Below are 57,671 nucleotides of genomic sequence, written 5' to 3'. Positions count from 1 at the left end.
GGCGTGGCTCGCACGAGGGTCGCGACGCATGGCCCTTCCGCGTCGTCGATCAGCTCGATCGAGCGCGACTCGTACCCGTCCCCCAGGATGTCCGCGCGCCAATCGGAGCCGGGAGGGCCGGCTTCGCCCCAGGGTGCCATGACATCGCACCCGGCAGTCCCCTCGTGCGACGAGGCCGGGGTCTCCACCTCGGGCAGGTCGTGCGGGCCGCTCGTGTCGGGCGTCAGCTCGTCGCCGGGTGTGGGGTCGTTGGTAACGCTCATGTGACCAGCATAACGTGCGAGGTCGCCCTGGCCTCGTTGATGAGAAGAGGAGACCCGGGCGGCCCCGGCGACAGTGAACGCGGATCAGGCGAAGGATGAGGCGCGCGATGGGATTCTCTCGTTGAGGAACTCGTCGAGGAGAGCCGTCAGTTGGTCGTGCTCGATGAGGAAGCCGTCGTGTCCGTGGTCCGAGTGGATCTCACGATAGAAGGCGCCGGAGATGCCGGCCGCCATCTGCCAGACCTGTTCGGGGAAGAACAGGCGATCCGAGTCGACCGCGACGACGAGCGTGCGTGCGGTCACGGCCTTGAGCGCCTCGGCGATGCCGCCGCGGTCGCGACCCACGTCGTGGGAGAGCATCGTGCGGCATAGCGTCACGTAGGAACCCGCGTCGAAACGGCGCACGATCTTCTCGCCGTGGTAGTCCAGGTAGGATTCGACCGCGAGGCGCCCGCCGTGCAGCGGATCCTCGTCGTTTTGGGGGATGCGGCCGAAGCGCTCGTCCAGCTCCGAGGGGGAACGGTAGGTCGTGTGCGCGATCTGGCGGGCGAGCGCGAGGCCTGCGGTGGGGCCGGGGCCCGCGTAGTAGTCTCCGCCGCGCCACGACGGATCCAGTTGGATCGCGCGAATCTGCGTATGCGTCCATGCCGCCTGGTCGGCGGTGGTCTGCGCGCCCGAGGCCACGACCACGAGGCGGCGCACACGCTCCGGGTAGCTGACAGCCCACTCGACGGCGCGGTGTCCGCCCAGCGAAGTGCCCACGACGATGTTCCATTCGTCGATGCCCAGCAGGTCTGCCAGGCGGGACTCGGCGTACACCTGGTCACGCGTGGAGATCACGGGGAAGTGCGAACCCCAGGGAGCGCCGTCGGGGGCGAGGGACGCCGGGCCCGTGGACCCCTGACAGCCGCCGAGCACGTTCGCGGCCACGACGAAGTAGCGGTCAGTGTCGATGATGCGCCCCGGTCCCACGATCTGCTCCCACCAGCCGGGGGTTGGCTGCCCGGGCGCTGCCTCACCGCACACGTGCGCGTCGCCGGTCAGCGCGTGCAGGATGAGGACCGCGTTCGACGAGGCCTCGTCCAGTTCGCCCCACGTCTCGTAGGCGAGCGTCACGGAGGGCAGGATCGCGCCGTTCTCCAGGCGCTGAGCGCCCAGGTTTGCGAACTTGCGGAAGGCGACCGGGTCGCCCTCGCGCCACGCGCCGGAGGTGGGTGCGGGGGGCATGTTGTGTCGGCTCATTCGGTCCTTCTTTCGCGGCGGCGGGGACGGGGGAGGGGCGGCCTCGGAGCCTCAGGAGTGCGTCTTTTGTCTCCGAGGCCGCAGACGAGTGTGTTAAGCCGTGGCCGCGCGGGCGGCGTCGAAGCCGAGCTGCAGATCGGCGAGGATATCCTTGATGTTCTCCAGGCCGATCGACAGGCGCACCGTGCCAGGAGCGACGCCGGCCTTCACCAGCTCATCGTCGGTCAGCTGCGAGTGCGTCGTCGATGCCGGGTGGATGACGAGGGACTTTGCGTCGCCGATGTTGGCCACCACGGGCAGCAGCTGCACGCCGTCCGCGAAGGCTCGACCTGCCTCGTACCCGCCCTTGATGACGAAGGAGAGCAGGCCTCCCGTGCCCAGGGGCGCGTACTTCTTGCCCAGCTCGTAGTGGGGGGAGGATTCTAGGCCCGCGTAGTTGACGGACTCGACGTCCGGATGGGCTTCCAGGAATTGCGCGACCGCCAGTGCGTTGGAGACGTGCCGCTCGACGCGCAGGGACAGGGTCTCGATGCCCTGAGAAATGAGGAACGCGTTGAAGGGTGAGGTGACGGCGCCCAGGTCGCGGTTGATGAGCGTCTGGATGCGGAGCAGGAACGCCAGGTTCGCGCCCAGCGCGCCGCCCACCCCCAGGTCACGGGCGTAGACGAGGCCGTGGTAGGACTCGTCCGGCGTGTTGTACAGGGGGAAGCGCTCGGGCTGGGCGGCGAAGTCAAAGTTCCCCGCGTCGATGATGACGCCCGCGATCGACGTGCCGTGTCCGCCCAGGTACTTGGTGGCCGAGTGGACGACGATGTCGGCACCCCACTCGATCGGGCGGATCAGGTAGGGGGTCGCGACCGTGTTGTCGACGATGAGGGGCACGCCGACCTCGTGTGCGAGGGCCGCGATGGGCTCGATGTCGAGGATGTTGCCCTGCGGGTTGGGGATGGTCTCACCGAAGAAGGCGACGGTCTTGTCGTCGGCCAGCGCCCGCCACGCGTCGATGTTGAGCGGGTCGGACACGAAGCGGGTCTCGATGCCCAGGCGGCCCAGCGTGTTCTTCAGGAGGGTGACCGTGCCGCCGTACAGGGCGGGGGAGGCGACGATGTTGTTGCCGGCGACGGCAAGGGCCAGGATCGCCAGGGCGGTCGCGGACTGGCCGGAGGAGACGAGGAGGCCGCCGACGCCGCCCTCGAGGGCAGCGATGCGCGAGGCGACCGCGTCTGTCGTCGGGTTGGTCAGGCGCGTGTAGATGGGACCCAGCTCCTGCAGGGCAAAGCGGTTCGCTGCCTGCGCGGTGTCCTCGAAGGCGTAGGACGAGGTCTGGTAGATGGGTAGCGCGGTCGCGCCCGTCGCGGGGTCGAGGTCGTATCCGGCGTGGATCTGCTTGGTTTCGAAGGACCATTCGTTAGCGGTCATATCGCGGCTCCTCGGGGTCGGGGGTGTCGTCTCTGGTTCCCCTCCGGCGGGCCGCAGATGCGGTGAAATGAACATGCGTCGAGGCGCGTCCCGCTGTCGGGGGACTGCGCGGCAGTCGCTTGTGCTGACGCGCAGTCAGCGGCACATTCGACGGTTCATGACTCCAATTCTTTGCCATAGGCGAGGTCGTGTCTGCGCGGTCCCGGATGGTGGACTTTTGTGACAGCGGGAATGTGTTGCCAGGATATGTGACAAGACTCACTATTATGGTTGAAAGTGGGATGAAAATGCCGTAATTGTGGGGTAAGTATGGGGCGGGTGTTAATAATGTTGCAATTGTTGCGTACGTGAAGGTTGAGTTTCTTGGTGTGTTTGTTGCCAAGGGTGACGAAAGTGGATAGGCTTTTCCCTGGCACGCGCCCGCTGGCGCACCCAATCAGACGAGATGAGACAACGATGAGACGACGCAGAACCATTCGCACAGGCCTGACGGCTATCGCCGCCTGCGCCCTCCTCGTGCTGCCCCAGATGGCGCAAGCCGCCCCCTCCGAGGAAGAGATCGCAGCCGCGAAGGCCGCCGAAGAGGCCGCGAAGATGAGCGTCGCCCAGATTGAGGTCAAGCTCGCCGAGGTCAGTGCCCGAGCCGCAACCGCGACCCAGAATGCGCAGATCGCCGGCGAGGATCTCAACGAGGCGAACATAGCCTTGTCCGAGGCGACAGCAACGGCGACCCGGGCCTCCTCCGAAGCCGACGCCGCCGAAGCCGCCTTCCAGGAGGGCAAGCAGCAGATCGCCTCCGTCGCCCAGGCCGCCTACCGAGGCGGTGGCGGCACGCTCGACTCGCTTGCCCCCTACCTCGACTCCGACGGACTGCGTAGCGTCGAGGCGAAGCAGGCCGGCATCAACTCCTTCTCATCCTCGGCCGAGGCGAAGATGCAGAACGTCGCGGCTCTCGAGCAGGTCGCAAAGGTGACGCGCGATGCCGCGAATTCCGCGCTCGCAAACCAGCAGGCTGCCACCGACGCGGTCAAGGCCCGCACCGACGCCGCCAACGATGCCGCGGCCGTCGCGCAGAACGAGGCCGCGATTGTCGCCGCCCAGCGTGGCGCCTACGTGCAGGAGCTCGCGACCAAGCAGAACACGACCGTCGACCTCATCAACCAGCGTGAAGCCGCCCTCGAGGCCGAGCGTCAGGAAGCTGCGCGCATCGCCGCCGAGCAGGCAGCCGCTGCCGCCGACGCCCAGCGTCAGGCCGACGCCGCCGCCGCAGCTGCCGCAGCTGCCGCAGCTGCCCCAGCCCAGGCATCGTCCTCATCGGACGACGAGGACGATGACGACTACTCCTACACTGCGCCCTCCTACTCGTACGAGGAGCCCTCGTACTCGGCACCCTCCTACTCCGGCGGCGGTGGCGCTTCCACGGCCATCGCGACCGCGAAGAGCTACCTCGGAGTGCCCTACGTCTGGGGCGGCGAATCCTACGGCGGCGTGGACTGCTCCGGCCTGACCATGCTTGCCTGGGAGAGCGCGGGCGTCGACCTGCCGCACCTCTCCCGCGCCCAATACAGCTACGGAACGCACGTGCCGATCGGATCCATGGAAGCCGGCGACCTGATCTTCTGGTCCTCCAACGGAACCCAGTCCGGCATCTACCACGTTGCCATCTACCTGGGCGACGGCCAGATGATCGAGGCCCCCACCTTCGGCGTGCCCGTGCGCATCACCGGCGTGTACAGCTGGGGCTCGATCATGCCCTACGCCGTGAGGCTGTGAGGACCGGCGCCCCGCGGACCAGTCCATCGGTCCGCGGGGCGCGGGACGCCACCGGACGCGGCGGAGCCGGGCTCAGTGCTGAACCGCCCAGTAGCCGCCCATCGAATCGAACCGCAGGGCGTGCAGGCGTTCGGGCGCGAGTGCGACGGGAAAGCCAGTGACCCGTCCTGTCAGCCGCGCGAGCGCGTCACGGAACTCGCCGGGAGGCAGCGGCACGGGCATCGCCGGCCGGTAGTATGCCACGGTGATGTGGGGCGTGAACGGCCCGGAGGGGACGACCTCGTCGAACAAGCCCCGGGCCATCAGCAGCTTGCGGTGCTCCTCCTCGTCCACGGCCCTGACCCCGATGACGGCGCTCGTGTTCATCATGTTGAAGACCGCGGTGGCCACCGTGCGGATGGGGCCGATCCCGCGCGCCCGTGCGACCAGTGCGCTCGCGCGCGCCGAGCTGGCCTCCACCAGGGGCCGGACCTGGTCCCGGTCCGGGGAGGCGTGGAGGTCGTGGAGCGTCACGTGCGCCATTTCCACTGGCAGCGGCTCCGACAGCGACTCGCCGAAACGGGCATGGAGGTCGCTCGCGATCGATCCGACGAGATCCCGGACCCGGTCGTCGAGGAAGTAAGCGACCGTGTCCCCGTGGAAGGGCCGCAGCGAGCCGGAGCGCGGGGCCACCTTCTCCTCCAGTGACGGGGGCAGTGCGAACACCGGCTCGTAGGGGACCGAGTCGGTCTGGAACGATCCGATGCGCTCGTCGAACTCGTGGAGTGTTTCCAATGCGGATCCCTTCTACGGGTGGGGTTGGCGCTCGTGCGCGGGCGGGGTGCCCCGTCGTAGCGATAGGCTCAGTGCTCGCCCTCGTGCTCCTTCAGGCGCTCGTAGGAGCGGCGAATCTCGGCCTCGGCTTCTTCGCGACCCACCCAGTGGGCGCCCTCCACGCTCTTGCCGGGCTCGAGGTCCTTGTAGACCTCGAAGAAGTGCTGGATTTCCAGGCGGTGGAACTCCGACACGTCGTCGATCTCCGTACGCCAGGAGGCGCGCTGATCCGAAGCGGGAACGCACAGGACCTTGTCGTCGCCGCCCTTCTCGTCGCGCATGCGGAACATGCCCAGCGCGCGGCAACGGATCACGCAGCCGGGGAAAGTGGGCTCCTCAAGGAGGACCAGGGCGTCCAGCGGATCGCCGTCCTCGCCCAGGGTGTCGTCGATGAAGCCGTAGTCATCCGGGTAGCGGGTCGACGTGAAGAGCATGCGATCCAGGCGGATGCGTCCCGTCACGTGGTCGATCTCGTACTTGTTTCGGTTCCCTTTGGGGATCTCGATGGTCACGTCAAATTCCATGGCCGCGCCTTCCTGATTAGCCCCGAAACTCGGGGGTCCGGTTGGTTGTGTCGCCGCATGGACGGGTAATGTAGATACCGAAGTGACCACGAAGGGAAGTCCATGCATCGCACGTCTATGGGGGCCATTGTAAGCGCTAGCGCCGCACTCGTGGCGACGGCGGCGCTCATCGGTGCCGGTTGCGCCCCGCAAACGGCCACTCCGGCGGACGCCCCAACGGCCTCGACCCTTGAGGCTGCGACGATTTCTGGCGACGCGAAGGGCGCGGGCAATCCGGTGAATGCCGCCGACGTGGAAGCGCTGTGGGCACCGGTCGCGGCTGCCGCGGCCGAAGGCGGCTACACGGCGTGGGGCACGGTCGTGGATGCCCAGACCGGCGAGGTGCTGCTCGACGCGCAAGCGTCGACGGCGCACACGCCCGCCTCGACGACGAAGACGCTCGCGGCTTTCTCGGCGCTGACGCACCTGGACCCGACGGCGACGCTGACGACGAGCGCGCTCCTGGGAGCCGACAATCAGACTCTCTACCTTGACTCCGAAGGCGATCTGCTCCTGGGCATCGGCACCTCCGACGAGGTTGAGGTTTCCGGGCGCGCGGGACTGCAAACGCTCGCCAACGATGCGGCGGCAGCCCTCACGCAGCGCGGCATCACCGCGGTGACCCTGAATTGGCGCGGCACGCTCTTCGATGGGGCCTCGCACTTGGCGTCGTGGGATGCGCAGGAGGTTGGTTCCTACGAGGGCCACGTCGGGCCGATGGCGATCGACGCGGGGCGCACCTACGAGGGTGCAAACGCTTTCTACTCGGATGCGCCCGGTCGCGTCGCGCAGGTGTTCTCGCAGGCGCTGGGTGCCGCGGGGATCACTGCGGCGCTCGGCGAGGCCGGCGATGCCCCGGCGGGTGCCGGAGCTCTCGCGTCGGTGTCTTCCGCGACGATGGGGGAGCAGCTGCGTTGGATGCTCGCCCACTCCGACAACACGCTCGCGGATCAGTATTGTCGTTTCGCCGCTCGCGCTGCCGGTGCTCCCTCGACGTACGAGGGTGCGACAGATACGGTGCGTAGCGCTCTGATCGCCGCTGGCGTGCCCACGGACGGCCTGAGCCTCGAGGACTGTTCGGGCCTGTCGAGCAACGACAAGATCAGCGCTGACACGCTCGTTGGCGTCCTGAAGGCCTCCTACGCGGGGCAGGGGACGGGCGCAAACACGATGCGCCTGCTGCCGTGGGCGGGCCTCGTGGGTACGCTCTCCCAGCGCATGACCGAGGAACCTGCGGTCGGAAACGTGCAGGCCAAGACGGGTGCCCTCCAAGAGGTCACCTCCCTGTCGGGCTCCGTCCTCACCCAGAGCGGGCGGGTCCTTCTCGTGTCGATCGGGCATGACCGGGTGACCGATGGCGCCTACGCCACGCGCGGCCGCCTGGACGCCTTCGAGGAAAGCCTGGCCGGGCTAAACTAGGGTCATGGATATGCCGTTTGGCCCGCGCGACGTCGCGGGAGTTCTCGCCTCGCTGTCGTATGCGGGACCGTCGGCCTCTCGCGTGGGTGCCTCCGCCGTGGTGGCGCGCCTGCGTCGATCGGTGGAGTGGTCGAACCGCAGGCTCGCCGAGCTCTCCACCTTGCCCGAACCATCGGAGAAGGTCGCTGCCTCCTCGACTCTCGTCGTGGACCGGCGCGCACTGATTCGTTCGGTGGGGTCGCTGCTCGAGCGTTTTGAGGATAAGCGCACGCCCCTCGTGCTGGCCGCCGAGGCCATCATCTTGCGCGCCCTGTCGAAGGACGCGACGGGCATCTGGGACATTAACGCCGGGCGGCGCATCCTCGTGGCCCCCAACGTGCTCGCCGATGCCCAGCGCTACGCCCTGGACCAGACGGACTGGTGCCGCTGGGTGTCCCTGTGCACGGGTCTTCGTGGTGTCCACCTGACGCACGCGCCCCACCTTGTTCCCTACATCGCGGACCTCATTCACGCGCTGCCTGAGCGCAGCGATGAGCTGGTTCGCATTGTCCTGCTCCTCGACGCGCTGCCCACGGCGCAGATGGAGGTCCTCACGCCCCGCGACCTGCCGTCGATCCAGTGGCTGCGCACCCACCGCGCCCACGCCGGAGGGGTGGCCCTGGTGCGCGCGTGCGCGGCGGCGGGTATGCCCCTCGCTGGAGTCGAGGCCATGCAGGCCCAGACCGAGGGTTTCGCGCGCACCGTCGTGCGCGAGGGCGCGATCGCCCGCCTCCTGTCGGGCGTCGAGGCGCTGCCGAGCGCCCGGGAGTACGCGGATCCTTCCGCGTGGCTGGCGCGTGTGCGCTGACGCTTCACGCCTCGTGGGGGCGAATCCGAGCGGCACCCTGCGCGCCTGCTCGCTGGCGGTGCGCGCGCACCTGACCTCCTTCATGGACGAGGCCGGGGCCCCGCCCGCTCTCGTCGTCGGCCTGTCGGGTGGCGCGGATTCGTTGGCGTTGGCGCTGACGACGATAGATGTGGCCGCGCGAGCGGGAATCCCCGTTGTCACGGTGACGGTGGACCACGGCCTGCGCGAGGAGAGTGCGCGAGAGGCTCGCGACGTTGCTGACCTGTCCGAGTCCCTGGGCGCGCGAGCCCTCGTCGAGACCGTGGCTGTCGCGGGCCGGGGAGGCCCGGAGGCCTCGGCCAGGGACGCGCGGCGATCCGCCCTGCGAGCGGTCGCTCTGCGCGAGAGGGCTCCGATCCTCCTCGGACACACGATGGACGACCAGGCTGAGACGGTGCTGCTGCGCCTGGCGCGAGGCTCCGGCCCCTCATCCCTGCGTGCTATCGCCCCGATCTCGCGCGACGCCGATGGTGTCACGTGGCTGCGACCCCTCCTGGGACTGCGGCGAACGGACACGGAGGCGGCGTGCGGGCAGGTGGGCCTGGCACCGGTGGAGGATCCGACGAACGCCGTTGACGGCCCCTGGCGGGCCGCCGATGGGAGCCCGCTGCGCCGCTCGGCTGTGCGTCACCGCGCGATCCCGGCCCTGGCCTCGGCCCTAGGGGTGGATCCCATTCCCGCGTTGGCCCGCACGGCCGCCCTGTGTGCGGCAGACGATGACGCCCTGAACGGGTGGGCTCGGAAGCTCACCGACGCTGCCCGGGTGGCCGTCGAAGGAGGTGGTGCGGGCAACGCCCCCGTGGTCGTGCGGGTGTCGCACCTGCGGGGCGCTCCTCGGGCGGTGCGCACGCGCGCCCTTCTCCGGGCCGCAGGAGCCGCCGGGCTGCGGGCTCTGTCGAGCTCGCACGTCGACGATCTCGACGACCTCGTCGTCGCATGGCGAGGACAGGGGCCGATCCACCTGCCCGGGGGCATCGCCTCACGTGTCGGGCGTGGAGACGACGCTCAGATCGTTGTCTCTGCGTGCCGGGAGGGTGAGAGCGGGAACGAACCGTGACGGATGACGGAGTGCCACTCGCCGGGCCGCGGGGCTCTCAATGCGCCACGAGCGCGCTCACAAGATGTTGCGCTCACAGTGAGAATCTTTGTTTTCCTGGTGCGGTTGCACGGTTATGTGGCACGCTTAGAGTGGAACCGATCGCGTTACAAACCAACGAAATGAGGCCACGGTGGACGCCACCGACATGGGAAATGACCTGAAGGAAATCCTCGTTACCGCAGAGGACATGGATCGTCGGCTCGGTGAAATGGCCGAGCAGATCGACCGCGACTACGCGGGCGAAGAGCTGCTGATCGTCGGCGTCCTGCGCGGAGCCGTCATGGTGATGGCGGATCTGTCGCGCAAGTTGCACATCCCCCTCGAGATGGACTGGATGGCCGTTTCCTCCTACGGGTCGGGCACCAAGACCTCGGGGGTCGTGCGCATCCTGAAGGACCTCGACCAGGATGTGGCCGGACGCCATGTGCTGATCGTCGAGGACATCATCGACTCGGGCCTAACCCTGTCCTGGCTGCAGGCCAACCTGCTCGGGCGCGGTGCCGCCTCCGTGAAGATTGCCACCGCTCTGCGCAAGCCGGAGGCAGCCAAGGTTGACGTGGATGTGACCTACGTGGGCTTCGATATCCCTGACGAATTCGTCGTCGGTTACGGCCTGGATTACGCCGAGAAGTACCGCAACCTGCCCTTCGTTGGAACGCTGCAGCCGCACGTCTACACCAACTGAGAACACCGACCTGTAAGGGACGCACGTGAACGAGAAGATCAAGAATAAACGCCCCAGCTTGGCGTGGGTGCTGGTTCCGCTCAGCATCTTGCTGATGGGCGGCTGGTTCCTGTGGCAGACCACCCAGCCGAGCGCGGTCTCGACCTCGGAGGGCATGGCGCTCATCTCGGGTAACACGGTGGAAAAGGTGGTCCTCAACGAGGGCACCCAGCAGGTGAACCTGACGCTGACGGAAAACTACGTCCACCAGAGCACCGGCGGCGACGACAAGACCGAGGATCTGGGCAAGCACGTGTACTTCACGTACTCCTACGTGCAGACGAAGGACATCCTGGACACGGTGGCCGATAGGGCCCCGGCAAAGGGCTGGAACGCGATCCGTCCCCAGTCCGGTGTCCTGGGCGGGATTTTCCAGCTCCTGGTGCCGCTGCTGATCCTCATGGCTGCCTTCTACTTCGTCATGCGCTCCATGTCGGGCTCGCGCATGATGGGCGGCTTCACTGCCTCGCGTGCGAAGGAGTTCAACCAGGAGCGCCCCGACGTGACCTTCTCGGACGTCGCGGGTGAGGACGAGGCCGTGGAAGAGCTCGAGGAGATCCGCGAGTTCTTGGCCTCCCCGGACAAGTTCCACAAGGTGGGTGCGCGTATTCCTCGTGGCGTCCTCCTCTACGGGCCCCCCGGAACCGGTAAGACACTGCTCGCCAAGGCCGTTGCGGGCGAGGCGAATGCCCCCTTCTTCTCGATTTCTGGCTCGGAGTTCATGGAGCTCTATGTCGGCGTGGGTGCCTCCCGCGTGCGCGAGCTCTTTGAGCGTGCGAAGAAGAACGCTCCGGCCATCATCTTCGTCGACGAGATCGACGCCGTGGGTCGCCACCGCGGCAGCGGCATCGGCGGCGGCAACGACGAGCGCGAGCAGACCCTGAACCAGCTCCTCGTCGAGATGGACGGCTTCGACGAGCGGGCGAACATCATCTTGATCGCGGCGACCAACCGCCCCGACATCCTCGACCCGGCGCTGCTGCGTCCGGGGCGTTTCGACCGCCAGATCGCCGTCGAGGCACCGGACCTGAAGGGCCGCGAGGCGATCCTCAAGGTCCATGCGCAGGGCAAGCCGCTCACCGAGCAGGTCGACCTGCGTCAGATCGCCAAGCGCACGCCCGGCTTCACGGGTGCGGACCTAGCGAATGTCCTCAACGAGGCGGCGCTGCTGACCGCGCGCTCGAACATGCAGTTCATCGACGAGCGCGCCATCGACGAGGCCATCGACCGCGTGATCGCAGGCCCGCAGAAGCGCACCCGCGTCATGAACGACCACGACAAGGCCGTGACCGCCTACCACGAGGCCGGCCACGCCCTGGCCGCCGCCGCTCTGAACTACACCGATCCGGTCACGAAGGTCACGATCCTTCCGCGCGGTCGAGCCCTGGGCTACACGATGGTCATGCCCACCGAGGACCGCTTCAACAAGACGCGCAACCAGCTCCTCGACGATCTCGTCTACGGCATGGGTGGGCGCGTCGCCGAAGAGATCGTCTTCCGCGATCCGTCGACCGGCCCCGCCAACGACATTCAGCAGGCCACGAAGACGGCTCGCGCGATGGTCACCGACTACGGCATGAGCGACCGCATCGGCATGGTTAAGCTCGGCGACGCCGACACCGAGGCATTCGGGCACGGCAGCGGCGAGGGAACGCGCCCCTTCTCCGACGACACCGCAGCGATCATTGACGAGGAGGTGCGGCGCCTTCTCGACAACGCGATGCGTGAGGCGTGGCAGATCCTGACGACCAACCGCGCTGTTTTGGACACGCTGGCCTCGCGCCTGCTCGAGGAGGAGACCCTCGACGAGGCTCAGCTCGCGCAGATCTTCAAGGACGTCGTGAAGGCACCCGAGCGAGAGGTGTGGAACTACCAGTCCGACGCGGCCGTTCCCGGTGCCCTCATGGGCAACCCGGTCGGCGTGGGCTCGGTTGGGGCCTCGGCCGTCCCCGAGGCTTCGGTCGAGGTTTCCCCGATCGACGTGTCCGACGTGATGGGCACCCCTGAGAACGAGGATGAGGAGCAGGCATGACCTACGATCCCGCTGGTGTCGAGAAGGCGTCGCGCGACCTACTCGTCGCTATCGGTGAGGACACCGAGCGCGAGGGTCTGGTCGGTACCCCCGACCGCATGGCGCGCGCCTGGCGTGAGATGTGCAAGGGCCTTTCCGAGGACCCGCGCGAGCACCTGCGCACCCAGTTTCACGCGGGCACTGACGAGCTCGTCCTCGTCCGTGACATCACATTCTTCTCGGTGTGTGAGCACCACCTGCTGCCCTTCTACGGCCGCGCCCACGTGGGCTACATCCCGCGCGGAGGCGTCGTGACGGGCCTGTCGAAGCTGGCCCGGGTGGTCGAGGGTTACGCGCGCCGCCCCCAGGTGCAGGAGCGCCTGACCGCCCAGGTCGCCGACGCGATCGATGAGATCCTCAATCCCCAGGGCGTGATCGTGGTCATCGAGGCGGAGCACATGTGCATGTCGATGCGCGGTATCTCCAAGCCCGGTTCGTCGACCGTGACCAGCGCCCTGCGCGGCATCATGAACGACGGTGCGACACGCGCCGAGATGATGGCCCTCGTCCTATCCGGGAGTCGATGACGTGAGTGCGCTGCCCCTGACCGCCGCCCCGGCCTCGTTCCCGGTCCCGCCTCTGGCGCTGCCGGGGGGTCTGACCCTGCCCACCGGGCGGACGGCGATCATGGGCATCCTGAATGTCACCCCCGATTCCTTCTCGGATGGGGGACGCTACACGGACGTTGCCGCCGCGCTGGGCCACGCGCGTCAGATGGTGGCCGCCGGAGCGGACCTGATCGATGTGGGTGGGGAGTCGACTCGGCCGAACTCGACGCGCATCAGCGCGGACGAGGAATGGGGCCGAATCTGCGTGATCGTCGAGGCCTTGGTCACCGACGGCGTCATCGTGTCCGTGGATACGCTGCACGCGTCCACGGCCCGCGAGGCTGCCCGCGCGGGTGCCGCGATCATCAATGACGTCAGTGGCGGGCGCTGGGATCCCGAGATGAATGCGGCGGTCGCTGAATCGGGCTGCGCGTATGTCGTTCAGCACTACCGGGCGCTGCCGGGCATGCCGGGGGAGCACTTTGATTATGGGGATGACCTCGTGGGCACGCTGATGGAGCGCGTGGGGTCCCAGGTTCAAGACGCTATTGATGCTGGTGTGACACCTGATAAAATTGTGATCGACCCGGGCCTCGGCTTCTCGCTGACGGGCGACCAGTGCTGGCAGATTCTGCGCGAACTTCCGCGCTTTCTTCAGGGCGGATACCCCGTCCTCGTGGGGGCGTCTCGCAAGCGTTTCGTCAAGGCCCTCGAAGGCGACGTTGACGCGAACAGCGCGGACATCGCCGCCTACTGCGCGGCAGCTGGCGCGTGGGCAGTTCGGGTCCATGACGTAGCAGCCACCGCGGCGGCCATCGCCCGAAAGGAGAACGACGTTGACTAACAGACGCGTCATCATCGCCCTGAAAGGACTGGGGGCGCTCGCCAACCACGGCGTCTACGACTTCGAGCGCGATCGCAACCAGCGTTTTAGCGCCGACATCGTCATGTGGGTGGAGACCGCGGGGACTACCGATGACATAGCCGCCACCGTCTCCTACGCGGACATCGCCGACGAGGCCATGGCGGTCCTCACCGGTAGCGCCGTCGACCTCATCGAGACCCTTGCCGAAACGATTGCCGCTCGCGTCATGAGCCACGAGGCCGTCGTCGGCACCGAGGTCACCGTCCACAAGCCCGACGCGCCCATCGATCATCCTTTCGTGGACGTGTCCGTCACCGTGCGGGCTGGCCAGACCGATGCGATTCCCCTGTCGCTGTCCCTCAAGGGTATTTACGAGGCCGAGGACGGCTCCGTCCTCACCGGCGAGATCGAGACCTATGGCCGCGCCCAGGCACCCAGCCCCGCCGAGCAGGAGCAGCGTGAGGCCCTTCCGTCGCGCCGAGCCGTGCACGCCGCCGAGGCCAAGCGTGAGGAGGATGCCTCCAGACCCGCGCACCTGCGCTCGCGCCGCGTCGTCCTGGCCATCGGCGGCAACCTCGGGGATGTTCCCGTTACCCTCATGCATACGGTCGAGGCCCTGTCTTACATGGAGGGCTTCCAGATCGAGGACGTGTCGCCGATCATGCGCACGAAGCCGGTGCTCGCACCCGGCCAGGCACCCCAGCCAGACTACTGGAACGCGGTCGTCGTTGGCTCCGCCATTGCGACCCCCGATGAGCTCTTCGTTCAGACGAGCCGCATCGAGCGTGAGCTCGGACGTGAGCGCCACGAGCGTTGGGGTGCGCGCACCGTCGACATCGACATCATCCAGATCGAGGGCCTGGCCTCCGCCGATCCGGTCCTGACCCTGCCGCACCCGCGTGCCAGGGAGCGCGCCTTCGTGCTGGCACCCTGGCTCCTGTGCGATCCCGACGCGATCCTCGAAGGCGTTGGCCGAGTGTCCGAGCTGCTGGCCGACACTCCCGACCGTGAAGGAATCATCGACGCGGTCGACGACTGGCTCGAAGACCCCGCGGCAGTCATGGCCGACTCCGACGAGCTTCTCGCACAGCGCGCCGAGCAGGCCAGCGCCGACATGCGCGAACTCATTGAGACCCTCACCGGCGAAATCAGCCAGGTCGACAACCTCGTGACCGGCCCGGGCACCCCCGTCCCGGGGGGCGTGGTTCCGGCACCGAACATTGACGCCGCCGAGACGGCTCCCGCCCCCGTCGTCGCGCCCGCCCCCGTCGTCGCGCCCACGCCCGAGGTGGCACCGGCCCCCGAGGTCGTTCCCGCCCCCGAGGTGGCACCGACTCCCGCCGTCATTCCGGCCCCCACGGTCGCGCGTGACGAGGCACCCAAGGTTCGCGGGGCCGCGCCCGCCAAGCAGCCGCAGCCCCCGGCTCAGGTGGACGGAAGACTCCCCGCGTCCCCATCGCAGGCCCCCGTGCCCCTTGCCGACGCGTCGCGCGTGGCTCCCGACGAGGAGGCGGAGCCTGCCGCGCAGCCTCCCGCGCCCGTTCAGGAAGCGCCCGTTCAGGAAGCGTCCGCGTACTCGGTGCCGCCCCAGCGCGAGCGCCGTCACCGCGGAGAGCGGGCCCCGTCTCGCCCCTCCTGGCACCCGGTTTCCTCCGTGCCCGCGGATTCCCCGGCCGGTCGCATGACCCGCAAGATCGGCGCGGCAACCTACAAGCCCAGCGGCAGTGAGAAGCCGCGCTGGGTCCCGGTCTTTGAATCCAAGCGGGAGGAATCTCCTTCCTCGATCGCCCTGCCGGACTGGAACTTCTCCGTCAGCTCCGCGCACGACGTGCGCGTCGTCGACGACCACTCCGGCCTGGTCCACGAGGAGGAACCGCCCGCACCCACCGTTCACGCGGACGGGCGCTCGACGATCCTGGCCCCCGGGCTGCCCGACAGTACCCCCGTCGGCCCCATTCCCGAGGACGAGGCCACCCAGACTGGGATCCTGCGTCGCGTCGTCGTGCGGCCCACGATGACTGGAGCGATCCCTATCGTCAAGAGGCGCTGAATGAAGCCCGTGTCGATCGTATGGGTGCTGGTGGTCGCCCTCGCGGCCGCCGGCCTGAGTTTCCTGGGCTTCTTCGCGCACATGCGTGCGGGTGGCACCCCGATGATAGTCACCCCGGGCCCCGCAGTCGTCTTTGCGATCGCCACGGCGTGCCTCATCTGCTCCGGCCTGGCAGTGCGTCGCCTGCGAGCGGGCAAGGACACGTGGATCGATGCGATCGGCGCGATGCGTGTCGCCGTCTTTGCGCGGGCGAGCGCCCTCGTCGGCTCGGGCCTGACGGGTTTTCTTCTTGGCGTCATGGCCGTGTCTCTCGTGCAGCTGGAGGCACCCGCGATGCTCTCTAACGCGATCGGAGCGGGCCTCAGTGGCCTCGTCGGCGTCGTGTGGTGTGTCATCGCGATCGTCGTCGAACGGTGGTGCGTCATCAACCCCGACGACGAGGGGCAGACATCCTCCACGCCCAGCGCCGCCGCCTGATCGGCGGCCTCGTCGTTGTGCGGGGGCGCTCAGCGTGTGAAAGTTGCCCCCGTCCCGAGCGTTAGCCGCTTCCCGTGCCCCGCGGCCGGTATCGTGGATGCGTGGCTGACCAGCGTAAGAATTCCCCCAGGCGACCCACCTCCAGGCCTAGTGCGTCGGGAGGGGCGAACGGTCGCGCTGGAGATCGTGCGTCGCGTGCCGCCGCCGGCAGCCGCGCCTCATCGGCCCGTCCGGCCTCATCGAGGTCCTCTGCGTCCACGGCACAGCGCGGGGGCGGCGCGAAGAATCCGGCGACAAGGAAGCCGTCGGGCGGCGGCCGTCCGCCGGTCAACCTATGGCCGAGGCGTATCATCACGGGCCTTGGGCTGATCCTCATCCTGGCTCTCATAGTGTGGGGAATCGTCGCCGTGCTCCGAGCGATCGCGGGCGCTTTCACTGCCGATCCCGAGCCGCAGTCGACTTCGCAGCCCGTCCAGTCCGGGGCCGTCGATGCATCCGGTTACACGCTCAAGGGCGGCCAGGAAGCCACGGCTGACGGCCTGCTCACGGACGGCACGACGATCGATGTTCCCGCCTGCCTGGACCGAGACATCGCGGTCGGCGCGAAGGCCTCCACGACCTCGTCAGGGTCGGCGATGCCCGTGACCCTCACGCTGGAAAACCGCGGCAGCGTTGCGTGCTCGACCTCCCTGTCGCGCTTCGCGCTGCAGATTTCGACGGGTGACCTGCAGGTCTACAACTCGGCGAGGTGCGGCGATGATCAGCAGTCTTCGACGCCCCTGCTGCTGCGCCCAGGCACCACATGGGATGGCGCGCTGCGCTGGGACGGATACGTGTACACGGACGGCTGCACGGTACCGGCGGGCGGCGCGACCGCCGCGTCAGCCGGAACCTACAAGGTGTCGGTCACGATGGGTGCCCGCGAGGTTGGCTCGACGATCGTCGACGTGACTCCGGCACCGACGCCCGCCCCGCAGTCGGGTCCGCAGTCCGGCGCGCAGTCGGGCCGTTAGGGTTTACCAGCCGACGAGGCCGGAGCTGACCGCCTGCGCCTGGTGGGCCAGGTTCTCGGTGATGAGCTTGGCGCGATAGGGGCCGATGCCCTCGATGTTCTCCAGGTCCGCGGTGGTGGCGGCGCGCAGCTCGGGCAGTGTCGAGATGTGCGCGGAAACCTCCTTGATGGCACTCCACGACAGGTGGGGCACCAGGGACAGGGCGCGTACCCCGCGCGGCGTGATCTCCCGGTCCAGGTCCGCAACCTCGTACACGTCCAGCCCCAGGATGTTAGCGATCGCGGTGAGATCCACGATGCGCTCCGACCCGAGGGAAGACAGCTCGGCCTCGACGCGGGCGACCTCGTTGGGGTTGTGGATGTAGTCGCGCATGACGAGGGCGCGCTCGGACGCCGAGCCGCGCACGAGGTCCTCGACCTGCAGGGCGAGCAGGCGGCCCTCGGAGCCGAGTTCCTCAAGGTACTCGGTGATTTCCGAGGTGATGCGGCGGATCATCTCCATGCGCTGCATGACGGTGGCGACGTCGCGCACGGTCGCGCTGTCGCGCATCTCCAGGATGGTGAGGGTTTGCAGGACCTCGTCGAGTCGCTGACTGTAGCGGTCGAGCGTGTCCACGGCCAGGTTGGCGCGTGAGAGGAGGGCCTCGGGTTCTTCAACGAGGCGGTGCTCGGTGCCCACGTAGATGGAGATCATGCGCATCGACGCGGACAGGGAGAGGACGGGCAGGTGCGTCTGTCGGGCGGTGCGCTGGGCGGTGCGGTGGCGCATGCCGGACTCGTCGGTGGGAATCGTGGGGTCCGGAAAGAGCTGCACGTTCGCCTTGCGGATGCGCCACAGGTCGGGGTCGATGATGACCGCACCGTCCATCTTGCACAGCTCGCGCAGGCGCGCGGCCGTGAAGGCGATGTCGAGGTCGAAGCCGCCCGAGCAGATCGCCTGCACGTCGGGGGTGTATCCCAGGACGATGAGGGCACCGGTGTGGGAGCGCTGGATTCGTTCCAGGCCTTCACGTAGTGGCGTGCCCGGCGCGACTGCGCGCAGTGCCTCACGAAGGATCGCTGCATCGGACGTCAATGTGATTCCCTCCCAGGACAGTAGGTTCGATTCCTATTATTGCGAGTCGGCCGGGAAAGCGACACGAATAGCCGTCGCCAGATCCGACACAGTGAAGACGGTGATGCCGTCGACGCCAGCGAGGTCCTCGCTACCCTGGGAGGGCACGATGGCCTCGGAGAAGCCGAGACGGGCGGCCTCGGCGAGGCGGCGTTGGGTGCCCGTGCAGGCCCGGACTTCGCCCGTCAGCGAGATCTCTCCGACCGCTACGAGGTCGGTGCGAGGGGGAACGCCCTTGAGCGAGGACACGATCGAGATCGCCATCGCCAGGTCAATCGCGGGCTCGACCGTGCGTGCCCCGCCAACCGTGGAGACGTAGACATCCGCACCCGAAGTATCCGCGCCGATGCGGGCCTGCAGGACAGCGAGGATCATCGCCACGCGCGCGTGGTCCACGCCCGACGTGGTGCGCCTCGGCGACCCGCCCGCGGAGGGGGCGACAAGCGACTGGATCTCCGTGGGTAGCGGGCGACGCCCCTCGAGTGAGACGGCCGCGCACGTGCCGGGCACACCGCGCGTCGTGCGCGACAGGAACAGGCCGGACGGATCGGCGAGGCCGTAGATCCCCGAGTCCGTCAGCTCAAAGCAGCCGACCTCGTCGGTGGGGCCGTAACGATTCTTCACCGCGCGCAGTAGGCGCAGGCGCGAATGGCGATCGCCCTCGAACTGACAGACGACGTCCACGAGATGTTCGAGGACGCGTGGACCCGCGATGCCGCCGTCCTTCGTCACGTGACCGACGAGGAGGGTGGGCAGGTCGGATTCCTTTGCAACTCGGATGAGGGAGGCGGCGACCGCGCGCACCTGTGCGACGCCGCCCGCGCCGCCCTCGACCTGGGCAGAGGAGATGGTCTGCACGGAGTCCACGATGAGGAGAGAGGGGGATGCCTCTTGTACGTGTCCGAGGACGACCCCGAGTTCCGTCTCGTCGGCGATGAGCAGGTTCGGCTCGAGGGCACCGATGCGCTCGGCGCGCCCGCGCACCTGCGCGGCCGACTCCTCGCCTGTGATGTACAGGACGGGACCGCGCCCGCCCGCGGCCGCCGTGCGCGCGGCCTTCGCGGCCACGTCCAGCAGTAGCGTCGACTTGCCGACGCCGGGCTCGCCCGCCAGCAGAATCACCGCACCGGGGACGATGCCGCCGCCGAGGACGCGGTCGAGCTCTCCCACGCCCGTCGAGCGCGACGAGGCGCGCTCCCCGTCGACCTCTCCGATGGGCACGGCGGGGCGCCTCGGGGCAGTGGCGCCCGTGCGCGCTCCTCCCGTCACCTCGCCCGCCTGGTCGACCGTTCCCCACGCCCCGCACTCGCGGCACTGACCCACCCACTTGGGCGATGTCCAGCCGCAGTCGGAGCAGCGGTACGTGATCTTTTCTTTCGCCATGCACCCACCGTAACCCCGCCCTGCCTCATCTGTGGTTCGCGCGCGCGACGAGTGACTCAGGTTCGCGTGCAGGGGCTTCGCAACGCCCGCCGAGCGAGGTGGATCTGTGCAGTGTCGGCCCGGGCCTCATTCAGTGACGGCGAACATCCAAATGCGTCACTGTGGTCAGGTTCTCGTGTGCCCGGCATGCGCGAGATCGCGGCGAGAATAGCCCGCAGAGGGAATGTGCTTGTCCGGTACCTGTTGTTGTCTCGGCCGGTTATCCATAGGGTTGGTCGATGTGTATCCTTGTAATGGTTCATCATGCCAACCGCGGATACAGATACCCCCCACAACAGTGCGCACATCAAGACTGAGGAAGCCACATGAACAAGGCGCGTCAATCGCGAAACACCTGGTCGAAGCGGATGCCCGCGATCGCCGTCCTCGTAGTGTCCGCAATGCTGTGCGTCCTCGCGGTGGTCTACCGCGGCGTCGAGGTAACCCAGGTCAGCGTCGATGATGGCGGAATTTGGGTGACGAACCAGGACCGTAAGCTCCTTGGCCACCTCAACTATGACTCGCTCATGCTCGACGGCACCGTGTCCGTCAAGTCTGCGTCCTTCGACATTGGTCAGGCCGGCGGCGACGTGACGCTGGGGGAAACGGTGACGCGAACCGTGTCACCCGTCAAGCCCACATCCTTCTCGATCGGCCAGGCCGTGACCCTGCCCGAGGGGGCCACCCAGGTGCAGGGCGGTTCCGTGCTTGCGGTTCTCGACCCGGCTGCCGGCCTCCTGTGGGTTGGTAACGCGGGCGAACCCGCCTCCATTTCTTTCGCTGCCGAGGACGCGGTCGCCAAGGATCTGAGCGACGGCGTCGTCACGGTGTCGCGTTCGGGCACGGTGTTCGCCTACTCGGCCGGTTCCTCGTCCCTGGTCACCATCGTCAAGGAGGGCCAGACGTGGCGTGCGAAGACGAGCACGATCAAGGATTTCCAGCCCTCCGGCCCGTTGTCGATCACGGCGGTCGGCGACAAGCCCGTCATCTACGATCAGCCCGGCAACACCCTCGTTCTGCCCGGCGGTAAGGTCCGCGACCTCGCTGAGGAACACGTGACCGGCGCGGTCCTGCAGGATCCGGGCGACGAGTCCTCATCCGTGCTGCTCGCGACCGATTCGGAGCTTGTGGCGGTCTCCCTGAACGGCAAGTCGGTCGAACGTCAGCCTGCCTCGGACGCGGGCGCAAAGGGAAACCCGGCTCCCCCCGTCTTCCACAACGGCTGCTCCTACGCCGCGTGGGCTGGCTCGGGCGCATTCGTGCGCACCTGCACGGACAAGTCGCGCAACCAGGCGCAGACGGTTCCGACGCTCGCCGAGGCCTCGGCCGCTCTCTTCCGCACGAACCGTACGCGCATCGTCCTTAACGATGTGTCGACGGGAACGCTGTGGCTGCCGGACAAGAACATGGTCCTCGTGAACAACTGGGATCAGATTCCCACCGAGGAAGAGGAAGAAGAGGACACTCCGACCCCGGACCAGCGCGAGCAGGTCTCGGAGCCGGAGCACGACGACAAGAACACTCCCCCCGAGGCCGTGGACGATGACTTCGGTATCCGCCCGGGGCGTTCGACGCTCCTGCCGGTCCTCGATAACGACTCGGATGACGATGGCGACGTGCTGACGGCGCGGGCCGTGACCAACCCGGAGTTCGGGACGGTTGTGCGCACGAGGGGCGGGCGCGCCCTGCAGATCACGGAGGTTCCGGAGAACCTGACGAGCGGGTCGACGTCCTTTATATACGAGGCGTCGGACGGTATGGCGGGTGCCACCGCGACCGTGCGTGTGACGATTCACCCATGGACGCAGAACGAGGGGCCTCGACAGATCAAGCGCCCGGTCATCAAGGTCGGTGCGATGGCGCAGGTGGAATACAACCTGCTGTCGGACTGGATTGACCCGGATGGCGACCAGTTCTTCCTCAAGTCCGTGGACGCTCCGGAGGGTATCGCCGTGCAGTTCAAGGAGGACGGGACGGTGCAGGTCCGCGACCTCGGTTCTGGTGCGGGCGTGAAAACGCTGAACGTCACCCTGTCGGACGGCCACGCGGAGACGACGGGCGAGCTGCAGGTGAGCGTCCAGGAGGCGGGCAACGTCGCGCCGGTGGCGCGTGCTGACTTCTACGTGGCCCGCGTGGGCGAGGCCCTGGCGATCGACCCGATCGCGAACGACACGGATCCGAACGGCGACGCGATCTCGCTCGTCGCGGCGAGCGCGGCACCGGCGGGCACGTCCGTTTCTGCAGACCTGTCCCGAGGAATCCTGACGTTCACGGGGTCGGTACCGGGTTCCTTCCAGTTCACGTACACGGTCTCGGATGGTCCGTCGACGACGGCGGGCGTCATCCGCGTTGACGTGGTCGCTGACGACACGAACGCCCTACCGATCGCCGAGGACGACTTGGCGGTGCTGCCCAGCGGCGGTGCCTCGCTGATCGCCCCGCTGGCCAACGACACGGACCCCTCGGGCGGCGTGCTGGTCGTCCAGTCGATCGACGTGCCCGCGAGTTCGGGCCTCGAGGTGACCATCATCGAGCGTCACCTGCTGCGCATTACCTCCCCCGGCGGGATCAGCGATGTGACGACCTTTACGTACACGGTGTCCAACGGCGCGGGTTCTGCGACCGCGCAGGTGAGCGTTATCCCCACGGATGCGCAGAGCGAGGAGACTCCGCCCGAGGCCACGCCGGACACCGCGAAGGTGCGCGCCGACGACATCGGTTCGGTGAGCGTCCTGACGAACGATCGCTCGCCGATCGGCCTGTCCCTGAGCCTGGATCCCGACGTCACGGTCCTGTCCGGCTCGGAGCTGGGCACGGTGTTCGTCACCGGTAACCAGGTTCGTCTGGTCGCCGGTTCCGAGGCCGGGGTCGTCCGCGTCGCGTACACGGTCGTGGATTCGGTGGGTAACCGCGCGACGTCGACCGTGACCTTCGAGGTTGTGGCGGCCTCGGCGGCGAACAGCGCGCCCGTTGCCAAGGCGCTGAGCGCGTGGGCAGTGCAGGGCCAGATGACGCGAATCCCGGTGCCGCTGACGGGCATCGACCCGGATGGCGACTCGGTGGCCCTCGTCGGCATCGATCAGCCGCCCGCGAAGGGCAGCGTCGTGCTGGGTACGGAGTGGCTGGAGTACACGCCCTCCGACGACGCGACGGGAACGGATACCTTCTCCTACATCGTCGAGGACCGCCTCGGCGTGCAGGGGCGTGCTCGCGTGCGCGTCGGCATCGCGCCGCCTGGATCGCAGAACCACAACCCAACCGCCGTTCCGGACTCGCTGACGGTGCGACCGGGCAGGGAGGTGAGCATTAACGTCCTGAGCAATGACCTGGACGCGGACGGCGATGCCCTGTCCGTCGATACGGATCCGGCGACCGTTGCGGTGTCGGATGAATCCGTGACCGTGACGGTGGCCGAGGATACTGTGACGGTCAAGGCCCCCGCCTCCAATGGCGTGTTCGTGGTCGCCTACCAGATTCAGGACGGCCGAGGAGGTCGCGCCCAGGGGCAGCTGACCGTGACGGTGGACGCTGAGGCGCCGCTGCGCGCGCCGATCGCCCGAGATGACGTCGTGTCGGTCGCTGACCTTCCCTCGGATTCGAAGCCCGTGAGTGTTCCCGTCCTGGTCAACGACGAGGACCCGGACGGCACGACTGGTGCTCTGGCTGTTTCGTCGGACGGCTCCGGCGTGAGCGTGTCCGGCCAGAACCTGTCGATCAGCCCGGACGCGCGCCGTCGCCTCGTCGTCTACACGGTGACGGACCCCGATGGGCTCACGGCGAGCGCCGTCGTGACGGTTCCGGGCACTGACCTGCTGGCCCCACGCCTCGATATGACGCGCATCCCGGTGGCGATGCGCGCGGGGTCCGCGCTCACCCTCGACATCAACGACTACGTGCTCGTGCGCGACAACTCGCGTTCTCCGGTCGTCACAGACGCCGCGACGGTTAAGGCCAGCGGCGGCATCGACTCGGCGACGCTGCAGGACTCCTCGCACATCGTGCTGACGGCGCCGGACACGGCCTCGGGCCGCGCCTCGGTGTCCTTTACGGTGCGTGACGGCGGCGCGGACGATGCCTCGGCCCTGTCCTCGACGCTGACGATCCCGATTACGATTCAACCCGCGAGAAACCTGCCTCCGCGACTGACCCCGACCCCGATCCTCGTGGGCCAGGGTGAGAACGTGAAGGTTGATCTCACCCAGATGGTGGACGACCCGGACGACCAGGCGAAGAGTTCCTTCGACTATCGCCTGGCGAAGGTCCCCGGCGGCATCGACGTGTCCCTGGACGGCTACACGCTGACCGTGGCGGGCAAGAAGGACCAGCCCAAGGGGCCGGTCGGCGCGATCACGGTGAGCGTGGACGACGGCTCGGGCGCCGTCACCGCGGACATACCTGTGACGATCGTGAAGTCTTCGAAGCCCCTCGTGACGACGACGGACGCACGCATCAAGGTCAACGCCGGCCAGACGGCGACCGTGAACCTCTCGGAGTACACGACGAACCCGTTCCCGGATCCGCTCGTCGTCCTGGACGCGTCCGTACACGTGGGTCAGGGTACCGCGGCGGGCGACGGCAACGTGCTGACCGTGAGCCCCAAGGCGGGCTTCCACGGCGAGATGATCGTCGTGTACCGCGTCATGGACGCGACGAACGACCCGGATCGCGTCGTGCAGGGCCGTGTCATCGTCAAGGTCCTGGACCGACCCGACCCGCCGCAGAAGGTGACCGCGACCGCGACCGGCCCGGGCAGTGCTTTCGTGAACTTCCAGGCAGCCGCTCCGAACGGCGGAACCATTTCGGGCTACACGATCATCGACTCGGTGAGCGGAAAGCCCGAACGCACGACCAACCCGGGCATGGAAGTGACGGGCCTGCAAAACGGCGTCGACCACACCTTCACGGTCATCGCCCACAACGAGGCCGGGGATTCGGACCCGTCGGCGCCCTCCGCGCCTGAGCGCATTGACGTTGCCCCCGATCAAATGGCCGCGCCCACGGTCCAGGGCACGGATGGTGGCCTGATCGTCTCGTGGACGGAAGCGACCTCCAGGGGATCGGCGGTCAAAACCTACACGGTCTTCGTCGCGTCGCAGGGGGGCGGCCAGCCGACCGCGCACTCCGTGTCCGGTACGAAGAACACCACGACCATTTACGGCCTGGAGAACGGCGCCAGCTACTTGGTGTCCATCCAGGCGCAGAACGATGCGAAGACACCCTCGCTCGTGTCTAATTCGACGCAGGGTAGCCCGCATGGACGGCCGTCCATTCCGGGCAACGTCTCCGCCCAAACGTCGGCTATGGTGCCCGACGCGTCGACTGCGACGGTGCGAGTGTCTTGGACGCACGGTGAGTCGAATGGAAGCGGCTGGGGCCCGGCGGAGGTCACGGTGAATGGCGTGCCAGCTAGTGCCAACGCGACTGATCCGTACGTTGACGTTCCCGGCGTGCCGGCGGGCACCGACTGGCCCGTGACGGTGGTGCTGTACAACGCCGACGGCGACAAGTCGGAGACCGCGACGACGACGGTCAACGTCGCCACGGTCCCCGTTGAGATCGCGGCCCCGACCCTGTCTGCTATCGGAGAAGAAGGCAAGGTGCGCGTGGACGGTCTGGTGCGCGTTCCGGGCCGAGGCTTCGACGCGTCGCACCTGACGCTGCGTTACGCCAGTTCGCGGGAAGCGTGTGCCACTGGGACGCAGGTCGAGAACGGTCACACTCTGACGGTTAACAGTTGGGAGCCGCAGACGTTCTACTTCTGCCAGACGGGCGTCGGCGCGAGTAGCCCGAACGCGGCCTCCCCGGCGGTGCCGGCGGTCGGCCAGGCGACGGGTGTGCCGTCGGATGTGGGTGTGCAGATCACAGGCGTCAACTCGACGAGCGTGACGGTGCAGTGGGATCCGGTGGGTGCAAACCCGATGGTGGACGAGATCCGTGTGTCGCTGGGCGGCGAAACAAAGACTGTGCGTCCTGGCACGACCTCGGTGACGTTCTCGGATCTGGCGCAGGGAACGCGCTACCAGGCGACGGTCACCGCTGTGAACTCGCAGGGGCACAGAACGATGACTAAGCAACCCGAGACCTTCACGAAGCTTGACGTGAGCGCCCAGTGGGTGGGCGCCTGCAGCGGCGAGGAGCAAGGATTCTCTCCGGCCTCTTGCCACACGTTCACGCTGAGCGCTCCGGGATGGTCGGGCTCGTCGAGAAATCACGTGTGCACGGTCCGTAACGAAAAGACGGGCGGTACGCAGACGGTGCGCATCAATGGTGCGGGCCCGTTCCAGACGGGTGCGATCACCCTCGCAGGCAGTGAGGATGAATTCAGGCAACGCGGCCCGTACCTGCTCGAATGCCGTCCGGAGTAGTGAGCACGTGAAGAAACTTCGTCGAATCCTCAAGGCTGCCTGGCGCAACGCGCGCGCCCGCCTGGAGGCGGTTCCCGCCTTCGTGTGGCTGTCGCGTTGGCTCAGCGCCCTGACGCCGGTCGGCTGGGCGGTGAGCCTCGCCCTCGTCGCGGGCGCGGTGGCCGGCGCTTCCTTCGGGTGGATCGAGGGCTTCGTGGTGGCCGTCATGGGCCTGGTGGCCCTCGTGGTGGCGATCGCGTCCGTGGCGTCCCCGTCCCCGCTGTCGGTGTCGCTGCGCATGAAGAACGATCGCATCGTGGCCGGACAGGTGGCGGTGGGCCGCGTGCGCGTCTTCAATGAGTCGGCTCGCCGCTCGGGCTCGACGCTCGTGGAGGTCACGATCGGACGAGGCAGTGGCGAGTTCCTCGTTCCCCCGATTAGCGGGAACGGGACGTGGAACGAGGCCTTCTCGGTGATGACGAAGCGCCGCGGCGTGATCAACGTGGGTCCGGCGCGAACGGTGCGCATGGACGGATTGGGCCTGCTGCGCCGCGTGCGCCAGTGGGATGAGCCGATCCTCGTGCACGTGCACCCGCCGACGGTACGTTTTTCCTTCGACGCAACGGGCATGCAGATGGACGTCGAGGGCGTGGCCAGCGAGAAGCTGACGAGCTCGGACGTGTCCTTCCACGCCTTGCGCGACTATGAGCCCGGCGATGACCGTCGCGCGGTTCACTGGCCGTCGACGGCCCGTTACGGGCGCCTGATCGTGCGCCAGTTTGAGGAGACGCACCGCTCGCACCACATGGTGCTGCTGGATACGAGGATTGACGCGTGGGGTCGCCGCGCCTTCGAGACGGGCGTGTCTGTCGCGGCGTCGCTGGCTATCGCCGGGTCGGGCGAGGCGCGCACGGTGTCGATGCACACGGCGGACGAGTGGATTCCCACGGGTACGCCGATGGCAATGCTGGATGCTTTGTCGGAGATGGAGACGTCGAGGCGCGCGGAGTTCGCGGGTGTCGTGCGGCGCTGCATCCTGGAGCGAGGCGGGATTTCGGTCCTGTCGATCGTGGTCAGTGAGTCCGTGGATGACGAGGAGGCGGCTCGCCTGGCCAATATCGCTCCGGTCGATGTGGTCGTGTCCGTTATCCGCGTGGTTCCGGGGTGCGCGAGGCGTCGCAAGAAGATCAACCGAGGCGTCATCATTGACTGCCCGTCGCTCGAAGATTTGCCGACGCTGGTGTCGAGGGGGGTGTCTGCGTGAGCGCTCCCGTTCGTCCCGCGGCCCGTCAGGCTCCGCCCCGTCGTTCGCGCCTGCCGGAGGCATCTGAGACCACGATGGGCGGCTCGATGCGTCGTGCAGCCATGCCCGCGTGGTCGCTGCTGGTGCTGGGCGTCCTCTTCGTGGGCCCCATCGTCATGTTCGAATCCGTCTTCGGCGGGGGAGAGGGCGCGATCGCCGCCGGCCTGGGCGTCCTCGTCGGTCTGCTCCTCTCGTGGGCGGCGTCGAAGTGGCGCTGGGACCTGCTGTCGATCGTGGCCTCGGTCGTGGCCGCTCACTTCCTTCTCGGTGGGGCCGTGGCCCTGCGCGAGACGACCCGCTGGGTTGTGGTGCCCACGTCCCGGACCCTCCAGACGCTCGTGATCGGTGCGGTCGAGGCGTGGAAGGACCTCCTGACACTCACGCCTCCCGCCGCCTCGTACGTGGGGCCTGCGATGGTGCCGTGGATGGCGTGCCTGGTGTGTTCGGTCGCCGCGGGCGTCGTCACGGTGCGCTACGGGCGCCCGATGTGGGGGTCGGTGGCCCTCGTCCTGTGCGGCGTTCTCGCGATCGTGTGGGGTCCGTCGAGCCACAGCCCGAACCTCATCCTCGTCATCATCTGGTGGGTTGCCCTCATCGCCTGGTGGTCGTGGGCTTCGGCGATCGGCCGGGCTCGCACGGGCGCGGACATCGTCATCGGCATGTCGGCGTCGACAACGTCGGCATCCACGACGATGGGCGGGTCCTCGCGCCAGATCGTGCACGTGTGGTGGCGCGTGGGCATGGCCTCGCTGATGGTGGCCGTGATGGTGGCGGCCGCGATCCCCGCGGCGTCGCTGCTGGGGCCCACGGCCTCGGATCGTATCGTGGGCCGCGACGTCGTCGAGCCGCCCGTGGACGCTCGCGAGTACCCTTCGCCTCTGTCGAGTTACCGCCACTACAACAAGGACCTTGAGGAGTCGTCCCTGATCCACGTGACCAATATGCCCAAGGAGGCGCGCGTGCGTCTGGGCGCGATGGACGTGTACGACGGGACGACCTTCGGCATGGGCGTCGCCAATACGGATGGGATGGCGGGATACCGCCGCGTCGGATCGACGATCCCGGGGCGCAACGCGAACGAGGCCGAGGTGGAGACGACCGTGTCGACGTCGCAGCTGCTGGGTCCGTGGGTGCCCACGATCGGCCAGGTGCACGTCCTGGAGTTCGACCCGAACGACCCGCTCTCGGCCGACCAGCAGAAGGGTTTGAACTACGACCTGTGGGCTGAGACCGCGCTGACGACGGGTCCTGCGGGCGAGATGGGCTACACGATGAGCCTGACGATGCCTCGCGATCGTGCGGACTCGGAGTTCTCCAGCGTCGATGCTACCCGCTACGTCGGTGGCGACACGAACGTCCCCAAGGACGTGGATACGCTGGCCGCGGAGCACACGACGAGTGCGCGTTCGGACCTGGAGAAGGCCCGCGCGATTGAGAGCTTTCTGCACACGGACGGCTACTACTCCAACGAGGACACGATCAACTCGCGTCCGGGTTCCTCCCAGGACCGTATTCAGCGCATGATCGGCGCGGATATGCTGGTGGGCGACGACGAGCAGTACGCGACGCTGATGGCGCTGATGCTGCACTCGCAGGGCATCAACGCCCGCGTCGTGATGGGTGCCTACCGCGAGGGAACGTCGGGAAACGTGGACCTGACGGGCGGGGACATGCACGCGTGGGTCGAGGTGGAGTTCCCCGGCGTCGGCTGGGCGACCTTCGACCCGACGCCGCCGCGCGATCAGCAGCCGACGACGCGGGTGAATAAGCCGAAGTCGGTGCCCAAGCCGCAGGTCCTGCAGCCGCCGGAGCCCCCGGAACAGCCGGTCGAGCTGCCTCCGGCCACCCGCGACCAGGCCACCGATCCGCACGACCCGAACGGCCTGCGTATCCCGTGGGTGACGATTGGCGCGGTATCCCTGTCGCTGCTGGTGCTGCTGGGTCCTGTGCTGTTGGTGCTCGTCGCGAAGTCTCGTCGCCGCAAGGCCCGTCGCAGGGCGCAAGCGCCGGAGGCGGTTCGCGGATCGTGGGACGAGCTGGTGGACACCGCGATCGATTCCGGCTTGGTCGTGGAACCGCACCTGACGCGCCAGGAGGTCGCGTGGGCCTTGGCCTCGCAGTGGGCGCCTGAAAACTCTGAGAACGACGAGGCGACCCCACGCGCGTCCCGCAAGGACCGCAAGCGTTCCGCAGCGGACGTGCGTGTGCCCGGCTGGTCCCTGTTCTCTGGTGCGGTGCCGCGCGTCGTCACGGTCGCGCGCCGCGCGGATGTCGCGGACTTCGCGGTGACCGGTGCGCGCCCACAGGACGCCGAGCAGGCTTGGAACGACGTGGATGAGCTGCGCCGCGAGTGGGCCTCGTCGGTGTCGGTGTTCGCGCGCGTGCGCTACGCCCTGTCGCTGAAGTCGTTGCGCTGGAGGCGTCGCGCGCGTCGTCAGGCGGCAGCAGCCTCCGGTGAGGGGCGGCGTTCGTTGATTCGGCACGTGAGCGGCCATAGGAAAGGGAAACGCTGATGGACAGTGAGGCGCGCCTCGGGATGGTCCCGGTGCTGCCGGGCTACCAGTGGATTCGTCCCCTGGGGGCAGGTGGGTTCGCGGACGTGTATCTGTGCCGTCAGGAGCTGCCCAGCCGTGACGTTGCCGTAAAGGTGGCGCGCAGGGACCGGGGGGCCGACGGAGAGGCGGGGATCGCCCGCGAGGCCGACGTGATGGCGCTCGTGTCCGGTCACCCCGCGGTGGCACAGCTGTATGGGGCGGGTCGCACCCCGGATGGTCGCCCGTTCCTGGTCATGGAGTATTGCCCGGTCGCGAACATCCTCGATCAGGTACGCGCCAATCCGATGGCCGCCGACCGGGCCCTGTCGATGGTGATCCGCATGTGTGGCGGAGCGGAGATGCTGCACCGCGCGGGCTACGTGCATCGCGACATCAAGCCGAGCAACATCATGATCAACGCTTACGGATCGCCGGTTCTCACGGACTTTGGCGTCGCGGAGCCGGTGGGCGCGGATCCGCGCAGTGGTCGCGACGCTTTTTCGGTGATGTGGGCGCCCCCGGAGCAGATCGCGGGCACGGCCCGCGCTCACCCCACGCAGGACGTGTGGGCGCTGGGAGCAACCCTGTGGACGCTGCTGATGGGTCGCTCTCCCTTCGAGGTGGTCGACGGCGATAACTCCGCGAAGACACTCGCTCAGCGCGTGGCGCGCGGCCGCGTGTCGCGTATCGACCGTCCGGGCGTGCCCGAGGCCGTGACGGCCATCGTGCGCCGCGCGATGAGCCTGGATCCGGAGCAGCGCTTCGGGTCGGCGGCGGCGTTGGGCTACGCGCTGCAGACGATCGAGCGCGAGATGCACCGCCCGGTCACGGAGATGAAGCTGAGCGTCGTTGCCTCTTCGGGCGCACCCGCATCGGCCTTGTCGTCCCCCTCGTGGGCCCCCCTGGATGCGGAGCGCACGCGCGCGCGCCGCGGGAGTTTCGCGGATGGTGCCCATGCCTCGTTGAACGAGGCGTGGGCCGGGAACTCGACGACGAACCGTACGGGGGTGGTCGAGGGTGAGTCGAAGCGTCCCGCGTGGGTTCTTCCGGTGCTCGCGCTCGTCATGGTGCTTGCGACGGCCGGCCTGGTCGTGGCGATGCTGACCGGAGGCGGACACAGTATTCACCTGGGCGGTGCTTCGTCTGATCCCACCCCCGGGCAGACGAGCGAGCCTCCGGGCGGCGGTGTGAACGACGCGGGAGGCGCGCCCCCCGCTCCCGTCGCCGAGGTCGTTGCGACGCCGAAGGGCACGGAGATCCTGTGGAGCTGGGACATCCCTCAGCAGGGTCAGAACGGGTCCGATCAGCTCGCGTTCAAGTACGTGTTGGAGCGTCCGGGCGAGGCCGTGGTTGCCGAAACCATGCGTCGTAATTCCCTGACGACGCCGGCCGTGAGCGGTGAGAACTGCCTGACGGTGAGTGTTGTCGTGGAGCTCAGTGGCCGTGAGTCCGCGCCGGTCACGCAGTGCGTGACGATGCCGTAGCGTATCGTCACGCGAAGCCCGAGGGCGTGAGAAAGGACGCGAAAGTCCCTGCATCCCACGGTTATGTGGGACAGGGACTTTCGCGTCCGTGCGTCCGTGCCTCGGGCCCGAAAGGGACGGGCTAATGTGAGGGGGTGACTACTTTCGGTGGTAGGCGGGGCTGGTACCCAGGTGGGCCGTGATGCCTTCGCGTGCTGGTGCGTCTTCGTCGACCCCGCGGTAGACGTAGCTGTCATCGATTGCCAGGAAACGGAAAGGAGCGCGGCCGTCGAGATACTGTTGGAGGTCATCGGGGGTGGGGGTAGAGCCGCCGCCCTTGTCGGCCAGGGGGTTTTCGTCGGGGTACTGGGTGGGGTCGTTCTTCATCATCGCGCCCATGTTCAGGGCCCCGTAGCCGGTGTATTGGTTCCACTCGTTGTTTGTGTTGAGTCCGCTGTGGGTGAGGAGTTGGAGGATCTGGTTGGGGGTTGCCTCGGGCCAGCGCGAGCGCGCCAGGGCGATCTGCCCCGCCACGATGGGGGTCGCATAGGACGTGCCTTTGCCTGTGCGAATGGCTCCAGTCTCATAGTCGCGTAGGTTAATGGGTCCGCCTATGCCGGCAGCGACGACTCCTTGGCCCCACGAGGAGTAGCTCGCAAGCTGGCCGTCGGTGTCGATCGCGGAGACACCGACCGTGCCCGACCACCGGGCGACCGAAGCTTCGTTGGTATCGTGCGATTCGTTGCCGATGGAGCCCGCGATGATGGTGCCCTGCGTCATGGCTCGAGCGATCGCCCACTTCACGTCTTCTTGATCAGTTTCGGCAGATGAAGAATAAGAAATAATCGACGCACCGTCATTGATAGCCATGTGGATCAAGGAAGCCAGTGCGCGCGTATTGGCCCGACCATTCGCGCAACTGCGTGGCTCCTTGTCTGCATTTGATGGCTTTGCGTAGGCGATGAGGGTGGCGTCGGGTGCGAGGCCGTAGTTTTTGGATACCAGGATGGAGGCGATGGCGGTGGCGTGGGTCCGGGAGGCGTTGGCCGCTTCGTACTCGCAGGGTGTTTTGACGGTGATGTTGGCGCCGGCTAGTTCGGGGGCGCTGGTGTCGACGGGGCCGTCGATCATCGCGATGGTGACGCCTTTTCCGGTGTATCCCTTGGCTCGCGTGGAGTCGAGCTTGTAGTAGGAGAAGTAGTCCTGGGTGGTGATGGTGTCGTCGGCCTGTGCGGGGGCCGGTGTTGCCGCGAGGGTGCCCGTGGTTAGGGCCAGGGCGCAGGCGGTGGTGGTCAGGGCGCGCGCGGCGCGCCCCGCCAGGGCCCCGCGGACGCGGCCCCGGCCGGGCGCGGTTGGTACGTGTGGCATGTGGCTACTTTCGGTGGTAGGCGGGGCTGGTACCCAGGTGGGCCGTGATGCCTTCGTATCCGGATGCGCCTTCGTCGACCCCGCGGTACACGTAGCTGTCATCGAACCTGATCTCGTTGTAAGGGGCGATGCCGTCGACGTATTGCTGCACCTCGTCGGGGGTGGGGGTGGAGCCGCCGCCCTTGTCGGCCAGGGGGTTCTCGTCGGGGTACTGGGTGGGGTCGTTCTTCATCATCGCGCCCATGTTCAGGGCCCCGTAGCCGGTGTATTGGTTCCACTCGTTGTTTGTGTTGAGTCCGCTGTGGGTGAGGAGTTGGAGGATTTGGTTGGGGGTTGCCTCGGGCCAGCGCGAGCGCGCCAGGGCGATCTGCCCGGCCACGATGGGGGTCGCAAAGGAGGTTCCCTGCGTGTCGGTGATGGTGCCGGTGTCGTAGTCGCGTGCCTTGATGGGTCCGCCTATGCCGGCAGCGACGACTCCTTGGCCCCACGAGGAGTAGCTCGCAAGCTGGCCGTCGGTGTCAATCGCGGAGACACCGACCGTGCCCGACCACTCGGCAAAAGAAAGGTGGTTCTCATCTCGCGCATCGTTGCCTATGGGGCCAACGACGATGACGCCCTGAGCCATGGCTCGAGCGATCGCCCACTTCAGTGGCTTCGCATTCTTGCTGTTGTCCGATGATGAGATTGAAATGATCTGAGCGCCGTCATTCATCGCCAATTCAAAAGCGCCATAGGACGTGCCCTTGAGCTCCTGCCCGTCCTTCTTGCATTGCTCTGACTCTTTGTCTGCCGCTGTCTTTCTTGAGTAGGCGATGAGGGTGGCGTCGGGTGCGAGGCCGTAGTTTTTGGATACCAGGATGGATGCGATGGCGGTGGCGTGGGTCCGGGAGGAGTTGGCGGGTTCGTACTCGCAGGGTGTTTTGACGGTGATGTTGGCGCCGGCCAGTTCGGGGGCGTTGGTGTCGACGGGGCCGTCGATCATCGCGATGGTGACGCCTTTTCCGGTGTAGCCCTTGGCTCGCGTGGAGTCGAGCTTGTAGTAGGAGAAGTAGTCCTGGGTGGTGATGGTGTCGTCGGCTTGTGCGGGGGCCGGTGTTGCCGCGAGGACACCCGTGGTCAGGGCTAGGGCGCAGGCGGTGGTGGTCAGGGCGCGCGCGGCGCGCCCCGCCAGGGCCCCGCGGACGCGGGCCTGGCTGGGCGCGGAGTCGTGTTGGGTGCTCACCACTGGCGCAGGTCCCATCCGTCGTCCTCCCGCTTGACGGGAGAAATAGCGCGGTCCGTCCCATAGGTCTGGGACAGGGGGTTGACGTAGCCTGCGGGCACATCGTCCTCGTCCTCGACCTGGAAGGCCACGTACTTGCGCTTGCGGCCCTTCTTGTCCTCCTTGCCCATGCCGGCACCGCCTGCGCCTGCGCCGCCCATGAAGCCGCCGCCGGTGCCCGCGCCGCCCCTACCGGCAGCGCCGGAGGCACCCGCCGCGCCGCCGCCAGCACCGGTCGTGCCGGTCACACCCGAGGCTCCAGCGCCGGTGGCGCCGTTCGCGCCGGCCATGGAGGCGGGGGGAGTGTAGGAGCCGAAGCCCGAACCGGAGTAGGTGCCCACGCGCAGGTTCGTGGCACCCAGGGCGCCGGCCGAGCCGGTCGTGCCCGAGATGCCGCGCAGGCCGCCCGCGCCCACGCCACTCGCAGAAGCGGAGGCACCGCCCAGGCCGCCGAAGCCCGATCCCATGCGGGCCGCGCCGCGTACGCCCAGCGCGCCCGCGCCGAGCACGCCGGCGCCGCCGAGGCGTCCGGCCGTCATCGCGTCGGCGGCGGCGTTGCTGTTGAGGCGCCACAGCGGGTGCAGGGCGTCCGCGGCGGGGGCGGGGGTGTGTCCGCCCACGACGCCGTTGCGGTAGGTCGTGCCGTTGACGCGCGTGTGGAGCAGGTCTGTGTCCATGAGGTCCTGCGGGTCGGTGATCGGGTTCGTGCGCGAACCCAGCTCGCCGTAGGGCAGCTCCTTGGTCGGCACTGCGCCCGAGGAGATCACGCGGTTGCGGGCCGCGGCAGCGTCGGCCTCGCTCCACCACGGCTTATCGAAGCCGCCGGGGTATCCCTCTCCGTTACGGCCGGGCTCGCGGCCAAAACCGTTCTCCGGAGTGACACCGCTACCTCTGCCGGGGCTATAGCCGCCACCACCGGGGTTACGTCCACCACCGCCACCGGGGTTGTGGCCTCCGCCACCATCGCCTTCTTGATTCTTCTTATCCTTGTCCTTGGTAGGATCATCGGCTCTCGGGGCATCGTCTGATAAACTCATCTGATCTGACTTCCCGTCAAGGTTACTGTTCAGCACATTGAGGATTCGCTGGCAGGCCTCCTCACGCGCAGCGTTGTTCTGCGCCTCGACGCCAGCCACGTACGCGGCACCCGTCGTGAATTTGACCGGTCCGGCGGAAACGCCACTGCCGGGGGCGCTGGAGGGGACGGCGACCACGGGTAGGTAGCCCATCGCGGCGGTGACCGGGTCCACCAGGGTGTCCGAGATCGAGCCGGCCTCGTTGTTTGCCGTCGCCATGACGCCGCGTCCGTCCTGATAAGTCTGGTACTTTGCCTCGTAGCGAGCGCGGTACCCCTCGAGGCGAGCGATCGACTGGTCCACCCAGTTGTCCATGGCCTTGGCCGCTTCGCCCGTGAAGCCGTGCCCATCGCGGTAGGCCTTCAGACGCTCGACGGCCTCCTTGAATCCGTCGATCGTCTTCGCGTGCTCGTCGTCCCACGCGTCGAGGCGCTTGTTCTCCTCGGCGGCCTTCATGAACTCCTTGAGGCGCTGGTAATACGGAGAGTTAACCATGATGATGTCCTTTCTGCCTGCCGTCGGACGGCTCAGCTCTCGTCTTGGCTTCCCTGAGCCGGCACGGTCGGGGCATTCTGCGTCGCAGCGGGCTGCCCGCTGGTCGCCGGCGGCGGGGCCTGCTGCGGCCGCTTCTTCATGTATTCCTGCTCTTCGAGCTGCTCGGCGAGCGCCTCTGCCGCCGGGGAATTGGCGACATTATTGAGCATGTCATTGACCCTGCCCAGGGCCTGCTCGTTGTCCCACTCGGCGTTCTCGGCGTCCTTCATGGTCAGGCGCATGTTGGCCTCGAAGGTGGAGATGAGGTCATTTTCCTTCTTGAGGATGTCCGACATGTCCTTGAACATGTCGGACACGGAGTTCCGGAAGGTGGAAGGGCCGGTCTCAGAGCCCCACGCGGATTGCGTCTGGGCGGCGCTCTGAGCGTAGGACGCACCCGCCGTCGTATTGACCGCCTCGGTGCTTTGCTGAACGTTGGGGGCCGCCGCCTCCTGAGCGGGCTTATCGTAGCCGAAGTCTGGCGATCCTGTCATGCTGAGCTCCTTGTCGTTGATGGGTGTTGCGGGCGCAGGCGTGTGCGGGCCGCTCGCTACTTGGTCGTGAAACGGCGGACCAGGGGCTGGTCGGTAATCTCGGGGTTGTCGATCTTCAGGGTCCAGACGTAGGTGAGCGCGGAGCCGCTGCCTTCAACGTCGATGGTCCACGACGAGTAGTACTCGCAGTCCTTTTCGACGCACAGGTCGTAGCTGTCCTCGCCGAGGCGCCAGTAGTCGGCGGCAGACATCGTCGCGTAGACGTTCTTGTCCTTGTCGACGACGATCGTTCCATTGGGGTCCAGCTTGAAATCCTGCTGGCTTATAATGCTGGGCTCTACTCCGACGAGGTCCTTGCCGACCATGTTGTTCAGCGCGTTGGCCTTCTCGATGATCGTGCTCTTCTCGGATTCGGAGGCTGAGTTCATCTGGTTGATGAGGTCGCGCTTGATGCCTTCGGGGATGTTCTTCATCGAGCCGATGTCCGAAGAAGACGAGCCTCCGCCGCCGGGCAAGTTGATGCATCCGGTCAGGCCAACGGCCGCCAAGAGGAGGGAGGATGCCGCCGCGAGGGTGCGGCGCGACACGAAACGGGACATATTTTCTCCTACTGTCAGACTGGTCAATAATATGCGACTGTGGGGCCGCCCTGTCAAGAAACGTTCACCTCGTTGGTGGGGTCCACGCCATCTGCGCGGCGACCACCCCGAGGTCGCGGTGAATGACCTGTGCGCGGCCCGGAATCGCGCGCTTCGGCTTCACGCCGTTGATGATCGCGCCCTCGCTCGGGTTACCCGACAGCAAGATGCCCGTGACCGCCAGGTCGCCCATCATCTGCAGGACCTTCTCGAAGGTCGCTCGAGCCGCGCCACCCATGCGGCGCGTGATGACCAGGTGTAGGCCGATGTCGCTCGCCTGCGGCAGCAGGTCGACCAGCTCCATGAGAGGGTTGCCCGACATCGTGGCGGCCAGGTCGTAGTCATCGACCAGGACCCACAGTTCCGGGCCGCTCCACCAGCTGCGCTCACGGATCTGCTCCGCAGTGACCTCCGGTCCAGGCAGGCGTTTGCGCAGGAACTGGGCCATTTCGCGCATGTCCTTCATGGCGGAGTCGTGGTTCGTGATGTAGCGCAGCGTGTGGTCCTTCGGAACGTCATCCATGAGCGTTCGGCGCATATCGATCGTGATGATCCTCGCCTCGCCAGGCGTGTACAGACGCGTGATCTCCTTCATGATCGAACGCAGGAAGGTGCTCTTGCCCGTTCTCGAATCGCCGAAGAGGTACAGGTGGGACTCCGTGCGCGTGTTGAACACGAGGGGACCAAGGCGCGACTCTTCCACGCCCAGGATCATGTCGCCGCCGCCGCGCGGCAGAATCTGCTGTTCGGGCAGCTGCTCGAGGATACTGTCGATCGTGATCTGTTCCGGCAGCAGACGCAGCTTCGGGCCCTCGCCCGCCACCAGGTGCTCGCGAATCTTCTCGACCGTGTAGGCCACGCCCTGCGACACCGTCGTGGGATCTTGCTCCGCGTCTGCCCGCGGCAGTCCGATCATCATTTCGTGACCGGCCATGTCGATGCCTCGACCCGGGCGACCCTTCGGAATACGAGCGGCACCCTCGCGGTGGACGATTGACTCCTTCGGGTTCGCCGTGTGCAGCTCCAGGCGCGAGCCGAACAGGTCCTGAGCCTCGGAACGAAAATCCATCCAACGGGCGGCGGACACGATGAGGTGAACGCCCAGAGACAGGCCTCGGCTCATCATCGTTGCCACCTGACGGTCCAGGCTGTCGAACTCGGAGCGCAGCGCACCCCAGCCGTCGATGACCAGGAACACGTCTCCGTAGCCGTCGTCGTAGCGCCCTTCGAGGCGACCGCGACGGTACGTGTCCATCGAATCGATGCCGTTTTGACGGAAGTAACGCTCACGGTCGTCCATGATCGCCGCGACCTCGGCAAGCATACGCGTGCGCACCTCCTCGGTGTCACGGGTTGCGATGCCCGCCACGTGCGGGGCACCCGCGAAACCGGCGAAGGTACCGCCACCGAAGTCCATCACGTAGAAATGGACCTCCTGCGGCGTGTAGGTCAGAGACAGAGCCTGCACGATCGTACGCAGCGCCGTCGACTTGCCGGTCTGCGGGCCGCCGACGAGCGCGAAGTTACCGCCCGCCCCCGACAGGTCCAGGACGAGGGTCTCACGACGCTGCTCGAGCGGCAGGTCGACCGTGCCCAGAGGGACACGCAGCGTGCCCGAGTCGCGCCAGGCGCGCGACACGAAACCCAGTTCCGGGTCCGGACCCAGGTCCGGCATGAGCGTCGCGAACGTATCCGGGACCTCGAGGGGAGGCAGCCACACCTGGTGAGCCGGGTAGCCCTTCCCCTTCATCTTCGCCACGGCGATGTCCATCTCGGACATGTCCGCCCAGACCTCGTCGCCCGCCAGGACGATCTCCTGGTTCTGGTCGACCTCTTCCTTGTCGCCCAGCGTGTCTTCGCGCGTGATGACGGGTGCGACCGTGAAAGGCAGGATCTCGATCGGTGCGCTCGGAGCGCCCGCCGTCGAGGCCTCGGAAATCGATGCGAGAGTACGCGCCGGAGGGGGAGCGGCCACGTAGGATGCGCGGAACCGAACGAGGCCGTCTCCGCCCGCCTTCAGGAAACCCGAACCGGGCAGTGGCGGAAGCTTCGCCGCATCCGGGATACCCAGGACCTCGCGCGAATCGTTTTCCGTGAACGTCTTAAGAGCCACCCGGTAGGACAGGTGCGATTCCAGGCCGCGCGCCTTACCCAGGTCCATCTTCTGGGAGGCGAGCAGCAGGTGCACCGACAGCGAACGGCCCAGACGACCGATCATGATGAAGACCTCACCGAACTCGGGCTTCGCCATCAGCATTTCCGTGAACTCGTCCAGGACGATGAACAGGGCGGGCAGCGGCGGATACTCGTGCTTGCCGGCGATACGGTCCGCCTCGTAGGTCGTGACGTTCGCATAGTTGCCCGCCTGACGCAGCATCTCCTGGCGACGCACCATCTCGCCCTGGAGTGCGTCCTGCATGCGGTCCACCAGCGACAGCTCCGACTCCAGGTTCGAGATCATGGCCGACACGTGCGGCAGGTCCGACATGCCGGCGAAGGTCGCGCCACCCTTGAAGTCGACGAGAACCAGGTTCAGCTGCTCCGGGGAGTGCGTGAGCGCCAGGGCAAGCACGAGGGTACGCAACACCTCGGACTTACCCGAACCGGTCGCGCCAATCAGGAGGCCGTGCGGACCCATACCCTTCTCGGACGATTCCTTAATGTCCAGAACGACCGGCTGGCCTTCGGGTGTGACACCGAAAGGCGCGGCGAGGCGCTCTGGGCCCTCGCGGCGACGCCACTGCTTCTCCGGGTCGAAGTCGCGAATATCGCCGATGCCGATCAGCTCCATCAGGTCCTTCTGACGGGACTCGTCCGAGCGACCCACCGGGGTGTCCGCCTCTTCCAGGTTCTGCTGGGTCGCGAACGGCGTCATGCGGCGCGCCACGGCCTCCGCCTGAACGGCACTCAAGCGGTCCGCGAAGGCCTGCTCGGGCATGGAGTCCATGGTGACCACATCGACCACGTCTGCGCCCCGTCGATCCGAGTTCGGGTGGATGAGCAGGCGCAGCGTCGTGTGCGAGGTCATGGGGGTCCACTCGCGGGCGCGGCTCATGATCGTCACGCCCTTGACGCCGGAGGCGGAGCCAAAGGGGGACGAGGCCGGGAACTCAGCACCGTCGCACACCAGCAGCAGGTGCGGGTACATGGGGATTTCCTCACCGAATCGGAAGGCGCCGCGCATCGCGATGTCCGTTCCGATCATCTCCGCGAGCTCCGCGGGGTCGGTCGAGATCATGCGGCCCGGACCAACCGCGTCGCGCACGGTGGAAGAACGGGCCTGCGGCATCCACTTGACCCACTCCCAGTCGCCCAGGCGATCCGCCGAACACAGGACGGCGATCTTGAGCTTGGACGGGTCGATGAAGCACGCCAAGTGCATCATGATCGCGCGCATCTCGTCGTAGACGGCCTCGCCCTCGCCGGCGACCTCAATATGGCTGTAGTCGCCCAGGAAGAGGAACTTACCCACGTTATCCGTGTGGTCATGCACGTTGATGAAACGGTCCATCGCCGACAGGCAGACGACGTCCATCTCCGTCATCGGGTCGATCGGAGGACGCTCAAAGATAAGGCCGAGAGGCTGTGTGCCCGACCCGTAGCGGAAAGCGAACAGGTCGTAGGTGCCGCCCTCGCGCGACCACAGGCGCGAGCCGTTGGCCGCCAGGGTCACCAGAGCGTCTGGATCCGGGTATACCCAGTTGTAGTAGGCGCGCTGCTTCTTCGCGACCTTGCGCACCGCGTCGCGGGTCTCCGCCAGGTAGGACAGGTATTCGCGCCGCTGCGTCACCACGCGCGTGCGGTACTGGGAGAACTGGCGGTACATGTTGAAGCCGACCATGCCCAGCATGGCCACCAGCATGCCGCCGCCCATGAGCAACGCGCGAGTGTTGCTGGCGGTCTGAAGGGCCATGAAGATCATGACGCCCGTCGAACCGAGCATCGGGACGACCATCATCAGCACGTTACCGATCGATGCAGGCTCGGCCTTCTCCGGGGGCATCTGGATAGAAAGGCTGCCGGAAGGTTGCTCCGGAACCGCGGCACTCCGCCGTTTTCTGCGTGTAACCATGAGGTCTCCTCGCGCTGTGCGCGTAAGTGTTCGATGCGACTGCATCCAGTGTAGCTGAGTGGACTTCCAAGTTTTAACCGGCGGTTAGCGTCGGTGCATTACACTGGGCACTGTTGTTTACCTGAGAACGGAGGTTACATGAGCGCCACCATGGTGTCAGTGACTGTTATCGATCAGGATGGCACCTCCGATTTCGCCGCCCCCGAGGGGACGACGGTCGCGGGCTTGTGCGCCATGCTGGAGATCGATCTGTCTCTGCCCTCAGTGCGCGTCTCCTATGCGGACGGGCGCCCCCTTGAGGGATCCGCCGTCCTCGGACGCGATCTGCCAGCGGGATCCTCCATCACTCTGTCCAGCCGTGTCCTGTCCGCTCAGCAACTCAACGAGGCGTCGGCCCGCCACGAGAACCAATGGCTCTCGCCCGTTCTCGCCCTCGTCGGCCTCAGCTTCCTGGTCCTCGGCACCGTCTCCGCCCTGTGCCTCCTTCCGATCCTGGGCGATGCAGCCCTTGCCGCCTACGAACACGCTGAGGATGGACCCCTGTGGGCGACGACCGTCGCATCCGTCCCCGTGTGGCTGCGCGCAGTGTGCTCGCTCATCTGCTGCATCGTCTCGATCGTTCCACTTTTTGCGTCGCGCAAGGTGCGCTCCCGCCCCACTCTGCTGCTCCTGATGCCCGCTCTCGCCGGCTACAGTGCGATCGGCTTGGCACCGCTTGCCGGTATCCACGCTCTGACAGTTGCTCCCCTCATCGGCGTCTGGGTGGCCCTCATTGTCTCCTTGGCAGTCGTGTCCTTGACCGTCACACCGTCGGCTCTCAGCGCGCTCCTCGCCTGGGTGTGCGCCACCGCGCTCGTCACGATCGATGTCTTCCCCGTTTTTAGCGTCATCGACATCTCGCCGCTTGCAGTGATGACAGGCGTCTACCTTTTCCTCATGGCCCCCCGCCTGTCGCTGCGCGTACCCGACAGTCAGCTCGTCGACGTGTCTGCCGTCCAGACGGTTGCCTCGCGCATCCGTCAGCCTCCCGTACAAAAGCCCAGCGCAGTCACCGGCGGGCGTATGGCCGTCGTCCTCGGGCACACGGAGGCGCGCAACTCCCTGCTCGTCGTCGCTTCGACCGCGTTCGTCCTCTCCGGAGGCATCCCACTGGCTCGCACAGTGACGCCCGCGCTCGACATGGGACAAGGCATCGCAGGCATCGTCCTCGTCCTCGCCGCGATCGTCGTTCTTCTCACCGCGCCGCGCGCCACCCGCACCCGCCTCGGTCGAATCCTCCCCCGCCTGACCGCTCTCGCCCTTCTGTGCGCCTTGCTCGTCGGCGACTGGACGAACGCGTTGAAGGATATCGACTGGTTCTTCCCGCTCGTTCCCCTGTGCGTTCTCATTGCGATCAGCGTCGTTACGGTCGTTGTGACCAGCACCGTCGAGACCACGGGCAACGCCGCACTCGTCGGCACGATCCTCGATTTCGTCCAAACTTTCTGCACGTTTGCGCTCCTGCCCGCGGCGGTCATGGCCTCGGGTCTCTTCTCGTTCGCTTGGAGGGCGGTCCTGTAATGTCTGACACCACTAAGACTCCGTTCGCGCCCGCCACGCCCTCGCAGCTTGTCGGTGCCTACGTGATTGACCTGATGATCCTCGGCGCGCTTCTCGCGGCGACGTGGTTCATCTACTTCACGCCCCTGACCATCATCTTCATCACCGTCGAGGCCGTGATCGCCGCCGGGATCATGCTCGGAGCCTCTGGGCGCACCCCCGGCATGGCCGCCATGCGCGTCTGTCTCATCCGCGACGAAGATGACACACAGACACCGTCCCTCGGAGCTGCAATGGGCTACATCGCCCTCGTCGCGCTGCTCCAGATCACCTTCGTTGGTCCCCTCGCCGCGCTCGCCATGGCCCGTGATGGCCGCACCTGGCTGACAGGCCCCACCCGCACCCGCCTCGTCGACCTACGCAAGCACGCGGCCCTCGCAGCCGGCCCTGGGGCCGCAGGCATGGCCGGATACTCCGAGCATCCGCGCCCCGGCCAAGCACCCAACGGATTCGACGGCATTCACCCGGCCAGCTCGCCGGTCCAGTGGGGGGCACCGAGCGCTCCACTCACGCCCGTGCCGCAGGCTGGGCCCGACTTCTCCGCTCCGGGACGGCGCGCCAACGACCCCTACGCGCCCGACTACAGTGCGCCGCAGGCCGTTCCTTCGACGTCTTCTGCTCCGGCGACACCTTCTGCTCCGGCGACACCTTCTGCTCCGGCTGCACCTTCTGCTCCGGCTGCACCCACTGGTCCTTCGGTTCCGCCGCAGGGGATGCCCGACACTCGGCGTCCCGCCCCGACCCAGCCCGAACACGCGCCCGCTGCCCAGGCCTCCGCGGTCCCGCCGGTGCCGACCTTCTCGTCTCCGGCCTCCGAGGTGCCGCCGGTGCCGACCTTCTCGTCTCCGGCCTCCGAGGTGCCTGCGGTGCCTCCTGCGTTGTCGTCTCCGGCGTCCCGGGTACCTGCGGCTCCCGCCCCGCAGGATCCTTGGGACCTGCCGGCCCCGCAGGCTCCCGCGCAGGCTGCCCCAGCCTCGTACTCCGAGCCGACTTTCGAGACCATGCCCTATCACGCCTTCAACGGTGCCACCTCGGGCGTTCCGGCCCCGCCGCCCAGTCGCCGCGCCGTCCAGGCGGGCCAGGCGGCCCAGCAGGCATATGCAGCCCAGCAGGCACAAGGTGTGCAGGGTGGTGCTCAGTGGGGTGACGCGGGCCGGTCGCAGTGGGGCGCTCCTGCTGCTCCCGCACGAGCTCAGCTGCTGTGGATCATCTTCGACTCCGGTCAGCGTGAGCTGATCGACGAGCCTCTGACTCTGGGGCGTCAGCCCGTGCCCGTCGAAGGAACGCGTTCCATCATCGTGCCCGATACGACCCTGTCGCTGTCGCGCACGCACATGCGTATTGGGCCTACCGCTGCGGGTGCCTGGATCGAGGACGCCTTTTCAGCTAACGGTACGGAGATCCGCACGCCGGACGGTCGTATCGCGGCGCTCGCGGGCGGGCAAGCCGTCGAGGTCCCCGCCGGTACCGAAATCGTGATTGGGGACCGTCGCGCCACGATCGTTCTCGCGGACGCTGATTCGGTGCACTGATACGTTTTCTGCTCACGGATCCCGCCGCGGCTAAGTCGCGGCGGGATCTCGTTTCTGTAGCGATGGCTGCGAAGCAGTGGCGTTTAGGTGATGCTGCGGCGAGTCCGGTGCGCGGTGCTGGAAATGCGTCGCCGCGCGTACGTGGCTATGTAAACCTGCGTTGGTGTGTGGCGGGCCTGCAGATAGTGGCGTGGGTGAGTGCGCAACCCGAGACGCCTGTGTTGGCTCTTTGAGGCCTGATATGGGGCGTTTTTGCACGTCGGTGGTGCCAGTGGTTTCGTGCAGGTCTGGGTGAGCGCCGTCGGTGGTGTCGTTGGTTTCGTTTCGTGTGGTGTTGTGCAACCCGAGACGCCTCTGCCAGTGGAATTATGGGGCGCAATGCAACCCGAGACGCCTCTGTTGGTGGGCTTATCGGCTGCAGTGCAACCCGCGACGCCTCTGTTGGCTCTTTGAGGCCTGATACGGGCCTTTTTTGCATGTCAGTGGTGCCAATGGTTTCGTGCAGGTCTGGGTGAGCACCGTCGGTGGTGCCAGTGGTTTCGTTTCGTGTGGTGTTGTGCAACCCGCGACGCCTCTGCCAGTAGAATTATGGGGTGCAGTGCAACCCGCGACGCCTCTGTTGGCTCATTGAGGCCTGATACGGGCCTTTTTTGCATGTCAGTGGTGCCAATGGTTTCGTGCAGGTCTGGGTGAGCACCGTCGGTGGTGCCAGTGGTTTCGTTTCGTGTGGTGTTGTGCAACCCGAGACGCCTCTGCCAGTAGAATTATGGGGTGCAGTGCAACCCGAGACGCCTCTGTCGGCTCATTGAGGCCTGTTATGGGGTGTTTTGGTTCATCGGTGGTGCCAGTGGTTTCGTGCAGGTTTGGGTGCGCGTCGGCGGTGGTGTCGTTGGTTTCGTTTCGTGTGGTGTTGTGCAACCCGAGACGCCTTTGTTGGTGGGCTTATCGGGTTTAGTGCAACCCAAGACGCCTTTGTTGGTGGGCTTGTGGGCGCAGTGCAACCCGAGGCACCTCTGCCGGTGGGCTTATCGGGTTTAGTGCAACCCGAGACGCCTCTGTCGGCTCGTTGAGGCCTGATATGGGGCGTTTTTGCACGTCGGTGGTGCCAGTGGTTTCGTGCAGGTCTGGGTGCATGCAGTCGGTGGTGCCAGTGGTTTCGTGCAGGTCTGGGTGAGCACCGTCGGTGGTGCCAGTGGTTTCGTGCAGGTTTGGGTGCGCGCCGTCGGTGGTGCTGCCTTGACTTTCATGCGGCCAGAACGCGCTTCGGCGCTCGCGCGGGAGCGACCATGCGGCCCGGGCACACCGGGACAGGGGGTCTATCAACTGACATCAAATGCCTCGAAAAGTTCGACAGAATAAAGAACCACTACCAACACAACATCGGATGAGAGACGTGCCACAGAGGCTGTTGTGAGCCTCCCCGTGAGCGGATCCAACCATCCCTACGAGCAATTTTGTGTCATTCGGTTAGTTTCAGAAGAGTCGGAGACAAACGAGGGAGGTGCCGCCCCATCGCTGGGGCGGCACCTCCCTATGCGCGTGTGCGCGGTGCTATCAGAAGCGGGCGGCGCTGGCCTGGTCCGTCTGCTGGTAGTTGGAACGAGCGGAGTCCACGGCCGCGGAGGTGCGGGACAGGACGTCCTTGAGGCCGTCAAGGCCCTGGTTCCACTGGCTCTGAGCGGCCTGGTAGGCCTCCTGAGCCTGGCCTTCCCACGAGGAGCGCAGCTGGTTCAGCGTGTTCTCGAGGTCATCGAGGCAGCTCTGGAGGTTGGAGGCGCCGGTCTTGATGTCGGCGGCAGCGCTATCGAGAGCGCCGTAATTTACCTGGAAATCCATCGTCAGTGTCCTACTTTCTCTCTCACAGTCCGCCGAGGATCTGGGCGAACGAGCCCTCGGTGTCGGCCTCGTTGGCCTGCATTGCCTTGTCGGTGCTGCGCAGCTTGTCTGCGAGGTCCTGCAGGGCCTGGTTGATCTTCGCTGCGTTGTCCTGCCACTGCTGCATCAGCTGGGTGAACTGGACCGAGGCGCTGCCCTGCCACGAGCTGCCGATGGTCGACAGGTCGCCCTCGAGGCGACGGAAGTGGCCCTGCAGATCGTTGTAGGTACCCTCAATCGCGGAGACGCCCTGCGCTAGGGCGCCATCTACGGCCCGCTGGTCTGCCATGTGAACCTCCATTTGTATGAGTGAACTCTCTCGCGGGGATGCGTGAGAGCATGGGGACACATGAATACTAACCATGTTTTGATCGTTTTTTTGAATGTTACGCAGAAATCATGACAAAACCTGACCGACAACCTAGACTTACAGGGTTGTGTCGTGTAGCCAAAGACCCCATCACGCGGCAATCGGGAGGATCCAATGGCATCGAAAGTAGCTCGTGGAGTGGCGATGATTCCGCTCACGATTACCTATGGCGTGGATCGAAGCGACGTGACGGTGCCGCAGTCGATCCCCTTGGTTGAACTCCTGCCCGGGTTTGTTGAATCCGCCGGAGCGTTCAGTGATCAGCCCACAAACGACGGTTTTGCAGTCCGAACCGCTTCTGGCCGTCTCCTCGATCAGTCCAAGTCTTTGTCTGCCCAGGGGGTGCGCGCCGGAGCCGCGCTGACGCTCGAACCCCTCGGCGAGGGAGCCGCCGACATGGTCTACGACGACCTGACGGAAGCAGTCGGGCAAGTTGTCGAAAGGGTGTCCACTCCTTGGACGCGTGACAACGCTCGCACGCTCGCCGCGCTCTCTGCTGCTGCACTGGTTTTCGTTGCCGCCCTCCTCCTGGCAACCACGCCCCAGGATGCGCTCGTTTCCTTGGACCCCAGCCGCGTCAGGAATCTCAACTTCATATACGGTGCGATCGGCATAGTCTCCGCACTCCTCGTCGTTGGAACATCCGTGGTCGTGAGCCGCAAGTACGCCGGACCGTCGGGCATTGCGATCGCGCACACTGTTCCGTTCCTGACTGCAGCATCGGCGCTTCGTCTGTCGCAGAGCCAGTGGGACGCGGGGGGCTGGATCTTCATCGGTCTGGGCATACTTGTCGGCTCTGTCGCGGTGCTGACTCTCCCGAAGAAATACAGGATTTCGATCGTGGCACCGCTTGTTGTAGGAACGATGGTTGCCACCACGGGCCTCATGGTGAAGGTCGGCTCCCTGTCTCAGGTGGGCGTGTCTGCCCTCCTCTTTGCTTTTGTTGTTGTCCTCCTTCAGGTAGCGCCGTGGGTCGCTCTTGCTCATATCCCCGTCAGGATCCTGGATGCTAATACCGCCGAGCAGATCCCCGCGCAAGGAGTGACCGACCAGGTCAGCACCTCATTCGTATTCGTCGTGTCCCTGCGCGCGGGCGGCGGCCTCGCCGCGCTCTTCCTCACGGTGTCGATGCTGAGCGCGCCCACCCTGCGTTCCGTGTCCATTCCGCTCGTCCTGGCCGTCCTCGGCTCTGCCTCCCTGATCCTGCAGACCCGCTCGATTCGAGCCCGCGTCGAGGTGCTCCTCGGCGCCCTAACGGGACTGACGACGATCCTGGTCGCTGCGACGCTCGCCACCCGCGTCCACCCGACGAGCCTGTCGTGGGTGACATTCTGTGCGATCGCGGCTGCCCTTGTCCTCGTGGTGACGAACGTTGTCGGCCCTCGCGCGCGCCCGCACCTCACGCGCGTCGCGGACACGATGTCGGTGCTCTCGCTCTTTGTCCTAATCCCTCTGGCCGTCTACCTGTGGGGCTGAGTCATGCCGTCAAGTAAAGATATTCTCGAAGCCCAGCGCTTCAACCGTCATCGTCTGATTACGGCCTTTACGTCGGGCACTCCGGATGGTCGCGAGGTTGATCCCCCGTCTCCGGTGCGGCCTCTGATTTTCGGCGCGCTCGTTGCGATTATCATGTGCGTCATCGGTGTAGGTATGCGTTTCTTCAACGCAAACCCGAACCTGGACGGCAAGAACTTCGTACTCGTTGACGTGAAGTCCACGGGCGCCCGTTACTTCCTGGCCAACGGCGTTCTACACCCGATCTCGAATGTGACGACGGCGCGCCTCCTGTCCCAAGAAGGAACGCTTGATGTGATCTCCGCCAGCGCCTCGTCCCTGGCAGACAAGCCGCGCGGCGCACAGATCGGCCTGCCCGGCGTTCCCGACGACGTGCCGATCAGCAGCCAGCTGGGGAGTGCGTGGCTGTCCTGCGATCTCGAGGGCACGTACCACACCTGGGTCGGACAGAAGCTGCCGGAAGAGAACTTCCCCCTGACTCCCGCTGTCTCCGCGCTCGTCACCCCCGATCACGGCAAGACCACGTACTTTGTCGACGCTGCGACCGAGAAGAAATATCTCATCGACGAGACGGATTCCCGCTTGAGCGACTGGACGCTGGCTTTCCAGAACCGCGTCGGTTATCCCGTCGAGGTGGACCCACAATGGGTGGATCTCTTCCCTTCTGGCACGCCGCTGCGTTCCTGGAGCTACAGCGAAATTCCGAACGCGGGAGCGCCGGCGACCGACCTTCCGGGACCCCTCAAGGACGCGAATCTGACGATTGGCACCGTCGTCGAGCAGACCGACGCGAAGGGTGAGGTCCAGTTCTCCTACCTGGTCGTTAACTCCTCCCAGCTGGCCGTTTTCAACTCGACGGCTGCGCGTCTGTACCGCGACGCTCCGGCCACGAGGCAGTTCGGCACGGACATGTTCAAGGATGTGACTCCCGTCCACGCGGATTTCATCGGCGAGGACTGGCCGCGCTACGAGGATTTCTCGGACCCGGTGTGGGATGACCAGAAGGCTGACGCTTCGAACCGCACGGCCCTGTGTGCCCACATGTCGACGACGAATAAGGCAGTGCCCAAGCTTGGGCTCTATACGATGCCGCACCAACGCGCCGTGCAGGCGTCGTACGATGCCGAGTCCGTGAACTCGCCCTCCGGTCCGACCACGACTCGCACCGTGACAGTGGCGGGTGGCTCTGGGGCGCTCGTCGCGATCACATCTGCCGGCAGCCAGGCGGCTGCCTACGCCTTCGTCTCCGACCAGGGGTACATCCATTCGCTTGGCGCGACGCCCACCGTTTCGATGAACGCCCTGGGGTGGAAGCAGGATGATGTCGCTGCGATCCCAGAGACGTGGGCGAACTTGATTCCGCCGGGCACTGACATGACTCCGCAGGCGGCAGCCTCATCTGTGGGGCTCTCGTGACCCGGGGCGGCGTGCGCGCGCGGGTGATCAGCCACGGCCTCGTCGGTGCTGCAGTGGCGACGGGACTCGCGCTCGCGTCGGTTGTCGCCCCAGTGTCCTCCTCGGACGAGGCCGGGACATCCTCAGCGCTCGGCCCGACGATCGCGCACGCGGACCCGGCCCCCACACCGAGCGTTCGTCCCACCCCCACGGCGCCGCCTTCGGATGCGCCGACGGAGGCTCCGGAGCAGCGCCAAGAGGAGACCTGCCCGGTGGACTCTCCTCGCTACATTAAGCAGCAGCCGGTCATCCTCGACCAGGTGGGCGTGCGGCGTGCGTGGGATCTCACGCGTGGTGCCGGCGTGACGGTCGCGGTCGTCGACTCCGGTGTCGCCGCGGGCAACGAGCACTTTAACTCGGGGGATCCCTCCGTGGTCCTGCCCGGTGTCGACCTGAGCGGTGAAGGCACCGACGGTCGCGTCGATGTCGGAGAGCACGGCACGGCGATCGCCGGTGCGATCGCTGCCCGCCAGCTTCCCACCGCGAAGGGGTCCGGCCTCGTTGGTGTCGCTCCGGAAGCGAAGATCCTTCCGGTGCGCATCGAGACCGGCCTTGAGCAGGGAAACCCCGACAAGCCGGGGCAGGAACCCTTCATGTCGCGCGTGGCTCGCGCGATCCGGTGGGCTTCTGACAATGGTGCTCAGATCATCGTCGTCGCCCAATCCTCGAAGGATCCGAACTCGGATCTGGAGGCAGCGGTCGCGGCCGTGCGCGGGCGCTCGCTCGTCGTTGCGTCCACCGGAAACACCTATCAGGATCAGAAGAACAACGAGGTCGTCTACCCGGCAGCCTACGAGGGCGTCCTCGCGGTCACGGCCTCGGATGCCTACGGTTTCGCGTCCGACCAGCAAGTGCATGGCGCTCACGTGGACCTGGCGGTACCCGCAGCGGTTATCCTCACGACCTGGTTCGATCAGGCTGATTGCCTCGTCGGAGGGTACTCGGGTGACACGCCGCTGCCTTCCTCCTCCTACGCGACTGCCTACGCGGGTGGTTTTGCGGCCCTCGTGGCCTCCAAGTTCCCCAACGAGTCCCCGGACATGTGGAAGTACCGCCTCGAGGTGACCGCGCTGCGCGGTGCCGCCGATCAGCGTACGAACGAGCTCGGCTGGGGCGTCGTCGCCCCCTACGATGCGCTTACCTTCGACGACATTGGTACGAGGTATGGGCCCCCTCACCCCGACCAGGCGGCTCACCCCGTTCCGAACCGTCCTGCCGTGGGATCTCCGACCCTGGCCAACAGCAACGACATTCTGACGGTTCGCACCTCCATCGTGTCCGGGATCGTGGTCGTGGGTGCGGCTATCCTGGGTGGCCTCGTGATCCTGTCGCACCTGCGCGGTAGGCCGGTGGCCCACGAGAAGGATGACGAGGACATCGCATGACGTCCGCCGCCGTGCGTCGCTGGCGGCGCGTATGCTGCCTCGGAACGGGCAGTCTCGCCTTCGCTGTTGGTTCCGCCGTCGTCCCTGCCGCTCCCGCGATCGCGCTCGGCCCCGAGGTGAGTGCCGCCGACCAGGAGTATTACTCCTACTACCAACTGGGCTCGTTGCATAGCCAGGGCTATAACGGCGAGGGTACGGTCATCGCGATGATTGACGGGCATGTCAATCCGAACATTCCTGAACTGGCCGGCGCGACCATCGAGAACAAGAGCCCGTGCACGGTCAGATCCCTACCTGATAACGCGGATCACGGCACTGCTGTTGCCCAGGTCCTCGTGGCTCCGAAGTTCGGAGTAGCCCCCGGAGCGACTCTGTACACCTACGACCTGGGGTACAGCGAGGAGGAAGTCGGTGCCGACTGTGCGAACCCCGGCGTGTATGCGCGGGGCGAGGCCGATACGTCGCTGCTGATCGAGCAGGCGATCAACGACGGTGCTGACATCATCTCGATTTCGAGCAGTTACCCGATGTACAACGAAGACCTGCGGTGGGCCATGGCGCGAGCCATTTCGCAGGGCGTGATCGTCGTTGCGGCGATGGGTAATGACTCCACCGAAGACCCCGAGGATACGTTGCCCCTGTGGTCTGGGATCTGCGGAGTGGGTGCCATCGATACGAATGGGGCTCTGACCGAATATAGTAACTGGGGCAACGGCGTCGAGACCGTCGCCCTGGGGACGATCACTGTGCGCAGCGGTACCCGAGGAGAGGTGCTCACGATACAAGGAACGTCCTTTGCGACTCCTATCGTCGCAGGCTTCCTCGCGATTGCGTGGCAGAGGTTTGACGACGACGTGACAGCGAATCAGATCCTGCAGGCGATGACGACGACGGGTAAGGGGAGTAACGGGGAGTGGAACTACAGTACGGGCTTTGGTGCTGCCGACCCGTGGGGGCTGCTGAACGCGAAGGCCGCGTCCCTGCCCGATGTGAATCCGTGCGAGTCGAAGGCCTACTCCTCGAGCCCGAGCTGGCAGGACGTTGAGGACTACATCGATGGCACCGTTAACCCCCTGTTGATGAGGAACGATGACGACTACGTCTACCGCGGGTTCAACGAGGAGGCCGCCTTTAGTCCGGATAACGACTACCCCGTCCACCTTGGCACGAGTCCGCGCTATCACCGGGACTGATGGATCCGCTCCCGTCGGGTGGTGAAAGGATGGCGGGCCATTGACTTCGACGACGAGGCGTGGGCGCGCTCGAACCGGACGGCTCGGTGGACAGCTACACGAGCTGGGGTGATGGAGTGTCGGTCGCCGCCATCGCAGAGGGGTGGAGCGGTCCTTGACCGAGGGGAAAACTCCATTGTGAGTGGCACGTCGATGGCGTCACCGGTCGTCGCGGGAATCCTCGCGTCCGTACCGGCAGGGCTCTCCAACAGGCACCTATTGATCATCCATCGGTGCAGGCAATGATGCACAGCCGACGGTTCAAGAGAATTGGAATGACGTGGACGGGTTGTGAACACGATAGTGAACGTGAATGACCCATCGTGTGTCTAACGAGCGACCGATGATAAGAACGCGTTGAGTGACGAACAATAGTGCTCTGTTGGCCGTGGGAATCTGCCCGCGCTATCACCGGAAGTGACGAGTCGTCGAGGCATTGGGTGGCAAGGTGTCAATCATGAACGACCACCAGCCCGGTGTATTCATCCAGGAAAAAGGGCATTTTGCGGGTTGGAGCTCACCTCGCAGATATGCTCAGTCGGTTAGAATAACCGCATGGTAGATGTGATGGGGCAGACGCCCGAAGAATTTGAACAGATGCTGAATGACCAGATCGCCGCCGCCCAGATGAAGGCGAACGCGATCAAGGCGCTCGTTGAGCGACTGAGCTCCGCCCGCGTGTCTGGTATGGACAGCAACCAGGACGTCGAGGTTGAGGTGAACTCCGACGGTCGCATGACCAAAATCTCCATCGACGAGAATGCGATGCGTGGAAGCGCCGAGGATCTCGAGCGCTCAGTCATGGAGGCTTACGCGGATGCCGGACGCAACATGGCGACCTTCGTCCGCGAGCGCGTCTCCCAGGACGTCAAGGACGAAGGCGGCGCGATCGAGGCGTATGCCGCCACCGTCGAACCCGTGCTGAACTCGCTCGGGCGCTGATAGCGATGGCAAACTACGATCTCGCAATCGACCTGGAGCGGCTCGTTAGCCACGCGGGCGAGGTGGACAACTGCGCCGACACCCTCGACAACTGCTACGACACCGCCACCCAGACCCTGGGACAGGTCATCACGAATGCATTCGGCCTGATGTTCATGCAGTACACCGCCGTGTGCACCTATCAGTTCTCGAACATCGCGGCCATGATCAACGACGCCGCCGAGGCAGAACACCGCTTGAGCAACTGCCTCCTCGACCTCGAGCAGAAGATGCGTGACGCCGAGCGCGGAAACAAAGATCTTATTGAGGCACCCGGAGACGGACTCGAGCCGACGCCCACGCCTCCTAGCGGAAGACCGCCTATGGAGGTGAGCGCACCGTATGACGGCCCCGGCGGCGGCGGTGGTGGTGCTACTCCCTCGCTCGGCGGCGGAGGCGGTGGCGCTACTCCCTCGCTCGGCGGTGGTGGCGGTGGCGCTACTCCCTCGCTCGGCGGCGGAGGCGGCGTCTCGAACGGTCCCACCGGCGGTACCCCCACCATGCCCAAGCCGAGCAGCGCCGAGGACACGATCAAGGGCCTCGACAAGGACAAGAAGGACGGCGAGAACTCCTTCGCGAGCATGCTCGCCGGACACGACAAGGTGTGCGTGGGCGAGGATGAACTCCGTGCCTTCCTCGAGAAGCAACGCGGCGACGAGAACGCTGACCTGAAGACATTCTACGAACGTCAGAAGGAAGACCAGGCAAAGGTCCTCGAACGCTACGCCGAGGCGCACTCGGGCGAGGATATCTCCGAGGTGAAGACGCTCATCGAGGACAACCAGAAGCACCAGCAGGACGCGACGACCGACTTCCTCGCGAAGCAGCGCACCGATGAGGAAGCCCAAATCCGAGAGTTCGTCAAGGACAATCCGAAGGCAACTCCCCAGCAGTTCGACACCTTCCTGTCCAAGCAGCGCAACGAACAGCAGGCCAGCTTCCGTGCCTTCGTTGACGAACAACAGAAGACCCAGAACGCGCGCATCGACGAGTTCACGAAGGCTCATCCCGAATCGAAGCCGGAAGATGTGCGTTCCCTTTTCGATAAGCAGGACAAGCGCGGTGACCAGGACATCGAGACTTTCCTGACCCGTCAGCGTCAGGACGAAGAACGCACGCTGCGTCGCTTCATTTTTGAAGGAGTGAAGAAGTGAGCCCGCAACAGCCGGTATACACCCGTAGCGAGTGGATGGATGGGTCCGACGACGCCCTGGGCCCCATCGGCGATATCCGCGACGCTGTCATTCAGCTCCAGGCCGGCCAGTGGATGGGTGGTGCCGAGTCTGCCCTCAGCGCTGCCCAAGGCATTGGCGATATCGCCTTGGGTGGGCTTAGTGGCTTGATCAGCTACGGCGTCAACATGCTCCTCAACTACGTCGATCCCCTGAAGTTCTGGATGGACCAGCTCACCGGCGACTCTGCGCAGGTGAACGGTATGGCCATGACGTGGGCGTCCATCGGAGACTCTCTGCGCTCAACGGGATCCGAGATCGAGTCCACCTCGACCAGCGCCATGCAGAACATGAAGGGTGCAGCCGTCACCCGGTACCTGGAGCGTCAGGGACAGGTCGTTCGCTCGATCAATACGTTGGCCGACGCGTCCGCCACCGTGGGAGGAGCGGTCGCGAAGGCCGCCGAGCTCGTCAAGAAGACCCACGACTACGTGTGCAAGCTGATCTCGGACATCATCGGTGAAGCTCTTGAAGGAGTGGCGCTATCGGGCCTGACGTTCGGCATGTCGCTCCTTAAGGCCGCGGAAGCTGTTGCCCAGAGGGCTGCTGCCGAGGCTGTGAAGGTCGAGAACATCCTGACGCTGCTGAAGATGGCGTTCGATGAACTCAAGTCGCTCTTCGACATCCTCACGGCGGCCGCTCCCGCCTTCCTCAGCGCAATCCGCGAGGTCGGCAAGGATTGCGGTACCCCCGGTGGCGGTTGCTGCGGCGAAGGATCGTCCTCGAGCAGTGACAAGCCGAAGCGTTCTCCCCTGGATGAACCCATTCGCAGGCCGCCGGCAGACGAAGAGAAAGATAAGCACATCATCGATCGGCTGATCGATCCGCTTCTCGAGCCCTTCCGCGTTGCTGAGGATATCGGCAAGCCAATCGTCAAGCCTATTGGTGATGCGGCGAGGAAGGTCGCCGAGGATCCCGAAGGATACGGCCTCACCCGCCCCTTCACACCCGGGATCCACGTTCCCCCGTCGACAGTGGGGAAGAAGACCGAGCAATAGTACGGCAGTGGTCCTTGCTTCAAGGGAGCGAGCGTGTCGAACTCCGAGGAAAACTGAGGCAAGGATTCGAGCGTCGTCAACAGAGGTTTCTCTTCTTCCTCTGGTAGCTCCTAGGAGCTCTCAGAGTCGCGTTAGCGACCTCGACCGGTAGGGGTGCCCCGCGCAGAACCTGTGCGGGGCACCCCTTATGTTCGCGCAGCTGAACGCCCGGGTGCGCTTCGTGCGCTACACGTGTGCGTACCGATGTAGGGGGAAGCGTTTCTGCCGCTCCTACGTCATCTGGCGTGTTCTCCTGCCGACTGAGCGGGCGGGCGGAGCGTAGAGGGGGCCTCGGCCTCACTGCGTCGCATGCGAGCGCCCTATCTGGTCACGGAGCGTTAGCCTGCAGTGATCCTGCGCGCTGCCGGGGTGCTTGTGGCGAGAGGACAGCTCTGCTCTGTGTGACCGTTCGTGTGCGTGCCGGTGGCGGCCCCGAGTGCCTACGTCTCGGATCGGAATGCATTCGCCTATTGTCCGTCCGTCACGAGCGTTCGTTTGCCGCGCGCATCTTTTTCGGCCGGCGTTGATCATCCGCGGCCTCGTGCGTGCGGCTACCCGCCCCGGCCTCGTCGAATCCTGAGATCGTCGGACCGACGCGACAGCCACATGCTCCCGGCCTTGAAGGACCGCTACGGGCGGTTCGCGAAATACTCCAGCAGGTGCGAGTCACCCGACACAATGATCTCGTCGTCAGCGTTGATGCGCGTGGTCGCGTCCGCGTACTCGAAGCGCTGCTTGGGGTGGCGCACCGCCAGCACGTTGACTCCGTATCTGCCCCGAAGATCCAGCTCTTCGAGTGAGAATCCGTGGACCTCCTGCGGGGGACGCAGTTTCATGATGGAAAAGCCGTCCTTCTCCATCTCGATGTAGTCAACCATGCGGCCGCCCACGAGGTGCGCGGTGCGCTTTCCCGCGTCCAGATCGGGGTAGACCACGTGGTGGGCACCCACGCGTCGCAGGATGCGGCCGTGCTGGGAGGACGTGGCCTTCACCCAGATCGACGAAATACCCATGTCAACGAGGTTCGCGGTGATGAGGACAGCTGCCTCCAGGGACGAGCCCACACCGACGACGGCGCTGCGGAACTCACGTGCGCCGAGCTGTTCGAGGGCATCCTTCGAGGTCGCGTCGGCCTCGACGAGAGGGAAACGACCGGCGAATGCCTGTACGCGCGCCGGGTTCTTTTCGACGGCCAAGATCTCGTATCCCAGCTGGTCCTGCGTCACCGCGACGGCGGCGCCGAAACGGCCCAGTCCGATGACGAGCGTTCCTGACTGGAGTTCCTTTGACTCGCGTTCATCTGCCATGCCCCCATTCTTCCCTGCGGGCGCGTGCGCCGCGAGCGGTGCGGGCGCGTGCAGCGAGTGTTGCGGGTGGGTTGTGGGTGCAAGTTGTTGGTCCGGGTGTGTGTCACGGGCGCAGGGGCCTGGGATGTGGGTTGTGGGTCGGGTGTGCGCATCGTGGGCGCGGGGGCGTGGGATGTGGGTAATGGGTGCGGGGGGGGGGGGGCGTGGTGTCTGCGTAGTGGCGCAGGGGCGTGGGGTGTCGTGTGTGGCGTGAGCCAGTGGCCGATCCAGGAGCGTGAAACGCGCGTGAAACACGAAGTGGTGCGGAGTTCTTGATCCACTGGAAGGTACGACTGCTACGGGGCAGAGAGCACGATGTTTCCCCGCGATGTCAGACGTAATGAGGGAGGGCGTTCCGTGTCGTCGGTTTCCGCGTTGGTTGGTTTCTGCCGCGGTTGTAACCGGTGGCGCTTTTGTTGGTTGTGTTGGTGGGCTGGTTGTAACTGGTGGGGCCTTTGTTGGTCGTTTTTGGGCTAGATTGCCGTGTTTTGTGTTGTCGGTGGTGCCTGCGGTTTCATGTGGGCGTGTGCGAGTGCTGGCGGTGGTGCCGGTGGTTTCGTGTGGGTGCGCTCGAGCTGTGTCGGTGGTGCCTGCGGTTTCGTGGGGAGTGGGTGTTGGTCGGTTGGTTGTAACCGGTGGCGCTTTTGTTGGTTGTGTTGGTGGGCTGGTTGTAACTGGTGGGGCCTTTGTTGGTGGTTTTTGGGCTAAATTGCGGTGTTTTGTGTCATCGGTGGTGCCAGTGGTTTCATGCGGGTTTGGGTGCGCGCTGGCAGTGGCGTCTCCGGTTTCGTGTGGGGCCGAACGCGTGCTGGCAGTGGTGCTTGCGGTTTCACGCGGGCGCGCTCGAGCTGTGTCGGTGGTGCCAGTGGTTTCATGTGGGCGTGTGCGAGTGCTGGCGGTGGCGTCTCCGTTTTCGTGTGGGTGCGCTCGAGCTGTGTCGGGGCGTCTCCGGTTTCATGCGGGTGCGCTCAAGCTGTGTCGGTGGCGTCTCCGGTTTCGTTCGGGGCTGTGTGTTGGTCGGTTGGTTGTAACCGGTGGCGCTTTTGTTGGTTGTGTTGGTGGAATGGTTGTAACTGGTGGGGCCTTTGTTGGTGGTTTTTGGGCTAAACTGCGGTGTTTTGCGCTGTCAGTGGTGTCTGCGGTTTCGTTCGGGAGTGTCGACGCTGCGGCAGTGGTGCCTGCGGTTTCACGCGGGCGCGCTCGAGCTGTGTCGGTGGTGCCTGCGGTTTCATGTGGGCGCGCGCGAGTGCTGGCAGTGGTGTCAG

Annotated in this window: 40 protein-coding genes (1 of these 40 running past the window's edge); 24 read left to right on the top strand and 16 right to left on the bottom strand. The window is 66.2% G+C overall.

Annotated features, from left to right (window positions below; genetic code table 11):
- The 3 genes from RDV55_RS03465 to RDV55_RS03455 all read right to left on the bottom strand — a co-directional run.
- Positions 1-263, bottom strand: partial view of an alpha/beta hydrolase gene (locus RDV55_RS03465; protein WP_111824046.1) — the 5' portion only. Its footprint begins 883 nt before the window's first position; the window shows 263 of its 1,146 coding nt (coding positions 1-263); the start codon lies at positions 261-263; the stop codon falls past the left edge of the window.
- A gap of 84 nt (positions 264-347) precedes the next feature.
- Positions 348-1,505 (bottom strand): homoserine O-acetyltransferase MetX, encoded by a 1,158-nt coding sequence (gene metX / locus RDV55_RS03460; protein WP_111824045.1) that lies wholly within the window; start codon positions 1,503-1,505, stop codon positions 348-350.
- A 93-nt stretch (positions 1,506-1,598) separates the two neighbouring features.
- Positions 1,599-2,924 carry an O-acetylhomoserine aminocarboxypropyltransferase/cysteine synthase family protein gene (locus tag RDV55_RS03455; protein WP_111824044.1) on the bottom strand — a complete coding sequence of 442 codons (1,326 nt, stop codon included), beginning with the start codon at positions 2,922-2,924 and terminating at the stop codon, positions 1,599-1,601.
- A gap of 456 nt (positions 2,925-3,380) precedes the next feature.
- Between RDV55_RS03455 and RDV55_RS03450 the strand changes: the two genes are divergently transcribed.
- Positions 3,381-4,697, top strand: a complete 1,317-nt coding sequence (locus RDV55_RS03450; protein ID WP_111824043.1) for a C40 family peptidase — start codon at positions 3,381-3,383, stop codon at positions 4,695-4,697.
- A 72-nt stretch (positions 4,698-4,769) separates the two neighbouring features.
- On the opposite strand, the gene RDV55_RS03445 is transcribed toward RDV55_RS03450, so the two are convergent.
- Both RDV55_RS03445 and RDV55_RS03440 read right to left on the bottom strand, forming a co-directional pair.
- On the bottom strand, positions 4,770-5,471 hold the full coding sequence (locus tag RDV55_RS03445; protein ID WP_048727639.1) for a 2'-5' RNA ligase family protein: 702 nt from the start codon (positions 5,469-5,471) through the stop codon (positions 4,770-4,772).
- A gap of 68 nt (positions 5,472-5,539) precedes the next feature.
- Positions 5,540-6,034 (bottom strand): inorganic diphosphatase, encoded by a 495-nt coding sequence (locus RDV55_RS03440; RefSeq protein ID WP_003792014.1) that lies wholly within the window; start codon positions 6,032-6,034, stop codon positions 5,540-5,542.
- 102 nt (positions 6,035-6,136) lie between these two features.
- Here RDV55_RS03440 and dacB point away from each other — a divergent pair, with 102 nt between their 5' ends.
- From dacB to RDV55_RS03390, 10 genes are all read left to right on the top strand, one after another.
- Positions 6,137-7,492, top strand: coding sequence for a D-alanyl-D-alanine carboxypeptidase/D-alanyl-D-alanine endopeptidase (gene dacB, locus RDV55_RS03435; protein ID WP_245907736.1), 1,356 nt, complete (start codon positions 6,137-6,139; stop codon positions 7,490-7,492).
- A 4-nt stretch (positions 7,493-7,496) separates the two neighbouring features.
- A complete protein-coding gene (locus RDV55_RS03430; RefSeq protein ID WP_111824042.1) occupies positions 7,497-8,339 on the top strand; it encodes a zinc-dependent metalloprotease in 843 nt (280 codons plus the stop codon).
- Entirely contained in the window at positions 8,329-9,435 is a 1,107-nt protein-coding gene (gene tilS, locus RDV55_RS03425) for a tRNA lysidine(34) synthetase TilS (protein ID WP_111824041.1), read from the top strand. The genes RDV55_RS03430 and tilS overlap by 11 nt, the downstream gene beginning before the upstream one ends.
- A gap of 172 nt (positions 9,436-9,607) precedes the next feature.
- A complete protein-coding gene (gene hpt, locus RDV55_RS03420; protein WP_111824040.1) occupies positions 9,608-10,162 on the top strand; it encodes a hypoxanthine phosphoribosyltransferase in 555 nt (184 codons plus the stop codon).
- Between the two features lie 25 nt (positions 10,163-10,187).
- Positions 10,188-12,233, top strand: coding sequence for an ATP-dependent zinc metalloprotease FtsH (ftsH, locus tag RDV55_RS03415; RefSeq protein ID WP_111824039.1), 2,046 nt, complete (start codon positions 10,188-10,190; stop codon positions 12,231-12,233).
- Positions 12,230-12,799 carry a GTP cyclohydrolase I FolE gene (gene folE / locus RDV55_RS03410; RefSeq protein WP_111824038.1) on the top strand — a complete coding sequence of 190 codons (570 nt, stop codon included), beginning with the start codon at positions 12,230-12,232 and terminating at the stop codon, positions 12,797-12,799. The genes ftsH and folE overlap by 4 nt, the downstream gene beginning before the upstream one ends.
- 1 nt (position 12,800) lies before the next feature.
- Complete coding sequence (folP, locus tag RDV55_RS03405; protein WP_111824037.1) at positions 12,801-13,664, top strand: dihydropteroate synthase; 864 nt, start codon at positions 12,801-12,803, stop codon at positions 13,662-13,664.
- A complete protein-coding gene (folK, locus tag RDV55_RS03400; protein WP_111824036.1) occupies positions 13,657-15,735 on the top strand; it encodes a 2-amino-4-hydroxy-6-hydroxymethyldihydropteridine diphosphokinase in 2,079 nt (692 codons plus the stop codon). Before folP ends, folK begins: the two co-directional genes overlap by 8 nt.
- Positions 15,736-16,212 carry a DUF3180 domain-containing protein gene (locus RDV55_RS03395; protein ID WP_111824035.1) on the top strand — a complete coding sequence of 159 codons (477 nt, stop codon included), beginning with the start codon at positions 15,736-15,738 and terminating at the stop codon, positions 16,210-16,212.
- Between the two features lie 101 nt (positions 16,213-16,313).
- Positions 16,314-17,225 (top strand): hypothetical protein, encoded by a 912-nt coding sequence (locus RDV55_RS03390; RefSeq protein ID WP_309187990.1) that lies wholly within the window; start codon positions 16,314-16,316, stop codon positions 17,223-17,225.
- Positions 17,226-17,228: 3 nt separating this feature from the next.
- On the opposite strand, the gene disA is transcribed toward RDV55_RS03390, so the two are convergent.
- Together disA and radA are read right to left on the bottom strand one after the other, a co-directional pair.
- The gene (gene disA, locus RDV55_RS03385) at positions 17,229-18,299 is read right to left on the bottom strand and encodes a DNA integrity scanning diadenylate cyclase DisA (RefSeq protein WP_111824315.1); all 1,071 of its coding nucleotides are present in this window, start codon (positions 18,297-18,299) and stop codon (positions 17,229-17,231) included.
- A gap of 36 nt (positions 18,300-18,335) precedes the next feature.
- Positions 18,336-19,721, bottom strand: coding sequence for a DNA repair protein RadA (gene radA, locus RDV55_RS03380; RefSeq protein WP_111824316.1), 1,386 nt, complete (start codon positions 19,719-19,721; stop codon positions 18,336-18,338).
- A gap of 365 nt (positions 19,722-20,086) precedes the next feature.
- On the opposite strand from radA, the gene RDV55_RS03375 reads away from it, so the two are divergent.
- From RDV55_RS03375 to RDV55_RS03360, 4 genes are all read left to right on the top strand, one after another.
- The gene (locus tag RDV55_RS03375; RefSeq protein WP_111824317.1) at positions 20,087-26,125 is read left to right on the top strand and encodes an Ig-like domain-containing protein; all 6,039 of its coding nucleotides are present in this window, start codon (positions 20,087-20,089) and stop codon (positions 26,123-26,125) included.
- A 7-nt stretch (positions 26,126-26,132) separates the two neighbouring features.
- Positions 26,133-27,368, top strand: coding sequence for a DUF58 domain-containing protein (locus tag RDV55_RS03370; protein ID WP_111824318.1), 1,236 nt, complete (start codon positions 26,133-26,135; stop codon positions 27,366-27,368).
- A 74-nt stretch (positions 27,369-27,442) separates the two neighbouring features.
- Complete coding sequence (locus tag RDV55_RS03365) at positions 27,443-29,920, top strand: transglutaminase-like domain-containing protein (RefSeq protein ID WP_111824337.1); 2,478 nt, start codon at positions 27,443-27,445, stop codon at positions 29,918-29,920.
- Positions 29,920-31,425 carry a serine/threonine-protein kinase gene (locus RDV55_RS03360; RefSeq protein ID WP_111824319.1) on the top strand — a complete coding sequence of 502 codons (1,506 nt, stop codon included), beginning with the start codon at positions 29,920-29,922 and terminating at the stop codon, positions 31,423-31,425. Before RDV55_RS03365 ends, RDV55_RS03360 begins: the two co-directional genes overlap by 1 nt.
- A 138-nt stretch (positions 31,426-31,563) precedes the next feature.
- Here the strand turns inward: RDV55_RS03360 and RDV55_RS03355 are convergent, their stop codons facing one another.
- From RDV55_RS03355 to eccCa, 6 genes are all read right to left on the bottom strand, one after another.
- Complete coding sequence (locus RDV55_RS03355) at positions 31,564-32,772, bottom strand: S8 family peptidase (protein ID WP_111824320.1); 1,209 nt, start codon at positions 32,770-32,772, stop codon at positions 31,564-31,566.
- Between the two features lie 4 nt (positions 32,773-32,776).
- Positions 32,777-34,012 carry a S8 family peptidase gene (locus RDV55_RS03350; RefSeq protein ID WP_111824321.1) on the bottom strand — a complete coding sequence of 412 codons (1,236 nt, stop codon included), beginning with the start codon at positions 34,010-34,012 and terminating at the stop codon, positions 32,777-32,779.
- A complete protein-coding gene (locus RDV55_RS03345) occupies positions 33,991-35,604 on the bottom strand; it encodes a hypothetical protein (protein WP_174703841.1) in 1,614 nt (537 codons plus the stop codon). The genes RDV55_RS03350 and RDV55_RS03345 overlap by 22 nt, the downstream gene beginning before the upstream one ends.
- A 32-nt stretch (positions 35,605-35,636) precedes the next feature.
- Positions 35,637-36,137, bottom strand: coding sequence for a hypothetical protein (locus tag RDV55_RS03340; protein WP_245907774.1), 501 nt, complete (start codon positions 36,135-36,137; stop codon positions 35,637-35,639).
- A gap of 56 nt (positions 36,138-36,193) precedes the next feature.
- Positions 36,194-36,736 carry a hypothetical protein gene (locus RDV55_RS03335; RefSeq protein WP_111824323.1) on the bottom strand — a complete coding sequence of 181 codons (543 nt, stop codon included), beginning with the start codon at positions 36,734-36,736 and terminating at the stop codon, positions 36,194-36,196.
- 64 nt (positions 36,737-36,800) lie between these two features.
- A complete protein-coding gene (gene eccCa / locus RDV55_RS03330; protein WP_111824324.1) occupies positions 36,801-40,847 on the bottom strand; it encodes a type VII secretion protein EccCa in 4,047 nt (1,348 codons plus the stop codon).
- 138 nt (positions 40,848-40,985) lie between these two features.
- On the opposite strand from eccCa, the gene RDV55_RS03325 reads away from it, so the two are divergent.
- Together RDV55_RS03325 and RDV55_RS03320 are read left to right on the top strand one after the other, a co-directional pair.
- Positions 40,986-42,407, top strand: a complete 1,422-nt coding sequence (locus RDV55_RS03325) for a hypothetical protein (protein WP_111824325.1) — start codon at positions 40,986-40,988, stop codon at positions 42,405-42,407.
- Entirely contained in the window at positions 42,407-43,978 is a 1,572-nt protein-coding gene (locus RDV55_RS03320) for an RDD family protein (RefSeq protein WP_111824326.1), read from the top strand. Before RDV55_RS03325 ends, RDV55_RS03320 begins: the two co-directional genes overlap by 1 nt.
- Before the next feature lie 1,554 nt (positions 43,979-45,532).
- Here RDV55_RS03320 and RDV55_RS03315 read toward each other — a convergent pair.
- Together RDV55_RS03315 and RDV55_RS03310 are read right to left on the bottom strand one after the other, a co-directional pair.
- Positions 45,533-45,814 carry a WXG100 family type VII secretion target gene (locus tag RDV55_RS03315; RefSeq protein WP_111824327.1) on the bottom strand — a complete coding sequence of 94 codons (282 nt, stop codon included), beginning with the start codon at positions 45,812-45,814 and terminating at the stop codon, positions 45,533-45,535.
- A gap of 22 nt (positions 45,815-45,836) precedes the next feature.
- A complete protein-coding gene (locus tag RDV55_RS03310) occupies positions 45,837-46,142 on the bottom strand; it encodes a WXG100 family type VII secretion target (RefSeq protein WP_174703842.1) in 306 nt (101 codons plus the stop codon).
- A gap of 195 nt (positions 46,143-46,337) precedes the next feature.
- Here RDV55_RS03310 and RDV55_RS03305 point away from each other — a divergent pair, with 195 nt between their 5' ends.
- The 7 genes from RDV55_RS03305 to RDV55_RS03275 all read left to right on the top strand — a co-directional run bounded on the left by RDV55_RS03305 (position 46,338) and on the right by RDV55_RS03275 (position 55,021).
- Positions 46,338-47,699 (top strand): EsaB/YukD family protein, encoded by a 1,362-nt coding sequence (locus tag RDV55_RS03305; protein ID WP_111824329.1) that lies wholly within the window; start codon positions 46,338-46,340, stop codon positions 47,697-47,699.
- A 3-nt stretch (positions 47,700-47,702) separates the two neighbouring features.
- Positions 47,703-49,154: a type VII secretion protein EccB gene (locus RDV55_RS03300; protein ID WP_111824330.1), complete on the top strand. Its 1,452-nt coding sequence runs from the start codon at positions 47,703-47,705 to the stop codon at positions 49,152-49,154.
- Positions 49,151-50,578, top strand: a complete 1,428-nt coding sequence (locus tag RDV55_RS03295) for a S8 family serine peptidase (protein WP_245907776.1) — start codon at positions 49,151-49,153, stop codon at positions 50,576-50,578. Before RDV55_RS03300 ends, RDV55_RS03295 begins: the two co-directional genes overlap by 4 nt.
- Positions 50,575-51,771: a S8 family peptidase gene (locus RDV55_RS03290; protein WP_111824331.1), complete on the top strand. Its 1,197-nt coding sequence runs from the start codon at positions 50,575-50,577 to the stop codon at positions 51,769-51,771. The genes RDV55_RS03295 and RDV55_RS03290 overlap by 4 nt, the downstream gene beginning before the upstream one ends.
- Before the next feature lie 594 nt (positions 51,772-52,365).
- Complete coding sequence (locus RDV55_RS03285) at positions 52,366-52,752, top strand: YbaB/EbfC family nucleoid-associated protein (RefSeq protein ID WP_111824332.1); 387 nt, start codon at positions 52,366-52,368, stop codon at positions 52,750-52,752.
- 5 nt (positions 52,753-52,757) lie between these two features.
- Positions 52,758-53,945 (top strand): hypothetical protein, encoded by a 1,188-nt coding sequence (locus RDV55_RS03280; RefSeq protein ID WP_111824333.1) that lies wholly within the window; start codon positions 52,758-52,760, stop codon positions 53,943-53,945.
- Complete coding sequence (locus RDV55_RS03275; protein WP_174703843.1) at positions 53,942-55,021, top strand: hypothetical protein; 1,080 nt, start codon at positions 53,942-53,944, stop codon at positions 55,019-55,021. The genes RDV55_RS03280 and RDV55_RS03275 overlap by 4 nt, the downstream gene beginning before the upstream one ends.
- 668 nt (positions 55,022-55,689) lie before the next feature.
- Here RDV55_RS03275 and RDV55_RS03270 read toward each other — a convergent pair.
- Positions 55,690-56,367 carry a potassium channel family protein gene (locus RDV55_RS03270; protein WP_111824334.1) on the bottom strand — a complete coding sequence of 226 codons (678 nt, stop codon included), beginning with the start codon at positions 56,365-56,367 and terminating at the stop codon, positions 55,690-55,692.
- Positions 56,368-57,671 lie beyond the last annotated feature (1,304 nt).

Source organism: Schaalia odontolytica, assembly GCF_031191545.1.
Taxonomy (GTDB): domain Bacteria; phylum Actinomycetota; class Actinomycetes; order Actinomycetales; family Actinomycetaceae; genus Pauljensenia; species Pauljensenia odontolytica.
The sequence above is the reverse complement of the archived record's forward strand: the minus strand, read 5'-3'. Positions and strand labels throughout refer to the sequence as shown.

Coding starts and splice junctions, on each gene's coding strand:
- metX (WP_111824045.1), bottom strand. CDS start 1,505: ATGAGCCGACACAACATGCCCCCCGCACCCACCTCCGGCGCGTGGCGC.
- RDV55_RS03455 (WP_111824044.1), bottom strand. CDS start 2,924: ATGACCGCTAACGAATGGTCCTTCGAAACCAAGCAGATCCACGCCGGA.
- RDV55_RS03450 (WP_111824043.1), top strand. CDS start 3,381: ATGAGACGACGCAGAACCATTCGCACAGGCCTGACGGCTATCGCCGCC.
- RDV55_RS03440 (WP_003792014.1), bottom strand. CDS start 6,034: ATGGAATTTGACGTGACCATCGAGATCCCCAAAGGGAACCGAAACAAG.
- dacB (WP_245907736.1), top strand. CDS start 6,137: ATGCATCGCACGTCTATGGGGGCCATTGTAAGCGCTAGCGCCGCACTC.
- RDV55_RS03430 (WP_111824042.1), top strand. CDS start 7,497: ATGGATATGCCGTTTGGCCCGCGCGACGTCGCGGGAGTTCTCGCCTCG.
- folE (WP_111824038.1), top strand. CDS start 12,230: ATGACCTACGATCCCGCTGGTGTCGAGAAGGCGTCGCGCGACCTACTC.
- RDV55_RS03395 (WP_111824035.1), top strand. CDS start 15,736: ATGAAGCCCGTGTCGATCGTATGGGTGCTGGTGGTCGCCCTCGCGGCC.
- radA (WP_111824316.1), bottom strand. CDS start 19,721: ATGGCGAAAGAAAAGATCACGTACCGCTGCTCCGACTGCGGCTGGACA.
- RDV55_RS03375 (WP_111824317.1), top strand. CDS start 20,087: ATGAACAAGGCGCGTCAATCGCGAAACACCTGGTCGAAGCGGATGCCC.
- RDV55_RS03365 (WP_111824337.1), top strand. CDS start 27,443: ATGGGCGGCTCGATGCGTCGTGCAGCCATGCCCGCGTGGTCGCTGCTG.
- RDV55_RS03360 (WP_111824319.1), top strand. CDS start 29,920: ATGGACAGTGAGGCGCGCCTCGGGATGGTCCCGGTGCTGCCGGGCTAC.
- RDV55_RS03355 (WP_111824320.1), bottom strand. CDS start 32,772: ATGCCACACGTACCAACCGCGCCCGGCCGGGGCCGCGTCCGCGGGGCC.
- RDV55_RS03350 (WP_111824321.1), bottom strand. CDS start 34,012: ATGGGACCTGCGCCAGTGGTGAGCACCCAACACGACTCCGCGCCCAGC.
- RDV55_RS03345 (WP_174703841.1), bottom strand. CDS start 35,604: ATGGTTAACTCTCCGTATTACCAGCGCCTCAAGGAGTTCATGAAGGCC.
- RDV55_RS03340 (WP_245907774.1), bottom strand. CDS start 36,137: ATGACAGGATCGCCAGACTTCGGCTACGATAAGCCCGCTCAGGAGGCG.
- RDV55_RS03335 (WP_111824323.1), bottom strand. CDS start 36,736: ATGTCCCGTTTCGTGTCGCGCCGCACCCTCGCGGCGGCATCCTCCCTC.
- eccCa (WP_111824324.1), bottom strand. CDS start 40,847: ATGGTTACACGCAGAAAACGGCGGAGTGCCGCGGTTCCGGAGCAACCT.
- RDV55_RS03325 (WP_111824325.1), top strand. CDS start 40,986: ATGAGCGCCACCATGGTGTCAGTGACTGTTATCGATCAGGATGGCACC.
- RDV55_RS03320 (WP_111824326.1), top strand. CDS start 42,407: ATGTCTGACACCACTAAGACTCCGTTCGCGCCCGCCACGCCCTCGCAG.
- RDV55_RS03315 (WP_111824327.1), bottom strand. CDS start 45,814: ATGGATTTCCAGGTAAATTACGGCGCTCTCGATAGCGCTGCCGCCGAC.
- RDV55_RS03310 (WP_174703842.1), bottom strand. CDS start 46,142: ATGGCAGACCAGCGGGCCGTAGATGGCGCCCTAGCGCAGGGCGTCTCC.
- RDV55_RS03305 (WP_111824329.1), top strand. CDS start 46,338: ATGGCATCGAAAGTAGCTCGTGGAGTGGCGATGATTCCGCTCACGATT.
- RDV55_RS03300 (WP_111824330.1), top strand. CDS start 47,703: ATGCCGTCAAGTAAAGATATTCTCGAAGCCCAGCGCTTCAACCGTCAT.
- RDV55_RS03290 (WP_111824331.1), top strand. CDS start 50,575: ATGACGTCCGCCGCCGTGCGTCGCTGGCGGCGCGTATGCTGCCTCGGA.
- RDV55_RS03285 (WP_111824332.1), top strand. CDS start 52,366: ATGGTAGATGTGATGGGGCAGACGCCCGAAGAATTTGAACAGATGCTG.
- RDV55_RS03280 (WP_111824333.1), top strand. CDS start 52,758: ATGGCAAACTACGATCTCGCAATCGACCTGGAGCGGCTCGTTAGCCAC.
- RDV55_RS03270 (WP_111824334.1), bottom strand. CDS start 56,367: ATGGCAGATGAACGCGAGTCAAAGGAACTCCAGTCAGGAACGCTCGTC.